This is a genomic window from Bordetella flabilis, from assembly GCF_001676725.1.
In the GTDB taxonomy this organism is placed as follows: Bacteria; Pseudomonadota; Gammaproteobacteria; order Burkholderiales; family Burkholderiaceae_B; genus Bordetella_C; species Bordetella_C flabilis.
The window spans coordinates 3,651,262-3,707,910 of sequence record NZ_CP016172.1 but is presented as its reverse complement, the minus strand read 5'-3'; the positions used below and the strand labels follow the sequence as shown (position 1 = coordinate 3,707,910).

The window sequence follows — 56,649 nt, the reverse complement described above, 5'->3', positions numbered from 1 at the left end:
GGTGGCCAGCAATAGGGTATGGCCATCGGCCGGCGCATTGATCACGAACCGCGTAGCGATCTGCGTGCTGCCGCCCGGCTTGTTTTCCACGATGAAGGCCTGGTGGTATTCGTCGTTCAACTGCTGCGCGACCACGCGCGCCACGATATCTGACGCGCCGCCAGCCGCGAAGGGAACGACGATGGTCACCGGACGCTCGGGATAGGCAGCCTGAGCCCCGCCCATGCTGGTCGCGATGCATCCCACCGCGCAACCCGCGCGGATCAAGCGACCGAGCCAGATTGAGCCTTTCGCGTTTGAAAAACTGAACATTCATTTCCCCTTGAAGTATACGTAAAGCAAATAAAGTATACGAGATGGGGGAATAATATCTGAGCGTGGTAGCATGTCAAGGAAAATCTGGCTCATCGCGAGCCGCGACATCCGGAACCTTCATGGCAACCATCGCTGAAGACCTGCAGTCTTCGCCCGCCGGCGCGGGGACACGCGCCACCCGCTTACCGAACGTCTATGAGGCCTTGTTCGAGCAGATCGTTACCGGCAAGCTGCGCGCCGGGGAGCGCCTGCTGATCGACGAATTGGCGGAACGGTTCGGCGTTAGCAAGATTCCGGTTCGCGAAGCCCTGAAGGCGCTGGAAGCAAAAGGATGGGTGGAATCGGCGCCGCGTCGTGGCACCTACGTGCGACGCCTTTCGATGGCCGAGCTGCACGAGCTCTTCGAGTTGCGGCAAATCATCGAACCGGAAATCACGGCCATGGCGGCGCACAGACGTCGCACCGTGCACCTGCAGCAACTGCTGGCGCTGGTAGAAGAAGGCGAGCGCGCCGTGGAGCTGAATGACTTTGTCAGCAGTTCGCGGGTGAATTCGCAGTTCCATACCGTCATCGCGCAGGCCGCGGACAATGCGCTGGCATTCTCGGTGATCCAGGAACTGGAACTGCGGCTGTGCCGCTACTTTTTCGTGGCGGAATGGGAGGAGCGCAAGGAATCGATGCGCCAGCACCAGCGGCTGTACGAGGCGATTCGAGCCCAGAATGCCGACGAAGCCCGGCGCCTGACGATCGCGCACCTGCGCCACACCGAGGCCATGGCGACGCGTTCTATCTCCGCGCAGCGCACGCCCGAACTCGCCGAGTAGGGTCAGTCGCCGATAGGGTTGCGAAGGATGCCCAATCCTTCGATCCGCGCGGTGACGACATCTCCCTTTTGGAGATAGCGGGGCGGCACCAGCCCCAACCCCACGCCGGACGGCGTTCCCGTGGCGATGATGTCGCCTGCCTCCAGCGTCATGCCGCGGGACAACTGGGCGATGATGTCGGGGATCTTGAACAGCAGATCGCTCGTGTTGGAATCCTGCCGGCGTTCGCCGTTCACATCCAGCTGTATCGACAGCGCGTGCGGGTCGGGAATCCCCCGCTTGTGCACGATGCAAGGTCCCATCGGGCAATGGCGGTCCAGCGCCTTGCCCCTGAACCACTGGCCATGCGCCTTCTGCAGATCGCGCGCGCTGATGTCATTGATGACGGTGTAGCCGAATACGTGTTCCATCGCCCGTTCGGCGGGGATGTCGATGCCGCCTTTGCCTATCACCACGCCCAGCTCGACTTCGTAGTCGAGTTCCCGGGTGATGTGCGCGTGCGCCGCGATGACGGCGTCCGGACCTATGACCGATGTCGGTGGCTTGGTGAAGACTTCGATCGCCTTTGGAAAGTCATGGGGATCGCGACCGCGCGCACGGTTGCCTTCAATGATGTGTTCGCGATAGTTGCGCCCGATGCAGAAAATATTCTTCGCCGGGCGGGGGATCGGCGCCAGCAGGCGCACGTCGGGCAAGGGCGCCACAAAGCGGGCATCGCCGGCATGCGTCAACAGCAGCGCCTCGGCTTGTTGCATGCCCTGGTCGCCCAGTGCCAACAGGTCGCCCACATGAGCCGGCGCGTTTGAGCCACCTTCATGAAGCCATGCCGATGTCAGGTCGAAAACGGTCTCCGCATTCAGGAGCATGCCGAGATGGGAAGACGTGCGCGCAAAGGTAAGGAGTCTCACGGGGTCTGTGAAAAGAAGAAGGACGGTGGCTAAATAGTATACGAAAGCATTTAAAAGTATACGTTATGGGATGGCCGAGGGTATGCCGCTGGATGGCCGGATTCCCGACCCGCACCGACATGGCGTCAGCGTCGCGTAACCCTCCCGCCCGGGCACCCAAGGCTCCTTCGGCGCGCCGCCGCCGTCTGCCCCGCCGGTGCCCGGCCGGCGGGCACCGGTCACCCAGTCGCATGACGTTGTTGCGAATAGTAATCATTACCATATAAGATCTCGCCTCATTCATTTTTATGTCAGGGGAGAACTAAGCGTGGTGTTCAGAGCAGTAGTCCTGCGGGCGCAAGCGCCGTGTTGCACGGGTATCGTGGTCAGGGGCACGGTATTGGCGGCCGCCATCGGTTTGGGCCTGCCGGTGCCGTCGCAGGCGCAGGATGTGGTTCCGACTGCCATCGGTGGCCCCGGCGGCGGCGCCGCGGCCAGCCAGCCGGTGGCGCAGTTGCCCGCCGTGAGCATCGAGGCGACGGCCGTGGACGACGACACGCTGGTGCACTTGCAAACGCCCGTCAACGGCGGCGCGCTGGGCACGCGTACCCAGCTGGAAACACCGTTTTCCACCACCGTCGTCACGGCCCAGGACATCGAAGACCGCCAGGTGAACAAGCTCGGGGATGTGTTCGCGCTGGACGCGTCCGTCTCCGACAACAGCGCCGCCTACGGTGCCTTCGCCAGTTATCTGACGGTGCGCGGCCTGCCGCTGGACTGGCAGAACTCCTACCGTATCGACGGCAAGCCCTTCCTGAGCTACGTCACCGTGCTGCCGTACGAACAGTTCGAGCGCATCGAATTGCTGAAGGGCGCGTCCGGCTTCATGTACGGCTTCGGCACTCCTGGCGGATTGATCAACTACGTCACCAAGAAACCCACCGACGAGCCGGTCCGCGCCATCGATATCGGCTATGTCTCCAAGAGCCTGATTCATGAGCATTTGGACATCGGTGGACGGGCAGGCGCCAGCGGCGCCTTCGGTTACCGGCTGAACGCCACGCATGAAGAAGGCAGCACCTACAACGATGGGTCGCTCTACCGGAACTCTTTTTCGCTGGCGCTCGATGCACGGCTGAGCGACGCGTTGACCTGGGATTTCCAATCCATTTACCAGGACCGCAACGCCATCGACCAGGAGCCGACGATCTATGCCGGCGCCATGTCGGGCAATCGCCTGCCCAGTCCCGTGCGCAACGACGACAACACGCTGGTCGGCAACGGCACCTATGCCGATAACCGGTTCCGCTTCTACGCCACCGGCCTGACCTACGAACTGAATTCCGATTGGACCTTCCGCACCGACTACAGCTATAGCACCACCCGGACACGACGCAATGAATCGGTTCTGTTCCTGCGCGATAGCCTGGGCAACTACGACGACTATCACTCCGATTACGGCGAGGCGTATTCGTACAACCAGTGGCAGGGCATGCTGCAGGGCAGGTTCTACACGGGGACGCTGCAGCATCAGGTCGTGATGGGCGCGTCGTGGCAGAAACAGAAGAACGACTACAGCGCCAACGGCGTCTATCGCTTCATCGGCACCGGCGACCTGTGGTCGCAGAACACCAATACGTACTACAGCGAGGGGGCGCTGGACCTGTATCGCGCCGCCGAGATTACCCAGAAGTCCATCTTCCTCAGCGATACGGTGGACCTGGCGCATGGATGGTCCGTGCTGGGCGGTATCCGCTACACCGACTACAGCCAGACCGGCTTCGATGCCGACGGCGCCCGCTCGTCGGAGTACGACAAGAACGGCGTGCCGACGCCTACCGTGGCCCTGATGTACAAGATCACGCCGCAGACCATGGCCTATGCCAGCTATATGGAATCGCTGGAGCCCGGGTCTTCGGTGGGCGCGACGTATGCGAATTTCGGCGAACTGCTGGATCCGCTCAAGAGCAGGCAATACGAAGTCGGCATCAAGACCGAGCACGAAGACTGGGCGGCCACGGCCGCCGTCTTTCGCATCGAAAAAAAGGCCGAATACACCAACGCCGCCAATGAGCTCGTCCAGAACGGCGAGTCCGTCTACCAGGGCGTGGAGCTGGCCGGGTCCGTGCGCGTGGCGCGCGACTGGAACGTCGGCAGCAGCCTGATGTTCCTGGATTCGGAATACCGCAAGGGGTCCGATTATGTGGGCAACCGCGTCGCGGGCGCGCCCCGGTTCGTGGCGGCCGCGCAGGTGACCTATAGCGTGCCCTACCTGCCGGGCCTGAAGCTGCGGGCCGACGCCAAATACACCGGCGCCACGATGGTGGGCGCGTCCAACAATGTAAAGGTGGACGACTACACCATCGTCAATATCGGGGCGATCTACGATACGCGGCTGTACGGGTACGACACCACCTTCAGGGCCGGCATCAACAACCTGGCGAACAAGAAGTACTGGATGTTCCAGTCCGCGGATTATGTGAAAGCAGGGGACCCACGCAGCTTCATGGTGAGTGCGACCCTGCGCTTTTGACGGAGTAATATTCGCCGGTTGCAGGCTTGCATAACCACAACCAGGAGCCGGCGTTGGACCAGTTCAGCGAAATTGGCGTGTTCGTCAAGGCGGTCGAACTTTGCAGTTTCACCAAGGCGGCGGACGTGCTGGAAACCTCCAACGCCAGCGTCAGCCGCATCATCAGCAAGCTTGAGGCCGACCTTGGGGTCAAGCTTGTGGAACGCACCACCCGCCGGGTCAGTCCCACGCCGGACGGCATGGCGTTCTACGAGCGCTGCAAGTCCATCCTGGACCAGCTGGAAGTGGCGAAGAACGAAGTGACCGCGCTGCGCGACACCCCGCGCGGCACCCTGCGGGTGGTGCTGCCATTGAGCTACGGCAAGATCTGGATCATGCCGCTGCTGAACAGCCTGGCCAAGCGGTTTGCCGAACTCACCTTCAGCGTGACCCTCTCGGACCGGCTGGACGACCTGGCGGAGGACAGCTTCGACGTGGCGGTTTCGATCGGCGCGGCGCCGGACACGCGCCTGGTCGCGCGCAAACTGCGCGAATCCCGCATCGTGACTGCCGCGGCGCCTGGCTATCTGGCCGAATGGGGCACGCCGCAGGCGCCCCAGGACCTGGCCGGGCACAATTGCCTGTTGTATGTCAGGCCCGGCCGGCGGCTGAAATGGCACTGGGAATTCGCCTATGCGGACGATGCACGGCAGAACGTGGCCATACAGGGCAACATGCTGATCGACAATGGCGAAGCGCTGCTGGAGGCGGCGGCGCAGGGCGTGGGCATCATCCAGGCGCCCGACTACGTCGCCTTGCCGCAACTGCGCAAGGGCGCCCTGGTCGAAGTCCTGCAGGACTTCCAGGTTGCCGGCCCTTCGATCTGGGTTCTTTATCCCCCCAGCCGCCAACGCGCCAGCCGCGTGCAGATGCTGCTCGATGAACTTTTCGGCATGGCGGAGTCCCTGCCCGGCATGGCTCCCGTGTAGGCGCAGCCGACCGGAATGGGATCGGATAACATGTCGTCCGTTCCGCCATCTTCCGGCCCAGTCCCCAGCAAAAGGAGCGTCTTCAGTGATCCAGGCGAGCAAGGTTTTCAAGGACAACGTTGCGCAACTGCCGTCCATCGACGGCATCGCGCGCATCGATCTGCGCGACGGCACGGGCGCCGTGGTGGCGAGCATCGAGAACCAGCCGGGCAAGCAGGGTTCGCTGGCGGTGTATCACTATTTGCACCAGGAATTCGGCGCGCTCGACGCCAGGGCGGCCGAACATGGCCTGGCGGTGTTCGCGGAGCATACCGCTGACGCGCGCGCCCGTCCGGGGGCTCATCCCAACGTCGACCGCCTCCTGGCCATTGTGGCGGGCGGCAGCGCCTTGCGCATGGATGTGATCGCCGCCTGACTGCTGAAGCCCGTCACGCGTCGTCCGCTGCGGGACCGTGCCCGAGTTTTTCGCGCAGCACCGCGGCCGCGGGCTCGGCGGCGACCAGGATCAGCTTGAGCGTCGCGCGCGTCGCGCCGACGAAAAGCTTTCTTATCGCGCCTTCATCCAGGGTGTCGAAGTCGATTTCAGCGAAGACCACCGCCGGCACGGACTGCCCCTTGAAGCGGTAGACGGACTCGGCCAGCACGTCGCCCGCCGAATAGGCAGGCTGGCCGAAAAGATCGTACTGGCCGGTGAAGCGGCGCAGCGCATGCGGTCCCAACCGGTCCTTCTGCAGCACCAGGGACGATTTGTGCCCATGGTAGCTCAGCAGGGCGACGTCTTCCGGACGGAAGCCCGCCGAATAGCATTTGCGTATGCCTTGCTTGACGGCGCGGGAAAGGCTTTCCTCGTCGTGATACGAGAGCACCTCCACGTCGGCATCGGTGACCGGCGCCTGTGCGTCGATATGGGCGTCGTCGGGCAGGATGGTGTGCAGAAAGCCCACGACGGGGCGCGGACTGCGGAAATTGCTTTGCGCGCGCAGCCGGACCCAGCCCGGCAGTTCCGGCAGCGGGTTGCCGTACAGGTTCTGCATGGGGTCTTCGAGCCACAGCACGCGTGCCTGCGGCCTGGCCAGGCGCAGCACCATGTCGCGCCAGCGCGCGTCGAAGTCCTGGCCTTCGTCGACGATCACGGTGTCGAACAGGAAATCGGCCGGTACGGCCACCGCTTCGGCTTCGTCCACCAGGCGCGCGAAGGCGTCCGGCCGCGAAAAATCAGGCGCGCGGCCGGCATGGCGCAGCAACCGGTCGCACAACATGTGGAAGGAGCAGGCCAGGCCGCCTTCCGGCGCGATGCGGTTGAAATGGTCAGCCAAAGGCCGGTTGAAGCAGACGTAGAGCGGGCGCTTGCCGCGTTCGATGGCATCGCGGTATTCGGCCAGCGCCAGCTGGGTCTTGCCGGACCCCGCGGTGCCCGTGACGCGCAGGCGGTAGGGTTCGATGTCGAGCTGTCGCGCCCAGTGCGCCAGGCCGCCGGCCAGCCGCGTGACCAGCGTGCGGGCTTGGCCGATAAGGGCGCTGACATCCACTTCCAGCCGGATGATATCGCGCAGGAAACGGTCGACGCGCACTGCCGCGGGCGAATCCGCGCCCGGCGGCAGGATGTCCTGGATGACCGCGCACAGGCGCTCGCGCCGGCTGGCGTCGACGATGCGCTCCGCCGACATCCCGGCGGTCGTGGGCGCGAGGACCCGGTGATCCGGGCAATACAGCAGGTAGTCCAGGCGGATGTCTTCGCGGTCCAGTGTGCGCCCCAGCTTGGCTCGCAGGGTTTCCGCCGTGCGAGCCATCTGCACGGGTATCAGTTGCGCCTTGCCGCCATGGCGCTTGGCCAGGCCTTCCGCCGTTTCCTCCAGCGCACCAGCCTTCTGTTCGATGACCAGCAGGTCGCCCGCGCGATTGACGACGACGAAGTCGATCTCGCCGTAGATGGCGTGACGTCCTTCGATATTGGTCCAGTGAACCGCATGGTAGACGGTGTAGTCGGCCGGCAGGCCGGCCTTGAGCCGGGCCAGGGTCTCCAGTTCGCGTTGCGCCGGGCCGCTGCGTTGTGGGGTGTCCCAGCCATCCGGGATGATGTGTGCCACGTATGCTCCAGCTGCAATGACCGCCACGAGCATAACGCAGCCGCCAGGCGCTTGCCATCGCCGGCTCCGCCGCGTCATGGCCATGGGACGCCATCGCAGAATCGATGACGGTTTCGTTACCGGATTGCCGATGTTTTCGGAAGATTGAATTCCGGTATCCGCGTTTATCTCCGGGTCCCATCCGCGCAAAATGCCGCCCATACGGAAGGGCACTCCACCGCCGGTACCGGTCGGTCAGGCTGGCGGCCGCCCGTCTCTGAACAGGAACAGGAGTACCGCAATGAAAGCCCGAACGCTCGTTTCAGCCTCGATCCTCGCCTTCGCCGCCGTCGGCAGCGCGCACGCGCAGCTCACGCCCTTCCAGGGCGTCTACGGCAAGCAGTACAGCAACGTGACGCGGGCCCAGGTCATCCAGGAAATGCACGCCGCCAAGGCGGCCGGATTGACCGGCAACGAGGACATGGACAACCAGCCCTTCGTTGCCCAGAAGGAGACCGGCACCGATCATGCCGCCACCGCCACCGCCGGCGCCGCCACGCAGGCCGATGCCACGCCTAAGGGAGTGGGCGCAATGAAGTTCGGCGACATCGACAACATGCCTTTCCAGGGGCACTGAAAGGGCCGGGTCGCCTAGCAGGCCACCCCGTGGTCATTGCGCGGCCCCATTACGGCCTTGCCGCCTATTCCGGCTTGATGTTTCCCCGCGCTATCACGTCCGTCCACTTCGCCACGTCGTCGCGAATACGGCGGGCGAATTCCGCTGGCGTGCTGCCCACCGGCTGGAACCCGAGGCCGGCCAGCTTGTCGCGCAGCGGCCCCTTGCGTGTCGATGTCGCGAGCGTGTCCGACAACTGTTCGATGATGGGCGCCGGCACCCCGGCCGGCGCGACCACGCCGAACAGGGGCGAGGTGTCGACGCCGGGCAGTCCTGCCTCCCGGAAAGTCGGTACGTCGGCAAGCTGCGTGACGCGCTGGTTGCTCGTGACCGCCAACGCGCGTAGCCGTCCCGCCCTGATGTGCTCCAGCAGCGTCGGCACCGTGGCGAAGGCGAATTGCACCTGCCCGCCCATCAGGTCCGTAAAGACCGTGCCGCCGCCGCGATAGGGCACATGCAGGACATCGATGCCCGCCTGCTGGCGCAGTTGCTCACCCGCCAGGTGCGGCGCGCTGCCCACGCCCGCGGAGCCGAAGGACAAGGTGCCAGGCTGTGCCTTCGCCAGGGCGACGAAGGACGCGATGTCCGTCGCCGTCACAGAGGGGTGCACCACCATTACGAAGGGCGCGGTGGCCATGAGCGATATGGGCGCGAAGTCCTTCAAGGTGTCATAGGGCAGGCGCTGGCCCAGCAGCCCGGGATTGATGGTGAATGTGGAGTCGACCATGCCGATCGTGTAGCCGTCCGCGGGCGCGGCGGCCACCGCCCGCGTACCGATGGTGGTGCCGCCGCCCGCGCGGTTCTCGACGATGAAGGATTGCCCATAGGCGTCGGTATACGTCTGCGCGGCCATGCGCCCCAGGGTATCCGTGGCCGCGCCGGGCGGGTAGGGCACGTACAGCCGCGCGGGCTTGTCGGGATACCCCACGGCCCGGGCGGGCCGAGCCCAGGGCAGGGTGGTGGTCGCCAGCGCGTATGCCGCGCTGTGCGCCAGGAATCGTCGGCGTGATGTGGGCATGTCGTCTCTCCAGTCGTTTTTTATGCTGCGATCCATTCGTTGTGGTCCAGCCTGGCATTCCTGCTTGTCGTCGCGGGTGCGCGGTCGTCCCTATGCGCTGTAGCGGCCCTGGGCCAATGCCGGCTCGGGATCCGCGCCCAGTCCAGGCCTGTCCGGTACGTCGACCCCGCCCCGTTCGACCGCGGCGAACTCCGCATACGGCACATGCGCCAGTTCGACATAGAGCCGCTCCAGCGCCACCTCGGTTTCCTGCGCGGCGATCAGGTGGAGGCTGGCCAGGTAGCCTGGCCCGAAGAACGCGACCTGGGGCGCGCAGACCACCGGGCCCCCGGCGCAGCGTTGCGAGATGCGCCAGGCCGCGCTCAGCCCCAGCTTGATGACGCTGGGCTGGACGTAGCGCACGGCGGCCTCGTCGACCAGCCGCTCCAGCTCGCCGGCACTGCCGGCGTTCTCTCCAACGGCCAACGGTATCCTGCAATCGCGCTGCAAGGCCGCCAGTGCGCGGTGGTCCTCCGGTGGCCATAGCGGTTCCTCGATCCAGCAGGGATCATGGGGCGCCATGGCCGCGATCGCCGCGTTGGCTTCGCCGGGCAGCCAGGCGCAATTGGTGTCCACCATGATGGGTACGCCGCGTCCGGCGGCGCGGCGCACGCAGGCCAGCGCTTCGGCGGTGCGTTCGTGCAGCTTGATTTCGTTATAGCCATCGCGCAGTGCACGGGCAGTCACCGCCTCCAGGCGCCCGGCATCGCCGTAGTACTGCAGCAGCGAGGCATAGGCGCGGACCCGGCTGCGCCGCTTGCCGCCCAGCAGCGCGTACAGCGGCACGCCGGCGCGCTTGGCGCGCAGGTCCCACAGGGCGATGTCGAGCCCGGCGAGGGCGTGGACCACGGGTCCGGAACGTCCGAGGTTGTGCAGCATGCGCTGCAGGCCCGGCATGAGCGTCTCGTCGTCGGCCTGCCGGCCGCAGGCCAAGGGCGCGATCAGGGTTTCGAATACGGCGGCCAGCGCACGCGGCTCGACGCAGTATGACTCGCCCCACGCCACGGCGCCGTCCCGCGTTTCCAGCCTGACCAGGGCGCTGTCCAGCTTGTCGCGCGGGCGCCCGGCGAACAGGGGCGGCGGGCTCCAGTGATGGAAGGGCAGGCGCATGGGTATGCAGGCGACCGAGGCGATGGTGTTGGCGCTCATGAAGGTGGATCAGGGGTGCGGGAGGTCGGAAGGTATTCTGGTTCGGCTTCCTGCATATGGTCAAATAGATGAATCGTCTATTTCCATATTGAATCCGTATGATCAGCCGGCGCGAGCTGTTGTTGCTGCGTGCGATGTATCGATACGGCACGGTCACGGCCGCGTCGGCGTCGATCAACATGACGCAGCCCGCCGCCAGCGCGCTGCTGCGGGATATGGAAACACGCCTGGGCTTTGCCTTGTTCAGTCGCGAGCACCGCCGCCTGCAGTTGTCCAGCCAGGGACGCGCGCTGATCCCTGAGGTGATCAATGCGCTGGCGGGTATCGAGGCCGTGGACAAACTGGCCGTGGATATCCGGCAGGGCGCGCTGGCGCGCCTGGCCGTCGGCGCGGTCGCGATCGCCGCGACCAGCCTGCTGCCGGCCGCGCTCGCCGGCGTGCGTCAGGTGCATCCGTCGGTCAGTGTGACGGTGCGTGCCGGCACGGCACTGGAGATCATCGAGATGGCGGTGGATCACCGCATCGACCTCGGCATCATCGTGGGTTCGCCCGTGGACATCGACAGGGTTTCCAGCCTGCGGCTAGCCCCCTTGAGCCTGTATGCGGTGTTGCGCGCCGATCATCCTTGGGCGAAGCGGCGCACCCTTACCCTGGAAGCAGTGGTCGAGGCGGGTCCCATCGTGCTCGGTACGGCCTTGCCGGCGGGCCGCGCCACGCGCCAGGCGGTCGAGGCGCGCGGGCTGGCCTACCGCCCGACCCTGGAAGTGGCCCAGTCGTCCACGGCATGCGCGCTGGCCGCACAGGGACTGGGTGTAGCGATCGTCGAAAGCCTGGGCGCGCACTACGCCCGGGCTCAGGGCCTGGTCGCGCGAAGGCTGCTGGCGATGGAAGATCCTGTTCTGGCGGCCGTATGGCCGCGCGACCGCGCGATGAGCACGCCGGCGCAGCGGCTGCTGGCGGGACTCGCGGAGCAGGCACGGACCTGCCTCGGAAGTCGGACCTTGCGGCGCGCAGGGTGACGCACGGGTCGTGAGAAGGCTGACGTCAAGGCATCGAACAAACGCGAGACAAGGCATCGGGCGCCACGCGCGGCCGTCAGTCCCGCGCTTTCAATCCATCTTCGATCGCGGCCAACCCTTGCGGTCCGGCGGCGATTCCCGCCAGCAGCAGCGTCATCGAGAAGTGGATCATCGCGTCGATATCGATACGCCGGTCGTCGTGGTCGACGCGGTCGGCGATGATCAGCGTCGCAAGCCCGTGCTCCACCGACCACGCCGCGTGCGTGACCAGATCCATCTGCTTTTTCTTCCAGCCGTGCTCGCGCGCGTAGTCGCGCACGGCCGAGGCGAACAGCTCGAAGGATGCGCTGATGGCCTGCGCCAGTTCGGGGTATTCGGTCTTGTGCAGGATGCGCGGGCCGATCATCAGGTCGAACAGGCCTTTGTGCTGCTGTGCGAAGCGCACATAGATGCGCATCATGCTGTAGGCCCTTGCCAGCGGCGTTGCGCAATCGGGCAGGGCCTGGCGGCGCAGGCGCGACAGATCGTCGAACCCGCTGGCGGCAATGGTGGCCAGCAGGTCCATCTTGCCGGCGAAGTGGCGCGACGGCGCCGCTTCGGACACGCCCACGGCGCGCGCCAGCTTTCTCAGGCTGATGTCCTGGGCACCTTCGTGCTCCAGCGCCCGCCGGCCTTCGGCGATCAGCGCGGCGCGCAGGTCTCCATGGTGGTAGGCATTGCTGTCCGGGGCGTTGGCGGCGTGGCTCACGGGATCTTGTGCGCGGTGATAAGGATGGAAGCAGTGTAGGGCAGGCCGTCGGGAAAGCCGCCCGGCAGGTGCGGAATGTGCATTTTATCGCTCGAAATTCCGCTTGACGGTGTCTATGTTAACGGTGTTATCATAGTTTCGACACGGTGGCGCTTCGGCTGCGATGTCGCGGCAAGGGTCGATACGGGACGGACACGGCAGGGGCATCGAAGCCCTGCGTGCAGGAGCCGGTGCCGCCGCCCGGGTTCAAGGAGACAAGCAATGGAAGAAGAAATCATCCACAAAGAGGTGCGCGGGAATGTCGCCATCCTGACGATGATGTACCGCCCCTATAACCTGTCCGGACCGACGCTCAGCACCGCCTTGATGGACAGCCTGAACGGCGCCGTGGCGCAAGGCCAGCGCGCGGTGTTGCTGCGCAGTGGCTTGCGCCATTTCTCGGCCGGCGCGGACGTCGACCTGTTCGACGAACGTATTGAGAAGGAAGGCCGCGCGCGGCTCGATCCGCTGCAGGTGCTGGGTACGTTCGAGAACCTTCCCATTCCGATCGTGGCGGCCATTCATGGCGTGTGCCTCGGCGGCGGGCTGGAACTGGCGCTGGTGTGCGACTACATCGTGGCGGCCCAGTCGGCCAAGATCGGATCGGTGGAGGTGGCGCTGGGCCTGCATCCGCTGATGGGTGGCATCCAGCGGCAGGTGCAGCGCATGGGCATGGCCCGCGCCAAGGAAATGTCGATGCTCGGCCGTCGCTACGATGCCGCGACCCTGGAGCGCTGGGGCTTGATCAATCTGGTCGTGCCGGACGAACAGCTGGAGGACGCGTCGCTGTCCATCGCCCAGGAGCTGGCCAATGGCCCGACGGTGGCGCATGCGGCCACCAAGCGCCTGGCGCTGGTGGCGGCCAACGAAGGCGTGGATGCGGCGGACCGCGCCATGTTCGACGTTCAGAAGCCGATATGGGCCTCCAGGGACCTGAAGGAAGGCCTGCGCTCGTTCCGCGCCAATGGCCCCGGGCTGGCCGCCTTCGAGGGGGAATGACATGCCGGGACCGCTGGAAGGGATCAAGGTCGTGGACTTTTCGCGCGTGCTGGCGGGGCCGTTGTGCGGCAGGACGCTGGCGGACCTGGGTGCGGACGTCATCAAGATCGAGCCGCCGCGTCCGGATGTGTCGCGCGGGTCGTTCCCCTACGCCGACGGCATGTCGGGGTATTACGCACAGCAGAACGTCGGCAAGCGCAATGTCAGCATCGACCTGAACGTGCCGGGTGCGCCGGAAGTGGTCGCACGGCTGTGCGACGACGCCGATATCGTGGTGGAGAACTTCCGCGCGGGTACGCTCAAATTCTTCGGACTTGACTATGCGTCGCTGTCGCGCCGCAATCCGCGCCTGATCTACGTGTCCATCACGGGGTACGGGCAGGGCGGTCCCTGGGCGTCCCGGATGGCCTATGCGCCCACGGTGCAGGCCGAGGCCGGATTCACCCACAACACGCTGCGCCACTTCGGCGACAACCTGGCCAGGCCGCAGACCGATGCGCTGTCGCATGCCGACGTCTATGCCGGACTGCAGGCTACGATCGCCGCGCTGGCGGCGCTGCGCAAGCGCGAGGCCACGGGACGCGGCCAGCATATCGACGTGGCGATGGCGGCCGTGCTGCTGGCGGCCAACGAACGCGCGCACCTGGACATCGCCGATGTGGACACGGGAGCGGAACCCGGCATCCTGGGCGCCACCGACGGACCCTTTTTCACCGGACCGGGCGGCATTACCTTCGTCGCGGCGCAGAGCCTGGTCGGCAGCCTGACCTTTCCCAATTACCTGCGCGCCATGCGCCGGGCCGACCTGGCGGGGGATCCCCGCTTCGCCACGGCCGCGCTGCGCCGGCAGAACTACCAGGCGCTGTACGACATCGTCCAGACCTGGATGCTTACCTTCCGCGATATCGACGCCCTGGACGCGCAGCTCGATGAATCCAAGATCGCCATAGGCCAGGTTCGCAGTACGCGCGAGCTGTGTGACAGCGAATGGGGGCGCTATTGGGGCGCGGTGCGCACGGTCCCGGACCGGCGCGGCGGAAGCTATCGGCTGCACGGCCATCCCTGGCGTTTCTCGGAGGACGACCTGGAGCATGAGCCGCGTCCGCCGGCTTTCCGTGGCGAACACAATGCGGAGGTCCTGGCCGGACTCGGCCTGGATCCGGCGCATGCGCGCCAGGTCATGGAGAGCGGCATGCTGCAGTCCAGTCCCGTGCCGGCAACCGTCGATGCATCCCTGGCCGCCTAGCGGTGCACCGGGGGCAGACCCATGGCCAGCCCCGAAGCCCGATCTTCGGCGGCATATGCATAATCAGAGGAGACAAACCATGTACGCGTTCATGCACCGATACGCCATGACGCACTACGCCGCCGCGCTGGCCCTCACCCTGGGCCTGTGCCAGCCCGGTATGGCGCAGGGCACGGAGGCGTCGCCGCAGCCGCCGCGTTGCGCCGCCATCAAGCTCTTCGTGCCGTACGCGCCCGGCGGAGGCACCGATGTATCTGCCCGGCTGTTCGGCGGCAAGCTCGGTGAAGAGCTGAAGATTCCGGTCATCGTGGAGAATCGTCCCGGGGCCAAGTCTGTAATCGCCTACCAGGCCTTGTTGCGCGAGCCGGCGGACGGCTGCGCCTATCTGTTCGACAACTCGTCGCATACGATTCAGTCTCTCTATCGCAACCTGCCGTACAACGCGGAACAGGACTTCCAACCCGTCGCCATGGTGGAGCAGGCGCCCAACGTGCTGGTGGTGAATCCCAGGTTCCCCGCGAAGACCATGGCGCAGTTCGTCGACTATGTGCGCCAGCATCCGGGCAAGGTGACCTACGCCTCCTTCGGTGTCGGGACCAGTTCGCACCTGAGCGGGGAGGTCCTGTCCGCGGCGATAGGCGCGCCGATGGTGCACGTTCCCTACCGGGGCTCCGCGCCCGCGATCGCCGACCTGATGGCGGGCCAGGTCAACGCCTTGTTCGTGGATCCCTTCACCGCCAAGCCCCTGGTCGACGCCGGCAAGGTGGTGGGGCTCGCCGTGGTCAACAGCCGGCGCAGCCCGATGTTCGCGGACCTGCCATCCCTGGGCGAACTGGGCTATGCCGATCTTTCGATTCCTGGGTGGTGGGGCATGTTCGCCAGCGCCGGCACACCGCCGGCCGTGGTCGCGGACGTGGCGCAGCGCCTGCGCCGCATCGCGGCCATGCCCGATGTGGCGGAGAAGGTGCGTGGCCTGGGCGCGGAGCCCTATGCCGACAAGCCGGGCGAGTTTGCCCAGATCATCGCCAAGGACCGCGCACGCTGGAAGAAGATCGTAGCGGAACGAAACATCGAACTGGACTGACGCGAGGCCGCCGTGACGGAGCTCGACCACACCCATGACCCGGCAGCGCGCAGCTGGGTGGCCGCCGCCAACGTGGCGGGGAGCGATTTCCCGCTGCAGAACCTGCCCCTGGGCGTATTCGAAACCGGCGACGGCCACGCCCCGCGCATCGGCATCGCGATCGGCGATGCCGTGCTCGACGTGGCGCAAGCGTGCCGGCGCGGGCTGTTGGCCTTGCCAGAGGACATCACGGCGGCTTGCGGGGCCTCCACGCTCAACGCGCTGATGGCGCTTGGGCCTCCGGCCAGCGGCGCGCTGCGCCACGCGGCCTTCGGGCTCCTGCTGTCCTCGAGCCGCCGCGCGGACGCGGCGCGCGGCTGCCTGGTTCCTGTATCGCGGGCCCGCATGCGGCTACCGGCGCATATCGGCGACTTCACCGACTTCTACACCTCCATACACCATGCGCGACGCGCCATGGCGGCGATGCGGCCGGGCGCGACCTTGGGACACAACTTCCATACGCTTCCGGTGGCCTATCATGGGCGCGCCTCGTCGGTGGTCGCAAGCGGGCATGCGTGCGTCCGGCCACGCGGGCAATTGGGCATGGACCTGGCAGACATCGCATCCGGCGCCCGGACGGGCTATGCGGCCACGCGCAAGCTCGATTTCGAGGCGGAGGTCGGTTGTTTCATCGGCGCCGGCAATGCCTTGGGGCACCCGGTGGACCTGGACGACGCCGAACAGCACGTTTTCGGCGTGTGCCTGGTCAACGACTGGTCTGCCCGGGACATACAGCGCTGGGAAGCGCAACCGCTCGGGCCATTTCTGGCCAAGAGCTTTCTGACGACGATCTCGCCCTGGGTGGTCACCGTGCAGGCGCTGGCGCCGTTTCGCCGACCCCCGGCGCCGCGGGAAGCCGATGCACCCCCGCCGCCGCGCGCCCTGACGTCGGCGCGGCACGAGGCCCTGGGAGGCCTTGCCATGGAATTGCGCATCGCTATCGCCACGGCCGCAATGAAACAGGCGGGACAGGCGCCCGAGGCGATAGGCTCGCCGGCTTTCTCGGCGCAGTACTGGACCTTGTCCCAGATGCTGGCGCATCACACGAGCAATGGCTGCAATCTGCGCCCCGGCGATCTGCTGTCCAGCGGCACGGTGTCCGGGCCGGACGTTCGGGACAGCGGCTGCCTGCTGGAGCGCACCCGGGACGGGCAGACGCCGCTGGCCCTGTCCGGCGGCGAACAGCGGGGCTACCTGGAAGACGGCGATACGGTCGAGCTGCGCGCGGTCTGCGCGGCGCCAGGGGCGGTATCGATCGGCTTCGGCGTCTGCGCGGGAACGGTCGTGGCGGAGGCCGCTACCTGAGCGGCGGCGCAGGGCTGCGGCGGCCCCCGCCGCGCGTGGATCGCGCCAGGCACGCCGGTCGTGGCAACCATGGCTGCCGGGCCGACCGGCCTAGACGGTCAGGTAGGCGCGCCGCACTTCTTCATTGGCGGCCAGCTCCTCCATCGTGCCGGAATAGCGGATCTGCCCTTTTTCCAGCACATATGCCCGGTCGGAAACCAGTTCAGCGAAATGCACGTTCTGTTCGGACAGCAGGATGCTCGCGCCTTGTTCCTTCAGCGCCAGGATCATCTGCGCCATCTGTTCCACGATGAGCGGCGCGACGCCTTCGGAGGGTTCGTCCAGCAGCACCAGGTAGGGGTTGCCCATCAGGGTGCGCGCGACGGTCAGCATCTGCTGCTCGCCGCCGCTCATGCGGCCCGCGGGGCGGTCCCGCATCTCGCCCAGGTTGGGGAAAAGGGTATAGAGCTGCGCCGGCGTCCACCGGGGGGCTGGCGTGCCATCCGGCCATAGGCGCTGCGGTTGCCGCCCGACCTCGAGGTTTTCAACGACGGTCAGGTCGGCGAAGACGCGCCGGTCTTCCGGCACGAAACCCAGGCCAAGGCGCGCGACCTGGAAGGGCTGCTTGTGCGAGATGTCCTGGCCCATGAACTCGACATGCCCGCTGCGGCGCTCCAGCATGCCCATGACGGCCTTGATGGTCGTGGACTTGCCCGCGCCGTTGCGGCCCATCAGGGCGACGACTTCGCCGCGCCGGACTTCCAGGCCGACGTCGAACAGGATGTGGGCCGCGCCGTACCAGCCATTGAGGTCGCGCACGCGCAGCAGCGTCTCGGCGCCCGTCGCCGGACCGGCGCCCGGTCTCTCGGCTTGGATCTTCCCTTCGTTCATCGTGGCGTTCCTTTCCCCCATGCGCTAGGCCGCGGCCGGGCGCTTTTCGAATGTGCTGCCGGAGCCGAAGTACACCTCGCGCACCTTGGGGTGGGCGCGGATGTCCTCGGCGCTGCCTTCGGCGATCAGCCGGCCGCGCGCCAGGACGATCATGCGGTCGGCATAGGCGAAGACCACATCCATGCTGTGCTCGGTGAAGAGCACGGCCAGCTTGCGTTCGACCACCAGTTGCTTGGTCAGCGCCATCAGCGCGTTGCGTTCACGCGGCGCCATGCCGGCGGTGGGTTCGTCCATCAGCAGCAGCTTGGGATCGTTGGCCAGGCCCATGGCCAGTTCGACGCGCTTGACGTCGCCATAGGCCAGCTCGCTGCATGGACGGTCGGCCTGGTCCGCCATGCCAACCTGTTCCAGCAACGCCAGCGCCTGCGAGCGGTACTGGGCCGCCGCGGGCGTCCAGAGCGTGAAGATTCGCCGGTGGTGGGACAGCAAGGCCATCTGGACGTTCTCGATCACCGTCAGCGACGCGAAGGTGGCGGCGATCTGGAAGGTGCGGCCTACGCCCAGCCGCCAGATGTCGCGCGGCCGCAGGCCGGTCAGTTCCCGTCCGTCGAGCGTGACCGAGCCGGTGGTGGGCGCAAGCTGGCCGCCTACCATGTTGAAGGTGGTCGACTTGCCCGCCCCATTGGGACCGATCAGCGCCAGGAGTTCGCCGGCGGCCAGGTCGAAGTCGATGCCGTCGACCGCGGCGACGCCACCGAAGCGCTTGCTGAGATTGCGTACCTGTAGCAGGCTCATATTCCTTTCTCCACGGTACCGGAGGCGGGCAGCGTGGCCGTGCCGGGGCTGCCGCCGTTCGCGCCGCGACGGCGGTCGGCGAGCTGCCTGGCGAAGCCGGCGATGCCTTGCGGAAACGCCAGGACCAGCAGGAGGATGACGCCGCCGAGCAGCGCGCGCCAGTATTCGGTCGCGCGCATGACATTGTCCTGCAGCCAGGTGAATGTCGCCGCGCCCACGATGGGCCCCGCCAGCGTCTGTATGCCGCCCAGCAGCACCATGACCAGTCCGTCCACGGATTTGCCGACGGCCATGACGTCCGGCGCGATGCTCCCTTTGGAGAAGGCGTACAGCGCGCCGGCCAGGCCCGCGAACAGGCCCGCAACCACGAAGGCCATCCATTGCACGCGGCGTACGTCGATGCCGATGGCGTCGCCGCGCAGCGGCGAGTCGCGGCCCGCGCGCATGGCATAGCCGAAAGGCGAGAACAACACCCGCCGCAGCAGCAGCACGCCGAGCGCGGTCAGCACCAGGGTCAGATAGTAGTAGGCGTACCCGGCGGACAGCCAGGGCGAGGGCCACAAGCCCGTGATGCCGTTGGAGCCGCCGGTGAACCCATCCCACTGGAACACCACGGACCACACGATCTGGGAAAAGGCGAGCGTCAGCATGGCCAGGTATACGCCGGACAGGCGCACGCAGAACCAGCCGAAGACCAGTGCGCCCAGGCCGGCCGCCAGCGGCGCGAAGGCGAGCGCCGCTTCCATGGGCAAGGCCAGGGTCTTGAGCAGGATGGCGGCGCCATACGCGCCCAGCCCGAAATACGCGGCATGGCCGAAGGAGTGCATGCCGGCCGGTCCCATGATGAAGTGCAGGCTGACGGCGAAGAGCACGGCGGTCAGGATATCGACCGTCAGGATGGTCGCGTAGGGGAACTGCCCGGCCGCCAGCGGCATCAGGGCCAGCAGCGCCAGCACGATGCCGGCCGCCACGCGATACAGCCGCGTTGCCGGCCGCAGCGGTGCCTCGATCGGGGCGGCGCTGCGCGAGGCCGCGGAGGCGCGGCCCAGCAAGCCCCACGGGCGGAACACCAGCACCACCGCCATGACCAGGAATTCGACCACCAGGGTCAACTGCGACAGCGAGATCTCGAGGCCGGCGATGTTGACGGTGCCGATGGCGATGCACAGCGCCTTGATCTCGGCAATGAGCAACGCCGCGATATAGGCGCCCGGAATCGAGCCCATGCCGCCGACCACCACCACGACGAAGGCATCGCCTATGGTCCGCAGGTCCAGGCCCAGGCTGGCCGGTTCGCGCGGCAATTGTATGGCGCCGCCCAGTCCGGCCAGCATGGCGCCCAGGGCGAATACGGCGGTGAACAGCCACGCCTGGTTCACGCCCAGCGCGCCGAGCATCTCGCGGTCCTGGGTGGCGGCGCGTACCAGGGTGCCCCAGCGCGTGCGGGTCAGCAACAGCCAGAGCAGCCCCAGCACCACGGGGCCGACGGCGATCAGTACCAGGCTATAGGCCGGGAACTGCCGCCCCAGGATGGGAATCGAACCGCCCAGCCCGGGCGCGCGCCGTCCCAGCAGGTCTTCCGCGCCCCAGATGGCCAGCGCGGCGTCGTTGATCACCAGCACCAGGGCGAACGTCGCCAGCAACTGGAAAAGCTCGGGCGCGCGATAGATGCGCCGCAGCAGCAGGATCTCGATCAGTGCGCCCAGCGCGCCGATGACCATGGCCGCGGCCAGCACGCTGCCCCAGAAGCCCGGTGCCGTGCCGCCCCAGCGCTCGGCCAGGCTGTACGCGACATACAGGCCCACCATATAAAGCGAGCCATGCGCGAAGTTGACGATGCGTGTGACGCCGAAGATCAGCGACAGGCCGGACGCCACCAGGAACAAGGTGGAAGCTTCCGCCAGGCCGTTGAGCAACTGGACAAGCAAAGCGTTGATAGTCATACGAGTACATCCCGGCCGGGAGACCAGCGTGCGCCGCGGGGAAAGTGTGCAGGGGCAAGGGCGTCCGAAGGGAGGCCCCTGCAATGGCTGCGGAGGTCAGTTGGCGGGGCGCAGCTTCCGGACTTCCTCGTCCGGGGGCAGGAAACCGGCGCCGTCCATGTACTGGTAGTCGATCATGACGCCCTTGCCGTCTTTCTGCCCGAGCTTGCCGACGTAGGCGCCCATGGTCGACTGGTGATCGATGGCGCGATACTGGATGGGACCGAAGGGCGTATCGACCTTCAGGCCTTCGAACGCGCTGATCAGTTTCTCGGTATCCGGACCGCCGGCTTTCTTGAGTCCCGCTGCCATGGACATGACCGAGCTGTAGCCGATGATGGAGCCCAAGCGCGGGTAGTCCTTGAAGCGGGCCTGGTAGGCCTTCAGGAATGCGGTGTGTTCAGGCGTCTGGATTGTCGACCAGGGATAGCCGGTGACGATCCACCCCGACGGCGTATCTTCCTTGAGCGGATCCAGGTATTCCGGTTCGCCCGTCAGCAGGCTGACGACCGGCGTTTTCTCGAACAGGCCTCGGGTACTGCCTTCGCGCACGAACTTCGCCACGTCGGCCGCAAACAGCACGTTGAAGATGGCATCGGGCTTGGCGTCGGCCAGCGCCTGCACGACGCTGCCCGCATCGACCTTGCCCAGGGGCACGGCCTGCTCGTTGACGAACTCCACGTCTGGCTGCGCCTTCTTGAGCAACTCCTTGAAGGTGGCGACGGCCGATTGGCCGTATTCGTAGTTGGGGTAGACGATGGCCCAGCGCTTCTTCTTCAGCTTGACGGCTTCCGGCACCAGCATGGCGGTCTGCATGTAGGTGGAGACCCGCAGGCGGAAGGTGTAGCGATTGCCGTTCTGCCAGACGATCTTGTCGGTCAGCGGCTCGCTGGCCAGGAAAAACACCTTGCGCTGGCGCGCGAAATCCGTCAGCGCCAGGCCGATGTTGGACAGGAAGGATCCCATCAGCACATCGACGCGTTCGCGCGTCAGCAACTCCTCGGCGGCCCGCACCGCGTCGCCCGGGTTGGCGTTGTCGTCGCGCGTGACCAGTTCCAGCTTCTTGCCGCCGATGCCGCCCGCGGCGTTGACCTGCTCCACCGCCAATTCCATGCCGTGGCGGTACGGTTCCAGGAAAGCCGGCTGTGCCTTGTAGCTGTTGATTTCACCGATCTTGATCGTGCCTTGCGCGGCGGCGCCGCCCGACATGGCCAGGGCCAGCAGGGCGCCGGCAAACGCGACGCCGCGCGCCAGGGCGCCCGGTCCGGCCAGCCGAAAAGTCGATGGTAGTGTGTTCATGATTTCCCCTTGATGCGGTAGCCGACAATATAAGGAACCAACGTAAAGAGCGGGCCGTCCTTGATGCCTGGGCGGCGTTGCGCGGCGCGCGTCGGCGCCGTGTGCCGCAATGAAACCGAAGCATATGATGCTTTGCGCGCGGGGGTCTAATGCCCGCCGTCGGCGCTTGCACCGGTGTTACCTCCAGCATCTTCCCGGACGGCATGCGCGTAGTGGTACGGCGTGGCGCGCAGACGCGCCACGCGGCCTTGCACATCTTGCCATGCGGGCTGGTCGGGGGCATAGGCGGCGCGCAGATAGTGCAGGAGTTCGGCCACCTGGGCGTCGCCAAGGACGTCCTTGTACGCCGGCATATATCCCAGTTCCGGCGAGGCGGGCCGCGGCACGCCATTCAGGATTACCTGGATCAGGTTGTCGGGCGAGGCGCTGTGGACGCTGGTGTTCAAGGGCAGGGCCGGCTTGACGCCGAACCATTGCGGCCCCGCCCCCTGGTCGTGGCAGGCCGCGCAAGCGCCTTGATAGATCTGCGCGCCGGCGCCGGTCAGTATGCCGGTCATGCTGTCGCGGGCCTCTGCGGTCCGCGTCGCGGTTGCGGCGACGCTTGCCGTAGCTGTCGTCGCCGCTGCGGCTGTTGCCGTTGCTGTTGCCGCTACTGTCGTTGCCGCCGCCGGGGCAGTGGCTGCCGTGGCCGCCGCGCCTGTTTTCGGGTTCAGCGAAGCCAGATAGACCGCCATCGCGCGCACGTCCTCCGGTGGCAGCAGCGCGAGCTGCCGCACGACGGGAGCCATCGGCCCGGCGGCGACGCCATGGGCAGCCGAGAAGCCGGTCCGCAGGTAGGTGTACAACGCTTCCTCGGTCCAGGGGACGGGCGCCTTGGACTGCGCATTCAGCGCCGGTGCTTCCCAGCCATCCACCATGCCGCCGGACAGGAAGGCGGCGCCTTTCTTTTCTGCCCCGGCCGCGTTGCGCGGCGTGTGGCAGGCGCCGCAATGGCCCGCTCCCTGCACCAGATACGCGCCGCGGTTCCACACCGTCGATTGCGTGGGGTCGGGACGATAGCTGCCGGCATCCAGGAACCAGGCATTCCATGCCGCCATCAGCGGACGCGCGTAGGGAAAGCGCAAGCGCGTCGGGGGTACGGCGGACGCCACGGGAGGCTGCGCCATCAGGTAGGCGTACAGCGCCTGCATGTCGGCATCGCTCAGCCTGGTGAACGAGGTATAGGGAAAGACAGGATAAAGGTGATGGCCGTCGCGGCTGATGCCTTGCCGCATGGCGCGTTCGAAGGCCGCATACGACCACTGCCCGATGCCGGTACGCGTATCGGGTGTGATGTTGGTGCTGTAGACGGCGCCGAAGGGCGTTTCCATGGCGCGGCCGCCCGCATTGGGGGTACCGTCCTGCGCGGTGTGGCAGACGACGCAGTTGCCTGCGGCGGCGACCAGCCGGCCCCGCGCCAGGGTCGCCTGGGAATACAGCGTCGGATCGGGCGGATCGACCGGCGCGATCGGCGCCCGCCAGGGCAGGATGGTGGCGACCACGCCGGCGGACGCCGCCAGCGCGGCGACGGCGCCCAGCCACCAGGCCCGCGTGCGGCGCATGGCGCGACGCGCGCGTTCCTGCAGCGCGGCATGCACGCGCTCGGCGCTGAACGGCGGCTCGCGCAACCGTATGCCGGTCGCATCGTGTATGGCGTTGGCCAGGGCGGCGGCGGCCGGCAGGGTCAGGGCCGGGCCCGCGACCAGCAACGCAGGCGCGGAGGTAGTGCCCGCCAGGGAGGCCGACGCGGTCGACAGCGGCCATGTCGCGGACAGCGCGGCCGGTCGTGGCACCAGGTCGACGATGGGCGTCGCCCGCGCGGCCAGTTGCCCGCCGCCCTGGGCGGGCGACGAACGCGCACCCGCGCCGTCGATCGCGGGACGCTCGCCCAGCAGGGCGTGTGTCGCGGCGATGATATCGGCGCGGCCGGCGGGCGGTATGGGGGCCTGCTGCATGGCGCCGATGTCCTGGCCGACAACCAGCCGCGTGACGGCGACCTGGCCGTTGGCGGGGTCGACCTCGATGTCGGCGACCCACGCCGACCACGCTGCGCAGGCGTCGCTGTCCAGGGCGGCGCCCGGGGCGGCCTCCGTGGCGGCGTCCGGCACGCGCGCGTAGGCGAAGCCCCGCCCGCGCAACTTGTCGTCACCAGGGACCGTCCGGCCATCCTTGGCGGCTGTCCCGCCCTTGGGAGAGGGTGCAGGGGCATCGCCTGCGCGGCCGTCCAACGGCGCGTGTCGCGGCCGCCATTGCGCCCGCTCCGCGACGGACAGCACCAGCGCCGCGCCGCGCGGGTCGGCCTGCAAATGGCGCAGCCTCAAGACGACGGGATCGATGCCGACAGACCGCGCCACCTCATCCATATAGGACTCGTGGGCGAAGACGTGGCACAGGACCGCTTCCGGCGCGGTGGCGACGCGGGCAGGCGTGTCGCGCGTGGCGTACAGGTTGCCGAAGGAGTAGGGGGGCACCGCCGTGGCGTCCCCCATGTCGGCAACGTCGCGGCACGCGGTATCGCCGGCCCAATGGTCGGGGTCGATGCTTGCCGCCATGCCGGTCAGCATCAGCGCCTGCGCGGGCCGATGCGCCCAGGGCGCGCTGGCCGCCACGGTGCAGGCGCTCAAGCCATCGAGCGCGGCCAGCTTGCCCTCGACGCTGACCACGCAATCCTGCGCGAAGGGCATGTAGAGGTCGGCGGTCATCAAGGTGACCCGCACGGCTTGCCCCGTGGCCTGCGCCAGCAGGGCGGCGTCCGCCGCCGCATCGCGCGCCGCCGTGCTGTCGCGCGGGCCCGCGTCTTCCTCGCCACGTCGGTGAATGGGTACGGCGTCCCCTTCGCCACCACGGTGAATCCGGACGGCGTCCCCGGGCACACCCAGCAGCACGGCGATTTCCGCATGGCAGCGTACGGCGTCGGCGTCGTTCATGCCACCCACCCATACGTCGACCTGGCCGTCCCGCAGTTGCGCGGCCGCATGGGCGGCCGGCCGTTGCTCGGCGCGCCCGTCCGATACGCCTGCCGCGCGCTGGCCGGTCGGCCAGCGATAGCTGCGCGCCAGGCTGGCGCCGGAGGGGCTGGCTACATCGCCACTGCGGGCCAGGACGCGTGGAGCCGATGGCTTGCCGCCATTGCCCTCATCGTCCGCCGCATCGTGCACTGTATGCTGCGCCGCCCATTGCGCACGCAGGCGATCCGCCGCGTGGGCGGCGGCCGATTCCGTGACGGCCACCACGCCGACGAAGCGGCCACGCACGGCGACCGCCACGACGTCATCCGCGCCGTCGCCGCGCGCGGCCGCGCGCGCGAGCCCTTGCGCCCATGCCCCGGCACCGCTGTCCCCGGCGGGCGGCGAGGCGGCCCATCCCCTGGCGCGCAAATCTGCGCAAGCGGAAGCGCCGCAAACCGGTCGCACCACCCGCCCGTGCCGCAGCGTACCCGGCATCGCCACAGGGCCCGACCGCGCTGCACCGTGGCCGGGGGCTTCGATGCCTCGTGAGGGCGCGGACGGGTCGATCGAATCCATGCCGCCTCTATTCCTGCCCGCGCATGCGCGCCGCGGCCAGCGCCACCGCGCGCAGGATCTCGATGTGTGTCCCGCAACGGCACAGGTTGTACTTCAGCTCCTGGCGTATCTCCGCTTCGCTGGGCGCCGGATTGCGATCCAGCAGCGCCTTGGCCATCATGATCATGCCGTTCAGGCAGTAGCCGCATTGCGCGGCCTGCTCGTCGATGAAGGCTTGCTGCACGGGATGCAACTGTCCGCCTGACGCCAATCCCTCGAGCGTCGTCACCTGGCGGCCCGCCGCGCCGGCGACCGGCAGGATGCAGGACCGCAGCGGCCGGTCGTCTAGCAGCACCGTGCAGGCCCCGCATTCGCCCAGGCCGCAGCCGAACTTGGGGCCATTCAGTCCCAGGTCGTTGCGCAGCACGTAGAGCAGGGGCGTGTCGGCGTCCGCGGCGACGTCCCATACCGCGCCGTTGACGGACAACTGCAGCCGGGCGGGCGCGGGCATGATGGCGTGCGCCGGTCAGGCGGCCCTGGCCGCCTGGACCAGGGGCACGTGGAACACGTCATAGCCGAAGACCCAGTCCGGGTCTTCGTTGGTGCGCAGCCAGGTGTTGTTGTGCGAAACCCGCTGGATTTCCGCCGCGCGCGCCGCGCGGTTCGCCTCGTACAGGGCAAAGACGGCGGGAAAGTCCGTGGTGCCCACTTCGAGCAGGCAGCGGGCCAGCATCGCCGCGTCCTCGATGGCCACGGCGGCGCCCTGCGCCATATGGGGCTTCATCGGGTGGCACGCGTCGCCCAGCATGACCAGGCGCCCCCGGCTCCACAGGGGAAGGGGGTCGCGCTCCAGGAGCGGCCACTTGGTGACTTCGCGCCCGCCGTCGATGAGGTTCTGCACGTCGCCGTGGTAGCCGGCGAAGGCCTCGCGCATTTCTTCCTGGCTGCTCGGCACCCAGGCCTTGCTCATGTCCCATTCCTCCTGCGGCACGCCGGTGACGTAATAGATTTCCCTGCGGTCGCTGGTGACGTAGTAGACCATCATGTGGCGGTCTTCGGACCACCACTTCACGCACGGGTCGTGACGAACGCCGTTGAGCCGCTCGGCCGGGAAGACCGCGCGATGCGCGACATAGCCCGTGTACTTTGGGGGCTCCGGACCCAGGAGTTTTTCGCGTATGCGGGAATTGACGCCGTCGGCGCCAATGACGATATCGGCCTGCGCGGTGCTGCCATCGGCAAAGCTCAGGCGAACCTGGTCGCCGTCATCGGCGACGTCGGACAGCCGCTTGCCGAAGTGCAGTGTGCCGGGCGCGACGGCGGCGGTCATCAAGGCATGGAAATCGCCGCGATGCACCGTGAGATACGTGGCGCCGTAGCGCCGCGCCGCGTAATCGCCCAGCGGAATGGCCGACAGCAGCTCGGCGGTGCGCCAGTCCTTGCTGTGCCAGAAGTCCGGATGGCTGCCGATTGCGTTCAAGGCTTCCTCGATCCCCATGCGGCGCATGATCTTCATGACATTGGGGCCCAGGTGTATCCCGGCGCCCAGTCGCGAGAAGGCGGGCGCCTGCTCGTACAGGTCGACGTCGAAGCCTGCCTTTTGCAGCAGTACCGCGGCGGCCGTGCCGCCGAGACCCGCGCCCACGATGGCGATCTTTCCGTTCCCAGGCAATTGCTTTCTCCCTGCGGGCGCATGCGGGCACGCGCATGTTCATGTGATGATATTGAGTGTACACATTGTATTTTTGGGCGTAAATCCCGCGTTGACCGCAGGGGATGGGGATTTACCCGCAAGGCGGCGGGTGGGTAAACCCTAGTGAATGGAGTGCCCCATTGATGCAATGATATGCAGGCAGGATGCCGGCCGGACGCGCGCGCCGAGGGCGGCCGACCATTTGCAGTGTGTACACCATAATTTTGAATGCGCCGGATTCTCGTGGCGAGGGTGCCAGGCGAGGTCCGATTCCTGTGACCCGTATGCGCCCATCGCCCCTTTTTCCCGGCAGAGCGAAGCTGACACCATGACCATCCAGCCAACGGGCCTCGGCGCCGCCGCGGATCACGAGTGCGGCGCGATGACGGCGCGTGAGCTGTTGCACCGCGCAGGTTCGCTTCTGGTGACCCGGCCGCCCCGCGCCGCTCCCCGGCCGGCACCCGGCCAGCCGGGAGCCGCGTCCGACTACGTTGCATCCTGGCCCGACGTATTCATCGCCGTCCTGGACGATGGCCGTGTCCTGGCGCTGAACGGCCATGTCGATCTGGGCACGGGGGTTCGCACCGCCCTGGCGCAAATCGTCGCGGAAGAACTGGACGTCGCCGTGGACCGGGTATGCATGATCCTCGGGCACACCGACGCCGCGCCCAACCAGGGACCCACCATCGCCAGCACCACGATCCAGATCACGGCAACGCCGCTGCGCCAGGCGGCTGCCCAGGCACGCGCTTTCCTGGTGTCGCACGCAGCGCACCGGCTGGGACTCGATGCAGCGGAATTATCCGTACGGGACGGCGCCGTCCTGCACAATGGCGTGCCGCGCATCCACTATGCCGATCTGGTCAGGGACGCCCATGTGGAACTGCTGCTGGATGAACAGGTGGCCTGCAAACCCCCGCACGCCTACCGGATCGTCGGCCGCGATGTGCCGCGCGTGGACATTCCCGCGAAGGCGACCGGCACGGCGGTCTATGTCCACGATGTGCGCGTGCAAGGCATGCTGCATGGCCGGGTCGTGCGCCCGCCTTATGCCGGGCGCGATTGCGGCGCATTCGTCGGCACGTCGCTGCGCGCCGTGGACGATCGCGCCGCCGCCGCCCTGCCCGGTTATGTCGCTACCGTAGCCATCGGCGACTTCGTCGGCGTGGTCGCCGAGCGCGAGGAGATTGCCGAACGCGCCGCGCGCCTGCTGCGGCTGGCCTGGGACGAGCCACCCTTGCTGCCGGACTTGCGCAATGGCGCGGGACTGGCCGCGGCCCTGCGCGCCATACCGGGCACACGGCGGCCCCTGAGCCAGGCCGGCGATGTGGACGCGGCGCTGGCGATGTGCGCGCGGCCCTTGCGCCGGACCTACGTGTGGCCCTACCAGATGCATGCGTCCATCGGACCATCCTGTGCCGTGGCGGATTTTCGCGATGACGGGCTGACCGTATGGTCTGGCACGCAGAATCCGCATATGCACCGCCTGGACCTGGCGCGCCTGGTCGACCTGGACGAAGGCCGCGTGCGCGTGCTGCGCCACGAGGCCGCGGGATGCTACGGCCGCAATGGCGCCGACGACGTGGGCGCCGATGCGGCCCTGCTGTCGCGCGCCGTGGGACGGCCGGTGCGCGTGCAGCTGGCGCGCGATCAGGAACATGCATGGGAGCCGAAGGGCGCCGCGCAGTTGGTGGAGGTAAGGGGCGGCCTGGACGCGGACGGCGCCCTGGCGGCCTGCGAGTTCCTGACGCGCTATCCATCCAACGATGCCCCGACGCTGGCCCTGCTGCTGACAGGCAAGCTGGGCAATGGCCCGCGGCAGCTGGAGATGGGCGATCGCACCGCCGTGCCGCCCTACGCGTATCCCAATGTGCGCGTGGCCTGCGACGATGTCCCGGCCATCGTGCGCGCCGCCTGGTTGCGCGGCGTTTCTGCCTTGCCCAACGCCTTCGCGCACGAATGCTATATCGATGAATTGGCGGAGTTGGCCGGCGAAGACCCCTTGGCTTTCCGGCTCCGGCACTTGCCGGACAGCCGCGCGCGAGACCTGCTGCAAGCACTGGCGCAGCGCGCCGGCTGGGTATCGCGTCGCGGCGCGCGCTGCCGCACCAGCGCGGACGGACGTCTATGCTACGGACAAGGCATCGCGTACGCGCGTTACGTCCATAGCCGGTTTCCCGGGTTCGGGGCGGCGTGGGCGGCATGGGTTGCCGAAGTGGAGGTGGACACCGTGACGGGCGCTGTGCGCGTGACACGCGTGGTCGTTGGCCAGGACGCGGGCATGGTGGTGAATCCCGCGGGGGTGCGGCACCAGTTGCACGGGAACGTGATCCAGACGGTGAGCCGCACGCTGAAGGAAGAGGTGGCGTTCGACGAACGCGGCGTGGCGAGCCGCGAGTGGGGTGCTTATCCCATCCTCCGCTTCGATGAAGTACCGGCCATCGACGTGCTGTTGATGCCACGCCAGGACGAACCGCCGTTGGGCGCCGGAGAATCCGCCTCCGTGCCGGGGGCGGCGGCGATCGCGAATGCCCTGTTCGATGCCACGGGGGTGCGCTACACGTCGCCGCCCTTCACGCCGGCGACGATACGGGGGGGGAGGGTGGCTGCTTGTTCGTAGGGGTTGTCTGGGTGCTTGGTGGGTGGTGTTCTTGGGCCGTCCGGCGGGGTAGTCGCCTGCCGGAGCCGGCACGGTCGACCGGTCCGGCGCGCGGGCGCCGGACACCACTTCGCACGCTCGTCCCGCGGCCGCTGTGCGCTGTCGTTTTTGTACAGACCTGTGCGGCACGCGTCCCTTCGCGCCAGCTCGTTCGGTCTCTACGTGCCGACCCCGGCAGGCGACTACCCCGCCGGACTGCGGCGTCTTGAATTGACGGCAGCTGCGACCGGCGGGGTTCTTGCCGCTGCGTTGCGCAGCCTTTGTGGGTGGAAGAGTTGAGCGCGCCCGCCGAAGCGCGGCCCGCGGGGCCCGCGCTTCGGCATACATGCTGGGGCGTGCGGCGGGTGCTGGTCGTGGGGCGATTCGTGGGCGGGCCGCCGCATCCAGATTCGTGCTTCGCGCGGCCTCCATGGTCACCGTGCCGCGCCGCGTAAGCGAAGTCGCGGACCCCGTGGGCCGCGACTTGCGGGCACTGCGAGATCTTCCATCAGCCAGTTCGCATCGAAGCCGCACACTGTCGTCAATCGCGAAGCCCACACCAGCGAACCCTACCTTCCGTTGGCCAGCTTGTCCTGCGTCCGGGTATCGAAGTCGCTGGCGTCATGCCGTTCGTGCAACTGGCTGGCGGGGTCGCCGTTGAGGCGATTGACCATGCGCCCGCGCTGTACCGGCGGGCGTGCTGCGATCGCGGCGGCCCAGCGTTGTACGTGCTTGTAGTCCTGCACCGACAGGAACTCGCCGGCGTCGTAGATGCGACCCTGCGCGAGCACGCCATACCAAGGCCAGATCGCGATGTCGGCGATGGTGTACTCGCTGCCAGCCACGTATTCGTTGGCGGCAAGCTGCTTGTCCAGCACGTCCAGCTGACGCTTTACCTCCATCGCGAAACGGTCGATCGCGTACTGGATCTTCGTCGGCGCGTAGACGTAGAAATGGCCGAACCCGCCGCCCAGGTAAGGGGCGCTTCCCATCTGCCAGAACAGCCACGACAGGCACTCCGCGCGCGCCGCGGGCTCGGTCGGCAGAAAGGCGCCGAACTTCTCGGCCAGGTAGAGAAGTATCGAGCCGGATTCGAACACCCGGATCGGCTTGGGGCCGCTGCGATCGAGCAACGCCGGGATCTTGGAATTCGGATTCAACGCCACGAAACCGCTGCCGAACTGATCGCCTTCGCCGATCCGGATCGGCCAGGCATCGTACTCCGCGCCCTTGTGTCCCATGGCCAGCAGCTCTTCCAGCATCACCGTCACCTTCACGCCATTCGGCGTGGCCAGCGAATACAGCTGCAAGGGATGGCGGCCCACGGGCAGCGGCTTGTCGTGCGTGGGCCCCGATACCGGCCGGTTCGTGCTGGCGAAGTGGCCCCCGTTGGGTTGACCCCAGGTCCACACCTTGGGTGGTACGTATTCGGAAGGGTTGCTCATGCCTACGCTCCTTGCGCAACTTGGTAGAAGGGCATCATGCGGTACACATCGCGCGGCACGCATTGCGCGATACACGTCATGCGTGTGCACGGCATGGTTACATCGTGCGTTTCATTATGCACGGCGCCTCCCGCGGTCGGCGGCATATCCACGCAGTCAGCGCGGCTTCCTGGGCGCCAGGACCGCGGGCCCGCCCACCGACTCGCGGCGGAAGCGGCTGGGGTCCACGCCATGGAGTCTGGTGAACGCCTGCGAAAAGTGGCTCCTGCTGGCAAAACCGGCTTGCTGCGCAACCTGGGATACCGGCAGGGCCGTCGTCGCCAGTTGTTCGCCGGCGCGCCGCAGCCGCACGACATTGACCAGGCTCATTGGCGATATCCCGAAGGCGCGCACGAACGCCGCTGCAAACGCCGAGCGGCTCATGCACGCGACCCCGGCCAGGCTTTCCACCGTCAGGGGGGCATTGGGCCGCTCGAAAATGACCCGCAGCGCGCCGGAAAGCCGCGCGTCGGCAAGTCCTGCGAGCCAGGAGAACTTGCTCTCGCCTTGTTCCATGCATCGCCGCAATGCCAGGACCAGGCACTGCTTCAACAGCGCCTCGCTCAATGCGCGGGTCCCGACCCGTGGGGATAGCGACTCCGCCAGCAGCTTGACCAGCGGGTCCTCCAGGCCGTCGCCGGCAACAAACCTTGCCACCAGGGGCTCGCCCAGAAAGGGGAAGGACCGCGAGCCCGCTGCCACGCCCGCGCTGACCTCCCCGCATATCGTGGAAATGCCTTGTCTTCCGTGGCCCACCGCGACCGTCGGTACCGACTCCAGCGACGGGCTGCAGCGCAGCCTGGGACGACGCTGGCGCTGTCCGGGGGAGGGCCTGGCGCTGCCGATCCGATACGGCGTGCCGGGTGCCAGAAGTACAAACGTGTGCGGCGCCAGCCGAATGGGGGGAATACCCGGCACGGCCAGGACGCCGCCGCCGGTCAGGCAATAGTGCAGGCTTGCCGCTTCGCAGGCGTCGAACTCCACCGCCCAACCTGCCCTGACGTCACACGTCGTGAAGTGTGCGACCCCGACGTCCAGCGCCGCGAGCAGGTGATCCAGCATGGCAAGCCCGGAATGGTTGCTTCCAGGCATTTGGACGATTCAGCACCGAATAAGGACCATGTCGAACAGGCGCGAGCCTACCATACCTGTACCGCACGCCAAAAATGGAGCAAAAAGATGTACGACATGAAGAACCTGGGCAACCTCAAGCAACTGGACGAATTCGCACCCGAAGCGATGAAAGGCTTCTGGGCCTTTGACAGGGCGACCTTCGCCGAAGGCGCGTTGACCGCACGCCAGAAGCAGTTGATCGCGGTGGCCGTCGCCCTGACGACCCAATGTCCCTACTGCCTGGAGCTACACGCCAAGGCGGCGCGCGACGCCGGTGCGACCGATGAAGAGCTTGCGGAATCCGCCCTGGTCGCCGCCGCGATACGCGCCGGGGGCGCGATCACCCACGCGACGCACGTATTCAAATAGGACGTGCGCGCGGCCGCATCAGCGGTCCGGCAGCGGCTTGGGCGCGTTTTCTCCCGGGCCCGGACCGTCGCTCATCTTGCGCAGCAGGTAAACGATCGCCACGCGTTCGGCGGCATTCAGCTCGGCAAGCGTCATCTCGGTGATTCTGTGCGCGTAGGGGATGGTGCGGTCCAGCAGGATGCCGCCCGATTCGGACAGGCGCACCACGACCTTGCGCCTGTCCGTGTCGTCGTGCGTAACGGCAAGCAGCCCGCGCGCCTTCAGGCGGTCCACGATGCCGCGTATGGTGGCCTGGTCGATGGCCGTTGCCTTGACGATCTCGCTCATGGAACAGCCGCCGCGTTCGTCGACGGCGCACAGCGTCACGAACTGCGCGGCGGTCAACTGGGAGTCCGGAATGGTCTGCTGGAACAACGCGGCATGCCGCTGGTAGGCCTTGCGCAGCAGATGGCCCACCTGGTCGACGAAGGCATAGGCGTGCTCGTTCACCTTGCTGACCTTCGTTGCCGCGGCGGAGGCCGTTTTGCGTCGGGACGATGGGCGGGATGTCGGCATGATGGGGCGCTGGCCTGGGATGGCGCAAGTATAGCGGCGGCCCGTCAGGCTTCTTCGGTTTCCACGCTGCGCTGAACGGCGCCGATAAGTGCGTGGCGCACCCGTTCGCGTTCCTCGTTATCGAGCTGCGGGTCGTAATGCGGTTTCCTGGCGATCCAAGTGGCCACAGGCAGGCCGTCGCGGAACAGGATGCGGTTGCCGGCCAGCGCGGGTACCTTGTCGCCGGGAAGCAATGTGCCGCACAGATTCAAGGGATCGACCGCGGATACACGGACCAGCGTTCCGTCCAGGGGCCGGCGGCGAATGTCGCGCAGCAGCGGAATGGCTTCCGGCAAGGCGAACTGTTCGCCGGCAAGGCCCGCGACGAACCGTCCGCCCCGCAGTTCGCCCCGCGCTTCCATGCGGTGCAGGACCGGCAGCCATTCCCGCCATGGAGGCAACCAGTCAGCCTCGCGCTCGAGCACACGCCAGAACAGCACGCCATAGCGGCGCAGCAACACGCGCGCGATATGTTCCAGCGTGGCGGGTTCGACGGCGGATCGACGCGCCGCGCCGGTGCGCGGGCCGATGCTGCGGTCCACCCCTTCCTGCGCGGGGCCGGGCCGTCGCACGGTCGCCCAGCGCCCCGCCATCTCCAGGGGGGCAGGCATGGCTCCGCGCCGCCGCCGCCCCGCATGGGCCCCCCGTTTGGATGCCGGCGTCAGCAGCGCCCGCAGCCCTGCATAGCTGTCGGCGGCGATCTGGCCCGCGGCCACCAGTTCGGCCAAGGCTTCTTCAAGCTGGCTGGGCAGCAGCCGCGTGTCGGCCAGCAACTCGTCGAAGAACATGGCCCCGCCCGCGCGCAGCGCGTCATGCACTGCCTGCCCGCGTGCCGAAAGCGGGGCGGCGCCCGCCAGATGCGGCAGCGCCTGCCACAGGGGAAGATGCCTGCGCGGCAGGATCACCATGGGTGTCGCCCGGACCGGTCCCGCGCCCGGCCGGTTTCCCGCCGGGCGGACCAGCCCCGACAATCGCATCCAGGTGATCTTGCCCGATCGGGACAGGTCATCCAGCCAGGCGGGTTCGTAGTCGCCAATGCGGGCGGCCAGCAGCTCGCTTTCCCAAGCCCCGGCAGGCGCTTCGTAGCCTTCCAGTTGATCGAGGACCTGGGGCAGTGCCTGCGGGCCGCGCAGCCGGGTATCGGCCGACAGATGCTGCCACTCGAACAGGAAACGCATGAAGTCCTGCCGCGACACCGGTTCGATCTCTTGCCGCAGCCGCTTGATGGTGTAGCGATGGATGCGCGCGAGCAGATGCCGTTCGCACCATTCTTCGTCGCTCGCCCCGGGGGTAAACCGACCGCGCATGACAGCGCCTTCGTGTTCCAGTCGCGCCAGCGCCGCAGCGATGGCGGATGCGGGCCAGCGCAGCGCCTGCCGCAGCACATCGGCCGTCACCGGTCCGCTGCCGCTAAGGCGCGCGCGCAGGATCTCCACGCGTGCACTGTCTTCGTCCCACCCGGTGTCCTCGGGCAGTACCTGGAGCGGCGGCTCGCGGCGCGCGTCGGGGTAGGCGGCGAGCAGACAGCCGAGGCGTTCGAGCGCCACCCACAGCGTCGCGTCGGCCGCGATGTGCAGACGGCACGCCCGCCCGGTTTCGGCGAGCTGGCGCAGCCATGCTGGCCAGCCGCTGTTCGCAGCGGCCTCCGCGGCCGTAATGCAGGCCAGGTCGGCCAGGGCCTCGTGCATTTCGTCCGCATCGCGGGCTTCCGGCCAGGCTTCCTGGCGCACCCGCGCGATGGCCTCGGCGTCCAGCGCGCCCAGATCGCCGGCGCTGGCAGGGTCGGTCCAGCGGCGGGTCATGACGGCTTGCGTGCGGCGTTCCTCCAGCGGCGCGTCGTCCAGATAGGCATAGGGGCGCGCGCTCAGGATCTCCATGGCCAGCGGGGAGGGCGCCGGCAGATCGCGCGCAAGCAGCCGGCATTGCCCTTGTTCGATGCGCCGCAGGACCGCGAGCCATCCGGCGCTGTCCATGGCTTCGTGCAGGCAGTCGTCCAGGGTCTGCTGGACCAGGGGATGGTCGGGCAATTCCCGTTCGCCCTGGACGTTTTCCAGGCAGGCCGCCTGGTCCGGGAAGATGGCTGCCAGCAGATCCTCGCTTTTCATGCGTTGCAAGGGTGCGGCGACCTTGCGTCCACCGACGTAGCGGGGCAGGGCGAGCGCCACGCCAGCGGTCCAGCGCCAGCGCACATTGAAGAGCGGTGCGTCCAGGAGCGCCTGCACCAGGACCCGCTCCGCATTGGCGGAGCGCAGGTAAGACCACACTTCATCCAGCGGAAAGCTGTGCGCCGACGATAGCGAAAGCACGATGGCGTCCTCGGTGGCGGCCGCCTGCAGTTCGAAATTGAAGGTCCGGCAGAAGCGCTTGCGCAGGGCCAGGCCCCAGGCGCGGTTGACCCGGCTGCCGAACGGCGCATGCAGCACCAGTTGCATGCCGCCCGACTCGTCGAAGAAGCGTTCCAGCACCAAGGTGTCCTGCGTGGGCAGCACGCCCAGCGCCGCACGGGCGCGCGCCAGGTATTCGACGATCTGGCGCGCCGCCGCGATGCCGCAGCCGATTTCCTCCGCCAGCGTATGGGTGGCGTCCTCCAGCATGGAATCGCCCGCGGCGCTGCCGCCCGGCGCGGGCTCGGCAAGGGCGTGGGCCGGATCGAGCAGGGCGTCCACGCGCGCGCGCAGCCGCGCCACGGCCGCCGACAATTCGTCGCTGCGTCCGGGCGCCTCGCCCAGCCAGAACGGGATATTGGGCGCCATGCCGTGGGCGTCCTCGACCCGCACGCGGCCGGCTTCGACGCGCAGGATGCGATACGACGTGTTGCCCAGCTGGAAGACATCGCCCGCCAGGCTTTCCACGGCGAAGTCCTCGTTGACCGTGCCGATGTTCAAGCCCTGGGGTTCCAGCAGCACCGTGTAGTCGGCATTGTCCGGAATGGTGCCGCCGGATGTCATGGCGCTGAGCTGGCTGCCGCGCCGCGCCCGCACGGTACCGGCGACCGTGTCGCGATGCAGATAGGACGCGCGTTGGCCGTGGCGTCCCATATGGCCGGCGGCCAGCATGCGCAGGACCGCGTCATAGCGCGCCCGTGGCAGTTCCGCATAAGGGTCGGCCTGCCGCATCATCGCGTACAAATCGTCCTCGCGCCACTCGCGGCAGGAGACCTCGGCGACGATCTGCTGCGCCAGCACGTCCAGAGGAGCGCGCGGGATATGGAGCAGGTCCAGTTCGCCGCGGCGCACGCAGTCCAGCAGCGCGGCGCATTCCACAAGGTCGTCGCGCGACGTCGGAAAGAGGCGGCCCTTGGAGGTGCCGCCGACCTGGTGCCCCGCGCGGCCGACGCGCTGCAACAGTGCCGAAATGCCACGTGGCGAGCCGACCTGGCAGACCAGGTCGACGTCGCCGATATCGATGCCCAGTTCCAGCGACGCCGTGGCGACCAGCACCTTCAGATCGCCGCGCTTCAGGCGTTGCTCGGCATGCAGGCGATGTTCCTTGGCCAGGCTGCCGTGGTGCGCCGCGACGGCTTCGGCCCCCAGGCGGTCCGCCAGGTGGCGCGCGGCGCGCTCGGCCATGCGGCGCGTGTTGACGAACACCAGGGTGGTGCGGTGCTCCGCGGCCAGCATGGCCATGCGGTCGTACAGCAGGTCCCATACATCGTTGGCCATGACGGCTTCCAACGGTACGGGCGGCATCTCGATGGCCAGGTCGCGGCTGCGATGGTGGCCGATGTCGACAATCGCGCAATCGCCGCCGGCTTGCGTACCCGCCAGGAAACGTCCCACCGCGTCCAGCGGCTTTTGCGTCGCGGACAGGCCTATGCGGGCGGGCGGTTGTTCGCACAGGGCATCCAGCCGCGCCAGGCTCAGCGCCAGGTGACTGCCGCGCTTGGTTCCCGCGACGGCGTGGATTTCATCGACGATCACGGTACGCGTGGTGGCCAGCATGGCGCGTCCGCCGGCTGAGGTCAGCAGCACGTACAGCGATTCCGGCGTGGTCACCAGGATATGCGGGGGGCGCTTGCGCATGGCCAGGCGGTCCTGCGCGGTGGTGTCGCCAGTGCGCACGGCGGTGCGGATGCCGGGATCGGGCAGGCCCTGCCGGTGCAGCTCTTCCCTGATGCCCGCCAGGGGCGCTTCCAGATTGACGCGGATATCGTTGGACAGCGCCTTCAGTGGGGAGATGTAGACGACGGTCGTGGCGTCCGGCAGTTGCCCCCCGGCGGCAAGGCCGTCACGCACCAGTTGATCGATGGCCGACAGGAATGCGGTCAGCGTCTTGCCCGAACCGGTCGGCGCGGCGATCAGGGTGGGGCGGGCGCCACGGATGAGCGGCCAGGCGGCCTGCTGCGCGGCCGTCGGGCCGGGGAAGGCGCGACGGAACCAGTTGGCGACGGCGGGATGGAAGGCGTCCAGCGCGTCGGCGCCGGCGCGAAGGGCGGTCATGGCTACTTATATCGGGGCGTGCGCGCCAAAGTCAACCGGCGTGGCTCCGGCATCCGGCTGTGGCCCGCGCCCTGCGGGCGTCGCCGGTGCGTTTCCCGCGTATCGGGCCGGCCGCGAGCGCGCCGCACCCCGCAAGCACGCGGCTATTGCCGCGTAACGGCCAGCTTGGCGGCCAGCACGACAAAGCCTGCCGCGAATCCGCGCCGCATCCAGGCCAGCACGGCGGGCCGCGAAATGATGTGGTCCCTGGCGCGCGCCGCGCACGCGCCGTACAGCGCGAACACCGCGAAGGTCATGGCCATGAAGACGGCGCTCATCTCCAGCATGCGCGCCAGCGGCGACGCTTCGTGCGGGGCGATGAACTGCGGCAGGAAGGCAAGGAAGAACAGCGATAGCTTGGGATTGAGCAGATTCACCAGGACGGCGGAGGTGATGACGCGCCAGGCGGAACGCGGCGCCATATCGCTTTCCACGTTGAGGGCGCCGTCGCTCTTCAGGCTTTGCCACGCAAGGTATAGCAGGTAGGCCACGCCCAGGTATTTCAGCAGCTGGAAGGCCAGTGCACTGGTGTGCAGCAGGGCGGCGATGCCGGTCAGGGCGGCAACCATGTGGGGAATGATGCCGATGGTGCAGCCTATGGCGGCGATGACGCTGCCGCGCGTCCCGCGCGCCAACCCGGCCGCGACGGTATAGACAACGCCGGTGCCGGGCGACGCGACGACGATCAGCGAGGTGATCAGGAACTCGATGCTCATGGCTGTCTCCATCCGGTTGGCGCGGCCAGGCGCCATGGCTGACACGGCATTGTGCCCGCAAGCGCCGCCCAGTGGAATGCCCGGGCCGGCACGTCGCCCGGCATCTGCGGCTAACATGCCGGCATGAAGACGACCCTGGACGAAATGCAGACCTTCATCACGGTGGTGGACACTGGCTCCATCACCGCGGCCGCGACGCAGTTGGGCCAGACGGTTTCGGCGATCAGCCGGTCCCTGGGCCGGCTGGAACGCAAGCTGGAAACGACTCTCCTGCAGCGCACGACACGGCGGCTGGCGCTGACCGAAGAGGGCAGGCTGTTCCTGGCCGAGGCGCGGCGCATCACGGAATCCGTGGACGCCATGGAAGAGCAGATGGCGGTGCGCCGCGAACGTCCGGCGGGCCTGCTTCGGGTGAACGCCGCCTCGCCGTTCATGCTCCATGTCATCGTGCCGCTGGTGGGCGGCTTTCGCGAGCGCTTCCCGGACATCGCGCTGGAGCTGCATACCAGCGACCAGATCATCGACCTGCTGGAACAGCGTACCGACATCGCGATCCGCATCGGCCCGTTGCGGGATTCCACCCTGCATGCACGCCCCCTGGGCACCAATGCCTTGCGCGTCCTGGCAAGTCCGGCCTATCTGCGGGCCCATGGCGAACCGGCCGACCCGGCGGAGCTGGCACATCACAGCCTGCTGGGCTTTACGCAGCCCGAGTCACTGAACCTTTGGCCGCTGCGGCATCCGCTGGGCGACAGCCTGCAGATAAGGCCATCCCTGGCCGCGTCCAGCGGTGAAACCCTGCGTCAACTGGCCTTGGACGGCCAGGGCGTGGCGTGCCTGGCGGACTTCATGACGCGCCAGGACAGGCGGCGGGGCGACCTGGTGCAGGTCTTGGCGCGCGATACCGTCGAGGTGCGGCAGCCCGTGCATGCCGTGTACTACCGCAATACCCAATTGGCCTCGCGCATCGCCTGTTTCCTGGATTATGTCGGCGACCATCTGCGCCGGCAGGACGATCCTGGCGAGCCGCCCGCGATGTCCTAGTCCTGGCGCAGCGCGTCGGCGCGCCACCGCGTCAACGCTACCTGGCACGCGAGTTCGACGTCGCCCGAGCCGGATCCCCCCAGCATGGCGGCGCCCTGCCGCTTGCATTCCTTGTCCATGAAGACATTGAAGCTTTCCCGGGACGCCTTCAATGCCTGCAGTGCGTGCGGCGTGGCGGACGAGTCGATCGCTTTCAATTCATCGCGGGCGCGTGCATAGGCGCGCTGCAGGTTCTCTTGCGCGTTCTTCAAGCGGGAGGACAGGCAGGCTTGCATGGCGGTGCGCGGCTGGTTGCCGATGGCGGCCTCGCACGCGTTCAATTCCGCCGTGGCGGCCGGTTCGGCCCGCACGCCGACGCAGGCCAGCGCGATAGACATGCCGAATGCGACCCGCACGATATGGCGGCTATTCCAGGCGCTGAATTCCATGGCGTACTCCTTCTTCTGGCTGTTCATAAAGCATGCTGCGGCCACGCGCTGTGGCCGATTGTAGGGGCCGCGCCCCGCGCCGACACGCGGGCTTCACGCGGCGTCGTGAAAGATCACACCCAGGACGTGCCTGTGGCCCTCGCGCACCCGGCTGACGCCGTGGCGCATTTTGACGCGGTAGACGCCGCGCGTGCCCTGGACCGGACGTTCGTTCACCGCGAAAACCACCGCATCACCCTTTCGCAACGGCACGACCTCCGCGCGCGATTGCATGCGCGGACGCTGTTCGGTCAGCACGAATTCGCCGCCGGCATAGTCCACGCCCGGGGCGGACAGCAGGACGGCGATCTGCAAGGGGAACACGTGCTCGCCGTACAAGTCCTGGTGCAGGCAGTTGTAGTCGCCCGTCCCATACCGCAGCAGCAGGGGCGTGGGGCGGCCTTGCCCCGCCTGATGGCAGCGCCGCAGGAAGCCGGTATGGGAGGCCGGATAGCGCACCGGGCTGCCCATCGCCGCGTTCCAGCGATTCGCGATGGGGGCCAGGCAGGCATAGGCTTCGGTGCGCAGGGCCTGGACGATGCCGGGCAAGGGATAGGCGAAATACTTGTATTCCCCTTGCCCGAAGCCATGGCGGCTCATGACGATCCTGCTGCGATAGCGGGCTTCGTCGTCATAGCAGGCGGCGAGGGCCTCGCATTGTCCGGCCGACAGCAGCGCTGGCAGGACGGCATTGCCCCGGCTGTCCAGGTCGGCGGCAATGGCCTGCCAATCCTGGGCGTCCAGGCCGGCGGGCGGTCCGGCCAGGCGGTCGGCGATCGGGGGCGGGTCGGCGTGTGAGACGGCATGCATGGGGGAACCTCGGTGCGGCGATGGCAATGGCGCTGGCAAGGGCATGGACTGCGTAAAGCCCGGCTGCGATGGCGATCAGCGAACCGCCAGTCTAGGAGCGGCGCGCCCTGGGCGCACTCCGAATATTGCCCCATGGAGCGCGGCAGGTCATCGTATGACTAGGCTGCTGCGTAGCTCCGGTCGCGGCGATTTAGTCTGCGTTCAGCTAGGCGACAGCAATGTGAAGTCAGTGTGTTGGGGTATACCCACCATGTACGTTGTCGTACATCGATGCTATATTTTTTGCGGCGCGTTTACCGTCTCGTCCCACCGGCGCCAGGCGGCGCGCGATCCAAGAAGCGGCCACGCCACGAGCGTGGATCCATAAAGAAAGAGACAGAGCGCGCGATGAGCTTTTCCCTGGATTTCAGCAGCCTCTGGCCGTACTGGCCGGTGTTCCTCGAAGGCGCCTGGCTGACCCTGAAGATGACGGCCGTGGCGATCTTCTTCGGCGTCATGCTGGGCACCGCGGTGGCTTTCGCCAAACGCAGCCGCTACCGGTTCCTGGCCCGCGTCTGCGGCATCTATATCGAGGCGATCCGCAATACGCCTTTCCTGGTACAGATTTTCATCCTGTTCTTCGGGCTTGCCAGCGCCGGTATCCGCCTGCCCACCTTCACGGCGGCCGTATTGGCCATGGTCTTCAATATCGGCGCTTATGCGGCGGAGATCATCCGTGCGGGCCTGGAGGCCGTGCCGCGTGGCCAGATCGAAGCCGCGGAGTGCCTGGGCCTGTCGCGGTGGCGCATCGGCTGGCACGTGATGCTGCAGCCTTCGATCGAGAAGGTGTACCCGGCACTGACGGGCCAATTCCTGCTGATGATGCAGGCCTCCGCGGTGGCCTCGCAGATCTCGGCCGAGGAACTGACCGCGATCGCCAATACCGTGCAGTCCGACACCTTCCGTTCGCTCGAAACCTATATCGTCGTGGCGGCGCTGTACCTGGCGCTGTCGCTGCTGATCAAGCTGGCGGCGTGGGCCATCGGGGAATACGCCTTCAAGCGCCGTCGCGTCGTACGACGCGCGGCGGCGCAGGCGGGCAGGGCGGCGTCCCGGCGCGCCAGCGTGTCATCGGCCATCCGGCGCGGAGCAGCATGATGCACGGTTTTACGATGGCCCACTTCTGGTACCTGGTGCAGTCGATCGGCTGGACGCTGACATTGTCGGTGCTTGCTTTCGTGCTGGGCAGCATCGGCGGCTTCGCCATCATGCTCGCGCGCATTTCGGCGCGACCCTGGCTGCGCACCGCGGCGCTGCTGTATATCGAGATCATCCAGGGTATCCCGCTGCTGATCCTGCTGTTCATCGTCTACTTCGGCCTGTCGTTCTACGGCTACGAGGTGCCCGCGCTTGTGGCCGCGGGGCTGGCGCTGATGATCTACAGCAGCGCCTATCTGGGCGACATCTGGCGCGGCTGCGTGGACGCCATGCCCAAGCCGCAGTGGGAGGCCTCGGAATGCCTGGCCATGACGCGCTGGCAGACGCTGCGCCTGGTCATCATCCCGCAGGCCGTGCGGCTCGCCTTGCCGTCGACAGTCGGGTTCCTGGTGCAACTGATCAAGATGACCTCGCTGGCGTCGGTGATCGGCTTCATCGAACTGACGCGCGCCGGCCAGATCATCAACAACTCGATCTTCGAGCCCTTCCTGGTCTTCGGGCTGGTCGCGGCCTTCTACTTCCTGCTGTGCTATCCGCTGTCGCGCTGGAGCCAATCGATGGAGAACAAGCTGAATGTCGGCAATCGTTAAGCTGGACGACGTCTACAAGCGCTTCGGCTCGAACCAGGTCCTGCAAGGCGTCTCGTTCGAGGTCGCCAAGGGCGAGATGATCGCGGTGATCGGCGCCAGCGGATCCGGAAAAAGCACGGCGCTGCGCTGTATCGACCGTCTGGAAACCATCGACCAGGGCAGTATCGAGGTCTGCGGCATCCGCGTCGACGACCCGGGTGTCGACCTGCGCCAGCTACGCCTGGAGGTCGGCATCGTGTTCCAGAGCTACAACCTGTTCGCCCACCTGACGGTGCAGGAGAACATCATGCTGGCGCTGCGCCACGTCAAGAAGAAGCCCCGCGACGAAGCGCGCGGCATCGCGCTGTCGGTGCTGGAGCAGGTCGGCCTGGCCCAGAAGGCGGACGCTTATCCGGAGCAGCTTTCCGGCGGCCAGCAGCAGCGCGTGGCCATCGCGCGCTCGCTGGCGATGTCGCCCAAGGTCATGCTGTTCGATGAAGTCACCTCCGCGCTCGATCCCCAGCTGACCGGCGAGGTGCTGCGCGTCATGGAAGACCTGGCCGCCGGCGGCATGACCATGCTGCTGGTGACCCACGAGATGGCCTTCGCCAAGCGCGTGGCCGACCGCATCATCTACATGCACCAGGGCAAGGTGTGGGAAGTCGGCGATGGCAGCATGCTGGACGACCCGCGCACGCCCGAATTGCGCGCCTTCCTGGGCAACGGCCTGTAGTGCCCGCGGCCCGCAACCCTTTCATCAACGCCGATCACGGCTATCCGAGGAGACACACTTGAAACTCAAACGCCTGTTCCTGCGCGGCTGCACCGCCGCGCTGTTGCTGGCAGGCAGCGCGCACGCCGTCATGGCGGACGAACTGGCCGACATCAAGAAGGCGGGCAAGATACGCGTCGCCATCGCGATGGGCACGCCCCTGTTCAGCTATGTCGATGACAACCTCAAGCCGACCGGTTCGGATGTCGACACCGCGCAATTGCTGGCCAAGGACCTGGGCGTGAAGCTGGAGATCGTGCAGGTCACCAACGCCGCGCGCGTGCCGACCCTGCAGGCGCGGCGTGCCGACCTGGTGGTCGCCGACCTGTCCATCACACCCGAGCGGGCCCAGGTGGTGGACTTCTCCGTGCCCTACGCCGTGATCTCGCTGATCGTGGGCGCGCCCAAGGACATCAAGATCGCGGGGTATTCCGACCTGTCAGGCAAAACCATCGGCCTGACCCGCGCCACCGTGAACGACAGCATCACCACCCAGTTGGCCAAGGGCGCCGATATCAAGCGCTACGAGGACGACGCCACCTTGATTACGTCCATGGTCACCGGGCAGATCGATATCTTCTCCAGTACTCCGTCGAACCTGGCCGAAATGCAGAAGCGCGCTCCCCGGCGCAACCTGGAAATGAAGTTCGAGCAGAAGGATTTCGACCTGGGCATCGCCATCCAGAAGAACCAGCCGGCGCTCAAGGACTGGGTCGATCAATGGGTGCGCGAGAACCTGAAGAATGGCAAGCTGAACGCCATCTACAAGAAGTATCACGGCCGCGACCTGCCGGCCCGCATCACGCAGGCGCAGGGCTAGGAACGGGGTCCCCGCGCCGGTTGGCTGGTATTGGCGTTGCCCGCCGAACCGACCGGCACGGGGCCGGGATGGCCTGTCCACAGTCGAAGGAGCCTCGCGCCGGACATATCCGGGGCGGGGCCCTTCCCGTGTCGAAGCGCCGGCCCGGGCCGCGCTTGGAGCGGCGTGCCGTTTTCGTTATGCTCGTCGCTCGACCCGCAACCTTAACCGCTTTCCCCTGCATGACGGCACACCAGCTCAGCCTGCGGCGCTACGACGACGAGGTCAGACTGCATCAGCACGATTTCCACCAGATCGTGCTGCCGCGCGCCGGTGCGCTGCATCTGGATATAGACGGCCGCGGCGGCGTCGTGGCGCAGGGCCGCGGCGCCTTTATCCCGGCGGGCAGCGACCATGCCTTCTGGGCGCGCGGCCCGAACAGCTTCGTGGTGCTGGACGTGCCCGCGCAAGCCGTGCAGGGCATCGATTCCCCGTTTTTCGTCATTTCGCCGCCCTTGCAGCATTTGCTCGATTTCCTCGGCGGCGTCGGTGCCCAGGACGATATCCCCGCCGCCATGCGCGAGCCCTGGGGAGCGTTGCTGCTGGCGACCCTCACGGGTCCGCGTCCTATGCCGCGCGGCGCGGACGAGGCCATCGTCGAACGCGCGCTGCGGCATATGCGCCGCTACCTGGACCGCGACCTGACGGTGGCCGATATCGCCCGCGCCGCGGGCGCCGGCCCGACCCGCCTCTACCGGCTATTCCGCGACCGCCTCGGGCGGACGCCGCATGACACGCTGGCGGAACTGCGCCTGGATGGTGCCCAGCACCTGCTGGCGGCCACCTCCCTGCCCATTGCCGAGATCGCGCGGCGCACCGGCCACGCCGACCAGAGCACCCTGACGCGACGGTTGCGTCGATCGCGCGGCGTGACGCCCGCGGCCTACCGTCGAGGCATGAAGGGATCCGGCCCCGGGCTCTAGAACCGTTCCTGGCACAAAACCGCGCAATCCTGGACAACTGCACCCACGCGTCGGCGCGTATGCTTGCGGACCTCGACACGTGTAAAGGAGCGGGCGGTGCAAGCAGCGACCACGGGGCATGCCGGATCGGCGGCGCGGGCGACGGGTATCGGGGTGATCGCCATCCTGCTCTGGGCGGCGTTGGCCTTGCTGACCGTTCGCACCGGCGCGCTGCCTCCGTTCCAGCTGCTCGCGCTGAGCTTCGGCGTCGCCTTTGCCGGCGGGGTCGCCGTGCTGTTGCCGCGCGGCCGCGCCGCGCTGGCCGACATGCGGCAACCGCTGCGGCCGTGGCTGCTCAGTTTCAGCGGCATTTTCTGCTACCACGCGCTGTATTTCTATGCGCTGTCGCATGCGCCGGCCGCGCAGGCCAGCTTGATCGCGTACTTGTGGCCACTGTTCATCGTGCTTTTCTCGGCACTGGCGGGGGGGCGCCTGTACGCACGTCACCTGGCCGGCGCCGTGCTGGGCCTGGCCGGGACGGCCCTCATCGCGCTGGAACGCGGCGAGGGCAGCGGCGCCGCGTGGCCGGTGGCGGGCATCGCGGCCGCCTTCGGCTGCGCCGTGATATGGGCTGGCTATTCGGTCTTGAACCGCCGCTATGCCAGTGCGCCCAGCAGCATGATGGTCGGCGTGTGCGGCCTGGTCGCGGTGGCGGGCGCGATCTGCCATGTCCTGCTGGAGACCACCGTGCCGGTCGGCGCGGCGCAATGGGCGGCGATCGTATTGCTGGGGCTCGGTCCCACCGGGCTGGCCTTCCTGGCGTGGGACTATGCCACCAAGCACGGCCATCTGGCGCTGCTGGGGCCGCTGTCCTATCTGGCGCCGTTGCTGTCCACGGTACTGCTGGTGGCGGCTGGGGAAACGCCGGCACGGTTGACGCTGTTGCTGTCCGCCTTGCTCATCATCGGGGGATCGGTGGTCGCCACGGCGACGCGACGGCGTCGTTGATGCCGGCGTCGCGTGCAGCGCGATGGCCCGCTACAGCATCTCCAGCGCACGCTTGCGCCGCGGTGGGGCAAAGGCCCGGTCCAGTTCGGCAAGGTCCTCGGCCGCGAGTGACAGCTCTAGGCATGCCAGGTTCTGCTTCAGGTGTTCCAGGGAGGACGTTTTCGGGATGGCGATGATGCCCGGCTCGCGCAGTACCCAGGCCAGCGCGGCCGCCGCCGGGGTCACGCCGTGGCGCGCCGCCACCCGTCCCAGCGCGGGGTCGCGCAGCAGGCGGCCCTGCTCGATCGGCGAATACGCCATGACGGGAACCGTGCGCGCCCGGCACCACGGCAGCAGATCGTATTCGATGCCGCGGCGTCCCAGGTTGTAGAGCACCTGGTTGGCCTGGACCGCGTCACCGCCAGGCAGTCCGGCCAGCTCCTGCATGTCGTCCGTGTCGAAGTTGCTGACGCCCCATCGCGCGATCTTGCCGTCGCCAACCAGGCGCTCCAGGGCCTCGACGGTTTCCGCCAGGGGATGCGGGCCACGCCAGTGCAACAGATAAAGGTCGATGCGGTCCGTGCCCAGGCGGCGCAGGCTGCCTTCGCAGGCCTGCGCGACGCCGCGCCGGGAAGCGTTGCCCGGCAGCACTTTGCTGACCAGCGCGACGCCGTCGCGCCGCCCCCGGATGGCGCGGCCCACGATTTCCTCCGCGCGCCCGTCGGCGTACATCTCGGCCGTATCGATCAGCGTCAAGCCGGCGTCGATGCCGGCCTGCAGCGCACGGATCTCGGCGTCGGCATGCTGCGCGGACTCTCCCATGAACCAGGTCCCCTGGCCCAGGACGGGCACCGACCATCCATCGCGAAAGACCAGCGTGCGGGTGGAGGGCATGAGCTGTCTCCGGTTGTGGCGGTCCGGTCGCGCCGTCAAGCCAACCGGCTGCCGTGTGTGTACGTTATCGGAATCGCGTCGAGGTCGACGCCGTCCAGGCAGCGCACATTCACGCTCCATTGCTCCGGCGCGGTGCGCGGGCGGCGGAAGGGCTGGATCCCGCATACCTTGCAGAAATAGTCCCGCGCGGCCTTCGTGTGCCAGCGGTATTCCGACAACGCGTCCATCGCCGTCAGCAGGCGCAGGTCCTGATCGGCGATCCTGTGCAGCAGCGCGCCGCGCCGCCGGCACATCGAGCAATCGCATACCCGGACGTGGTCCAGGTCGGCATCGATCTCGAAGCGCACCGCGCCGCAGTGGCAGGAACCGTGGTACGTCTGTTTCATACGCTGTCCGGGAGAGCCGGTGCGCCCCAAGGCGGCAAGCCTGGGCGTCAGCCGCAGCGCAGCGCCGACAGGGCGCCTTGCTGGTCCAGGATCAGGTTGATCCGGCGCGGGTCGTATTCCATGGTCATGACCTCGCCCGGCTTCAGGACGCGGGTCTTTGACGATGACGAGGCTTGGCGGATCTTGCTTTCCACATCGGGCGTGAGCCGGGTGCCGATCAGGTTCTGCACCGGCTGTGCATCGCACATTTGGTTACTGGAAAAGGTCGTGTAGCCGTCTGAACCGCCGCCATAACCGCCTGCGCCGGTGGTGGAAGAAGACGTGGAGGATGCCGTCGTATCGCTGGTATCGGCCGACGACGTGGAACGGCCGGTGTTCGCGCAAGCGGTCAGGCCGGCGAGCAGGACGACAGGGATGAGCTTCCAGATCATGCGAACCCCTAAGCTTCGTTGATGTTGCATAGCGAAGAACGTCTACATCATAGTTCAGCGCGGATGCCTTGCGCCCGCCCCGATGGTTCTTCCGCGCCCAGGGGGCTCGCAATGGCCTCGAGCGACTTGCGTTCGGCGTCCACGCCGTGGCGCAGGGCCAACACTCCGGCTGCGATGACGAGCACGGCGGCCACCCCATAGCCCACCGCGACCGCATCGCGGCTGCCGCTTTCGATCAGCATGCCGAACAGCACCGGTCCGACGAAACCGCCGGCGCCGGTGCCCACGGCATAGAAAGCCGAGATGGCCAGCGCCCGTGTCTCCAGTGGAAAGACCTCGCTGATCGTCAAGTAGGCCGAACTGGCGGCGGCCGAGGCGAGGAAGAACACCACCGACCAGCACCAGGCCAGGCTGCGGGCGTCCAGGATGCCGAGCATGAATGCCCATCCCGTCAGGGCCAGCGCGACGCCGGCCGATACATAGGTCGCCGCGATCATGCGCCGCCGGCCGACGCTGTCGAACAGCGGGCCGAGCAGCAGCGGGCCCAGCACGTTGCCCAGGGCGAAAGGGAAGATGTACAAGGCCACGCGGCCTTCCGGTACGCCCATGAAGCGCGTCAGCACCAGCGAGTACGTGAAGAAGATGGCGTTGTAGAAGAAGGCCTGGGAAACCATCATGGCCAGGGCGACGACGCTGCGCCGTCGGTAGCGCCGCAGCAGCACATGCGCGACCTCGCGCAAGGACGGCGACGAGTGCCGCGTGAAGGTGACCCGTCCGGTGACGGGCGCCAGCGGGCCGTGCCGGCGGGTGGCTTCCGCCTCGATCGCTTCGATGATGGCTCGCGCCTCGGCCTCGCGTCCGTGCGAAATGAGCCAGCGCGGACTTTCCGGAACATGCCGCCGTATCAGCAGGATCGCCAGCGCCAGGACCGCGCCGAGCGCGAACCCGGCCCGCCAGCCGTTTTCCGGGCCCAGCACCCGCGCGTCCAGCAAAACCAGGCTCAGCGCGGCGCCAAGGGCCGCGCCCACCCAGAAACTGCCATTGATGGCCAGGCTGACCCGGCCGCGTACGCGGGCCGGAATCAATTCATCGATGGCCGAATTGATTGCGGCGTACTCGCCGCCGATGCCCAGGCCCGTCGCGAAGCGGCAGATCGAGAAAAAAACGAAGCCGTCGGACAGCGAGGTGAGCAGGGTCGCCACCATGTAGACCGCCAGCGTGATCAGGAAGAGCCGCTTGCGGCCCAGGCGGTCCGCCATCCGGCCGAATACCAGGGCGCCCACGACGGCCCCGGCAATGTAGAGCGAGCCGGACCAACCGACCTGGGCCGCGCTCAGGCCCAGCGTGTCGGGCCGCTCCAGCACGCTGCCCAACGATCCGACCAAGGTGACTTCGAGCCCATCGAGCACCCAGGCGACGCCCAGCGAGACGACTACCCGGGTATGCCATGCGGACCAGGGCAGGCGGTCCAGTCGTGCCGGGATATCGGTATGGATGACGGTCATGCGGCAGCGGGAAGCAGGGTGTAAAGCGCAGGCGTGAAGGCCCGCGCGGCGGTTCCTCGCAGTGTGCCGGCACCGGTCCGGCGGCGGGCGTGTCAAAATCCTTGTGACGGATACCAATGGAGACACGCCGCGCCGCGGTGCGGAGACAGCCCATGCTCGATCTGAACGAGTTTCTGACCTTTTCGGTGATCGCGGAAGAGAAGAGCTTTTCCCGGGCCGCTGAAAAGCTGGGCATGTCCAAGGCCCTCGCCAGCAAGCATGTCGCCGACCTGGAGCATTCCCTGGGCGTCAAGCTGCTGCATCGCACCACCCGCAAGATCGGCCTGACGACCGCCGGCGCGTTGTTCTACGAGCGCTGCCGCCAGCTGGTGGCGCACGCCGAGGACGCCCGCCACGAGATCGAGAAGTACCGAAGTACACCGGGGGGGCTGATACGGGTCAGTTCCGCCATGGCCTTCGGGCGCCGCCATCTGGTGCCTGCCATCACGCGCTTCCTGGAACGATATCCCGAGGTGTCGATCGACCTGGACCTTAGCCAGCAGTTTCCCGACCTAGTGACCGCCGGGGCCGATGTGGTGATCCGCCAGGCCGACGAACCGCTGCTCGTTTCGCTGGTGGCGCGGCGGCTTGCCCCGGTGCGCTGGACGGCCTGCGCCAGTCCGGCGTACCTGGCCCGCCATCCGGCGCCCCGCGTGCCGGCCGAGCTGGCGGGGCACAACTGCCTGGTGTATTTCGTCAACAGCAAGGGGGAGTGGTCCTTCACCAGCGAGGATGGCGTCCATACGGTGCGTCCCAAGGGCAACTTCAAGGCCAACAGCGCCGATGCCGTGCTGCATGCGGCGCTGGGCAATCTGGGTATCGGCGTGGTGCCCACCTTCGCCGCCGGGGACGCCCTGCGCAGCGGCCAGCTGGTACGCGTGTTGCCGCAGTACCGGCTGCCTGAACGCGCCTTGTATGCCGCCTATCTGCCCAATCCCACGATGGCGCATTCCACCCGCCTTTTCGTTACGTTCCTGGGCGATTACTTCGGCGCGGATCCGTATTGGGACCGCGACCTCGCGGCGTAAACCTCTTGTCATGACATGGACGGCGCCGGAAACGGCGCCACCGCCCCAGGCGACGTGAACAATCTGTTCACCGGTTCCTGTTGATTCGGCCGCCGCGCGCGTTCACCATGCCTGCTCCAAGCGCTCGAACGATAGGAAGACAGCATGGCAGACACGCAACCCACCCAGGATCCGGCCCTGTCCGGCACCGGAGCCGTCACCTGGCACGGCGGCCAGGAGCACTGGATACAGCGCGACGGCGATATCCGGCTTTTCATGTGGCACAAGCCGGCCGCGGCGGGCGTTGCGCACGCCGGGACCGTGCTGTTCGTCCACGGCTCGTCCATGGCGTCGCAGCCCACTTTCGATTTGACGGTCCCGGGACGTCCCGACTCTTCGGTCATGGATTGGTTCGCGGCGCGCGGCTTCGATACCTGGTGCATGGACAACGAGGGCTACGGCCGTTCCAGCAAGCACCGTCCCATCAATTTCGATATCCCGAATGGCGCGCTGGACCTGGCGGCGGGCAGCGAGTACATCCTGCAGCGCGCCCAGGACGACAAGCTGATGGTCTACGGGATTTCCTCGGGGGCCCTGAAGGCCGCGCTGTTCGCCCAGCAGCATCCCGAACGCGTCGCCCGGGTCGCCCTGGACGCCTTTGTCTGGACCGGCGAGGGCAGCCCGACGCTGGCGCAGCGCAAACTGAAACTGCCGGAATTCCTGGCCAGGAACCGCCGGCCCATCGACCGGGCCTTCGTCGAAAGTATTTTTTCGCGCGATCATCCCGGCTGCGCCGACAGCGCCACGGTATCGGCGTTCGCCGACGCCATCCTGACGCTGGACAGCTCCATGCCCACCGGGACCTACGTGGATATGTGCAGCAAGCTGCCGCTGATCGATCCTGAGAAGCTGGCCGTGCCCACCATCGTGATGCGCGGCGAATACGACGGCATCGCGTCGTTCGATGACCTGGCCGAGTTCTTCAAACGCCTGCCGAATACCTTCAAGCAGTTCACCGTCATGCAGGGAATCTCGCACGCCAGTTTCCAGCAGAAGAACTACAAGATGGTCTACCACATCCTGCACGCCTTCTTCACGCAGCCGGAACCGGTTTATCGCTGAGCCTGTTGCCGACCGCGATACGCGGCGGCCACGCGCGCGGACGCGATCCCGCGTCCGCGCCACAAGAAACGCGAGCCCGGACCACCGGGCCGCGGCACCCGACAAAAGGGAGGAGACCATGATGCGATTTCGATCTGCAGGTTCACTCGCGGCGCTTGCGTTGTGCGCGACCATCGCGGCGTCCGCCGCGGCGCAGGACAAGCCGGACAGCTATCCCAGCGCCCCGATAAAACTGATCGTCCCGTTCGCACCGGGCGGCTTCACCGACGTCGTGGCGCGGCTGGTGGCGGAAAAGCTGACGCCGGCGCTGGGCCAGCCCGTGATCGTGGAAAACCGCATGGGCGCGGGCTCCACCATCGGCACCGACTATGTCGCGAAATCGGCGCCCGACGGCTATACGCTGGCCTTGATCTCCACCACGCATGTGATCGCGCCCTGGCTGTACAAGAAGCTGCCCTACGATGCGATCAACAGCTTCGCGCCCATCACCAAGCTGGTCGACAGCCCCTATGTGCTGGTCACCAACCCCGGCGTGCCCGCGCAGAACGTGAGCGAGCTTATCGCGCTGGCCAAGGCCAGGCCGGGCCGGCTGGACTATGCCTCGTCGGGCAACGGCAGCAGCCAGCACCTGGCGGCCGCGCTGTTCGCCACCATGGCCGACATCAAGATCAATCACGTCCCGTATCGTGGGAGCGGGCAGGCGCTGAACGACATTATCGGCGGGCAGGTCTCCATGGGTTTCCTGGGCGTGACCGCCGCGCTGCCGCAGATCGCGGGCGGACGCCTGCGTGCCCTGGGCGTGACCACCACCAAGCGGTCGCCGGACCTGCCGCAGGTTCCCACCCTGGACGAGGCGGGCCTGAAAGGCTACGAAGCGACCATCTGGCTGGGCCTGATCGCGCCGGCGGGCACGCCCAAGCCTATCCTGGACAAGTTGCATGACGCCACGGCCAAGGTCCTGCAGGAACCGGAATCGCGCAAGGCGCTGGCGGGCGCCGGGCTGGAACTGAGCCTGACCAGCGAGGAGGCCTTCGGCGAGCTGCTGAAAACGGAATCCGCGAAGTGGGGCAAGGTGGTCCGGGATACCGGCGCCAGCGTCAACTGAACGGGCAGAACGCCGCTACGGCAGGACGGCCGGATATCCGTCCAGCGCCAGCGCGATCTGCCGGCGGATGTCCCAGTCCTCCAGCCGGGCCTGCACGGCGCCGTAGAAGGTGCCGTCGCGGACCACGAACATGGCGGGCAGGTGGAAGACTTCGTAGCGCTCGACCAGCCCGCCGTTGTCCCCGGCGTCGACCCAGCACACGCGCTGTACGGGCAGGTTCATCGCGGGCAGGCGTTCGCGCGCCAGGCGGCAGTTCGCGCAGGTGCGGCTATGGAAAACCACCAGCGACAGCCCGGCCGCGTCCAGCAGGTAGCGGTCGGCGGTGCCGTCGTTCAATTCGATCTGTTCCATCCCAGCTTGGTTCCAATGCCGCAATAGCGGCCATCTTAGCCTGCCGCGCGGGGGGGGAGCGGGGTTGCAAGGGGGGTTGTAAGATAACGCCCGGCCACGGGGGCGCCACCGCGCCCCCGTGCCGCTTCCGCCGCGCATCCCGTTGAGGTTCCATGCAATCGAACAGCTTCTTCGAATCCCTGGGCAATGTCCTGGGCGAGATCATCCGGACCATCGTCGGCGTCCTGCGCTACCTGCTCGGGGGCGTGGGCAGGGCGATCGGCGACTTCTCCGCCGGATTGGCCCAGGCCATGGGGATGAGCCCCAGCCTGTTCAACTTCGCCATCCTTATCCTGGGCGTGCTGCTGCTGATCGCGGCCATCCGCGCCTTGCTGCGGCGGTCCGTGCTGGGTTTCCTGTTCTGGGCCATACTCGCTGTTCTGGTGCTGGGTGCGCTGATCGGATGACGCGCCGGCATCCCGCGCGATGATGGCGGACCAGCGGCGGGCTGGCTCCGGCTCGCGCGGTCTACCGTAATCATCCTGGGGAGGTTCACCATGGCGGAAGGCCGCATACGCGTCGGCATCGGCGGTTGGACATACGAGCCCTGGCGCAAGACGTTCTTTCCGGACGACCTGCCGCATAGCCGCGAGCTGGAATACGCCAGCCGCCAGGTGACGGCCATCGAGGTCAACGGCACCTACTACAGCACCCAGAAGCCGGCATCCTTCGCGCGCTGGCGCGACGAAACCCCCGACGATTTCATTTTTTCGCTCAAGGCCTCGCGCTACGCGACCAACCGCCGCGTGCTCGCCGAGGCCGGCGACTCCGTGCAGCGTTTCCTGAACAGCGGCATTACCGAGCTGCGCGACAAGCTCGGTCCCATCGTGTGGCAATTCGCCCCGACCAAGGCCTTCGATCCGGATGACTTCGAGGCCTTCCTGGCCTTGCTGCCTGACCGGGTCGATGACCGGCGCCTGCGCCATGTGATGGACGTGCGGCACGAAAGTTTCATGGACCCGGGCTATCTGAAGCTGGCGCGCAAGTACAAGGTCGCCACGGTCCACACGGATTCGGACAAGTACCCTTCGTTCGCCGACCTGACGGGTGGCTTCGTCTATGCCCGCCTGATGCGTTCCAGCGCCGCCAATCGCGCCGGCTACGCGCCCAAGGCCCTGGATGCCTGGGCCGAGCGTGCCCGCTGCTGGGCGGCGGGCGGCGAGCCGGACGATCTGCCCCGCGTCGCCGAGGCAACGAAGCAGCCTGCCGCCGCCAAGGGACGGGACGTTTTCGTGTTCTTCATCAATGGCGACAAGGAAAAGGCGCCCGCCGCCGCGCAGGCCTTGCTGCAGCGCCTGGCGAAATGAAGGGGCCGCCCCCGCCCCGCCGCAGGCGCGAGGCATCAGCAGGTATGCTTACACCGCTTCCGGCCATCCATCCACCTTGCCTGATCGACGCACCATGACCCGCACCAACGAACACGGACAGCCCATCGGCGACGCCCTTTCGGACTGGACGCCCCGCGCCCGGCCGCCGGCCACGGCCATGCAGGGCCGCTTCTGCCGCGTCGAGCCCCTGGATGCCGCGCGCCATGCCGCGGACCTGTACCAGGCGCACCACCAGGCGCGGGATGACAGCCTCTGGACCTATCTGAACTACGGTCCTTTCCAGGATGCCGGAACGTTCAACGACTACGTGGCCCAGGCGGCTGCCAGCACCGACCCGATGCACCATGCCATCATCGATCTCGCGTCCGGCAAGGCCATCGGCACCGCCGCGCTCATGCGCATCGACCCCGCGAATGGCGTTATCGAGATCGGCCATGTCTGCTATTCACCGCTGCTCCAGCGCACGCCGATCGCCACCGAGGCGCAATACCTGTTCATGCGGCGCGTCTTCGACGAACTGGGCTATCGCCGCCTCGAATGGAAATGCGACAGCCTGAACGAGCCGTCGCGCAAGGCCGCGGCGCGCTACGGGTATACCTTCGAAGGCGTCTTCCGCCAGGCCATCGTCTACAAGGGCCGTACCCGCGACAGCGCCTGGTTCTCCATCATCGACGGCGAGTGGCCGGCCTTGCGGCAGGCGTACGAGGCATGGCTGGCGCCGCAGAACTTCGACGCCGACGGCAGGCAGCGCCAGTCGCTGCGCGCCTGCATCGGCCGCGATTGAGGGCTGCCATGGACATCGATCGCACCATCGCCGCCCGCCTGGTGGAACGCCTGGGCCTGCAGCCGCATCCGGAAGGCGGTTATTACCGCGAGACCTATCGGGCCTCCGAGACGCTCCTGCGGCCCGCATGGGGCGTGACCCGTACCGCCAGCACGGCGATCTACTACATGCTGAGCGAACAGGCCTACTCGGCCTGGCACCGTATCCGCTCCGACGAGGTCTGGCATTTCTATGCGGGTGGATCGCTGCTGATACATATACTGGACCCGCGGGGCGGCTTGACGACGCATCGCCTGGGCAACGCCATCGAGGACCCGGAGGCCGTATTCCAGGCGGTGGTGCCGGCGCAGTGCTGGTTCGCGGCTGAACGTGTATCGGCCGACCGCTACACGCTGGCGGGCTGCACGGTGGCGCCCGGGTTCGAGTTCAGCGACTTCGAACTGGCCGATGCGGACCGGCTCGCGGCCGAGTTCCCCGCACATGCCGAAGTGATAGCCAGGTTGGCGCCGCGTCCCGCCTGAGCCGCTGCCCGGCGCCTCTCCCGGCGCGCTTCGCCCCCGGGCCGCTCGACCTCTTCGCGTATCGGGTCCACTGGCGTGGTGCCGCTCGCGGGGGCGCGTGCGCGGCGCACCGCGGGCGGCGCACGTTACCATAGCCTGTCCAACCGTTTCAGGCTTATCCGCACATGCGCTTTCATTCTCTTCGGGATATCGATCATCGTTCGCGCGCCCTGGCGCGCTGGCTGCCGGCCCTCGTACTGGCCGGCATCGGCAGCGCGGGATGCGCCCAGCCGGCCGCCACCACGGCGGCGCCCGCCACGCCCTCCGCACTGGCGCAGCCCGCCGAGCAGGATGCCGACCCGGCGCAGTGCCTGGCGACGCTGCGCACCTCGGCGCCGGCCAACGGTGTCAGCGTGGCCGATTTCGACCGTTATACGCAGGGCTCGAAGCTGCTTGCCACCACCGTGGCGGCGGCCAAGGCCCAGCCCGAGGGCAAGGAAACGTGGTGGGATTACATCGCCAAGACCGTCGACGACCAGCGCGTGACCGAGGGCAGGGCGGTGCTGGAGAAATCGCGGACGGCGCTCGACGCTATCGACGATAAATACCGGGTGGACAGCGAGCCGCTGGTCGCCATATTCGGCATCGAAACGAATTTCGGCGCTCAACTGGGCAAGGTGGACGTCCTGAATGCGTGGCTGACGCGGGCATGCACCGAGCAAAAGCCGCTATGGGTCAAGAACGTCTACGCCTCCGTGCGCCTCCTGCGCGACGGCACGGTCACGCGCGAGACCTTCATCGGCTCGTGGAGCGGCGCTTTTGGCATGACGCAATTCATCCCGACCTCGTTCTACGAGCTTGCCGCGGACGGCGATGGCGACGGCCGGATCGATCTGTATGGGTCGCTGCCGGACGCGCTGGCGTCGACGGCGAACCACCTGCTCAAGCGCCGGGCGACGTGGACGCGCGGCCTGCCGGCGGTGATCGAAGTGCGCGTGCCCCCCGCCTTGGCGGCAACCATGCC

The 56,649-nt window shown here is 67.5% G+C and carries 51 protein-coding genes and 1 pseudogene (2 of these 52 cut by a window edge); 27 read left to right on the top strand and 25 right to left on the bottom strand.

Annotated elements, in window-relative coordinates; translation table 11 throughout:
* A protein-coding gene (locus tag BAU07_RS16260; RefSeq protein ID WP_084025826.1) for a Bug family tripartite tricarboxylate transporter substrate binding protein crosses the window boundary here: on the bottom strand, positions 1-312 show its 5' end (the start). It extends 699 nt beyond the left edge of the window; 312 of the gene's 1,011 nt are visible here — the first part of the coding sequence; its start codon is at positions 310-312; its stop codon lies beyond the left edge, outside the window.
* Positions 313-434: 122 nt separating this feature from the next.
* Between BAU07_RS16260 and BAU07_RS16255 the strand changes: the two genes are divergently transcribed.
* Positions 435-1,139 (top strand): GntR family transcriptional regulator, encoded by a 705-nt coding sequence (locus BAU07_RS16255; RefSeq protein WP_066659574.1) that lies wholly within the window; start codon positions 435-437, stop codon positions 1,137-1,139.
* A gap of 2 nt (positions 1,140-1,141) precedes the next feature.
* Here the strand turns inward: BAU07_RS16255 and BAU07_RS16250 are convergent, their stop codons facing one another.
* The gene (locus BAU07_RS16250) at positions 1,142-2,047 is read right to left on the bottom strand and encodes a fumarylacetoacetate hydrolase family protein (protein ID WP_066659571.1); all 906 of its coding nucleotides are present in this window, start codon (positions 2,045-2,047) and stop codon (positions 1,142-1,144) included.
* Between the two features lie 430 nt (positions 2,048-2,477).
* Here BAU07_RS16250 and BAU07_RS16245 point away from each other — a divergent pair, with 430 nt between their 5' ends.
* The 3 genes from BAU07_RS16245 (at position 2,478) to BAU07_RS16235 (ending at position 5,942) form a co-directional block, all read left to right on the top strand.
* Positions 2,478-4,559, top strand: coding sequence for a TonB-dependent siderophore receptor (locus BAU07_RS16245; protein ID WP_066665490.1), 2,082 nt, complete (start codon positions 2,478-2,480; stop codon positions 4,557-4,559).
* A gap of 53 nt (positions 4,560-4,612) precedes the next feature.
* Entirely contained in the window at positions 4,613-5,527 is a 915-nt protein-coding gene (locus BAU07_RS16240; protein WP_066659570.1) for a LysR family transcriptional regulator, read from the top strand.
* Positions 5,528-5,612: 85 nt separating this feature from the next.
* The gene (locus BAU07_RS16235) at positions 5,613-5,942 is read left to right on the top strand and encodes a DUF2322 family protein (protein ID WP_066659568.1); all 330 of its coding nucleotides are present in this window, start codon (positions 5,613-5,615) and stop codon (positions 5,940-5,942) included.
* Between the two features lie 13 nt (positions 5,943-5,955).
* Here BAU07_RS16235 and BAU07_RS16230 read toward each other — a convergent pair whose 3' ends face one another.
* A complete protein-coding gene (locus BAU07_RS16230) occupies positions 5,956-7,614 on the bottom strand; it encodes an ATP-binding domain-containing protein (RefSeq protein ID WP_066665489.1) in 1,659 nt (552 codons plus the stop codon).
* Between the two features lie 280 nt (positions 7,615-7,894).
* On the opposite strand from BAU07_RS16230, the gene BAU07_RS16225 reads away from it, so the two are divergent.
* Positions 7,895-8,230 (top strand): DUF4148 domain-containing protein, encoded by a 336-nt coding sequence (locus BAU07_RS16225; protein ID WP_066659566.1) that lies wholly within the window; start codon positions 7,895-7,897, stop codon positions 8,228-8,230.
* A 64-nt stretch (positions 8,231-8,294) separates the two neighbouring features.
* Here the strand turns inward: BAU07_RS16225 and BAU07_RS16220 are convergent, their stop codons facing one another.
* Positions 8,295-9,287 carry a Bug family tripartite tricarboxylate transporter substrate binding protein gene (locus tag BAU07_RS16220; RefSeq protein WP_066659564.1) on the bottom strand — a complete coding sequence of 331 codons (993 nt, stop codon included), beginning with the start codon at positions 9,285-9,287 and terminating at the stop codon, positions 8,295-8,297.
* Between the two features lie 90 nt (positions 9,288-9,377).
* Entirely contained in the window at positions 9,378-10,475 is a 1,098-nt protein-coding gene (locus tag BAU07_RS16215; protein WP_066659562.1) for a mandelate racemase/muconate lactonizing enzyme family protein, read from the bottom strand.
* A gap of 98 nt (positions 10,476-10,573) precedes the next feature.
* Here BAU07_RS16215 and BAU07_RS16210 point away from each other — a divergent pair, with 98 nt between their 5' ends.
* Positions 10,574-11,494, top strand: a complete 921-nt coding sequence (locus BAU07_RS16210) for a LysR family transcriptional regulator (protein ID WP_066659560.1) — start codon at positions 10,574-10,576, stop codon at positions 11,492-11,494.
* 76 nt (positions 11,495-11,570) lie between these two features.
* Here the strand turns inward: BAU07_RS16210 and BAU07_RS16205 are convergent, their stop codons facing one another.
* Positions 11,571-12,242 (bottom strand): TetR/AcrR family transcriptional regulator, encoded by a 672-nt coding sequence (locus BAU07_RS16205; RefSeq protein WP_066659558.1) that lies wholly within the window; start codon positions 12,240-12,242, stop codon positions 11,571-11,573.
* Between the two features lie 261 nt (positions 12,243-12,503).
* Between BAU07_RS16205 and BAU07_RS16200 the strand changes: the two genes are divergently transcribed.
* The 4 genes from BAU07_RS16200 to fahA all read left to right on the top strand — a co-directional run bounded on the left by BAU07_RS16200 (position 12,504) and on the right by fahA (position 16,954).
* Entirely contained in the window at positions 12,504-13,280 is a 777-nt protein-coding gene (locus BAU07_RS16200) for an enoyl-CoA hydratase/isomerase family protein (protein ID WP_066659556.1), read from the top strand.
* A 1-nt stretch (position 13,281) separates the two neighbouring features.
* Positions 13,282-14,526, top strand: coding sequence for a CaiB/BaiF CoA transferase family protein (locus BAU07_RS16195; protein ID WP_066659554.1), 1,245 nt, complete (start codon positions 13,282-13,284; stop codon positions 14,524-14,526).
* Positions 14,527-14,605: 79 nt separating this feature from the next.
* Positions 14,606-15,610 carry a Bug family tripartite tricarboxylate transporter substrate binding protein gene (locus BAU07_RS16190; protein WP_198168808.1) on the top strand — a complete coding sequence of 335 codons (1,005 nt, stop codon included), beginning with the start codon at positions 14,606-14,608 and terminating at the stop codon, positions 15,608-15,610.
* Between the two features lie 12 nt (positions 15,611-15,622).
* On the top strand, positions 15,623-16,954 hold the full coding sequence (gene fahA, locus BAU07_RS16185) for a fumarylacetoacetase (protein ID WP_066659553.1): 1,332 nt from the start codon (positions 15,623-15,625) through the stop codon (positions 16,952-16,954).
* A gap of 90 nt (positions 16,955-17,044) precedes the next feature.
* Here fahA and BAU07_RS16180 read toward each other — a convergent pair whose 3' ends face one another.
* From BAU07_RS16180 to BAU07_RS16150, 7 genes and pseudogenes are all read right to left on the bottom strand, one after another.
* Positions 17,045-17,824: an ABC transporter ATP-binding protein gene (locus tag BAU07_RS16180; protein WP_066659552.1), complete on the bottom strand. Its 780-nt coding sequence runs from the start codon at positions 17,822-17,824 to the stop codon at positions 17,045-17,047.
* A gap of 24 nt (positions 17,825-17,848) precedes the next feature.
* Complete coding sequence (locus BAU07_RS16175; protein ID WP_066659551.1) at positions 17,849-18,619, bottom strand: ABC transporter ATP-binding protein; 771 nt, start codon at positions 18,617-18,619, stop codon at positions 17,849-17,851.
* Complete coding sequence (locus tag BAU07_RS16170; protein ID WP_066659550.1) at positions 18,616-20,562, bottom strand: ABC transporter permease; 1,947 nt, start codon at positions 20,560-20,562, stop codon at positions 18,616-18,618. Before BAU07_RS16170 ends, BAU07_RS16175 begins: the two co-directional genes overlap by 4 nt.
* A 96-nt stretch (positions 20,563-20,658) precedes the next feature.
* Entirely contained in the window at positions 20,659-21,810 is a 1,152-nt protein-coding gene (locus tag BAU07_RS16165) for an ABC transporter substrate-binding protein (RefSeq protein ID WP_066665487.1), read from the bottom strand.
* Between the two features lie 320 nt (positions 21,811-22,130).
* Positions 22,131-25,463: pseudogene (locus tag BAU07_RS16160) on the bottom strand (c-type cytochrome); the annotation flags it as partial.
* 7 nt (positions 25,464-25,470) lie between these two features.
* Positions 25,471-25,953, bottom strand: coding sequence for a (2Fe-2S)-binding protein (locus BAU07_RS16155; RefSeq protein WP_066659548.1), 483 nt, complete (start codon positions 25,951-25,953; stop codon positions 25,471-25,473).
* 15 nt (positions 25,954-25,968) lie between these two features.
* Positions 25,969-27,114, bottom strand: coding sequence for an FAD-dependent monooxygenase (locus BAU07_RS16150; protein ID WP_066659543.1), 1,146 nt, complete (start codon positions 27,112-27,114; stop codon positions 25,969-25,971).
* Positions 27,115-27,463: 349 nt separating this feature from the next.
* Here BAU07_RS16150 and BAU07_RS16145 point away from each other — a divergent pair, with 349 nt between their 5' ends.
* Positions 27,464-29,755 carry a xanthine dehydrogenase family protein molybdopterin-binding subunit gene (locus BAU07_RS16145; RefSeq protein WP_084025821.1) on the top strand — a complete coding sequence of 764 codons (2,292 nt, stop codon included), beginning with the start codon at positions 27,464-27,466 and terminating at the stop codon, positions 29,753-29,755.
* A gap of 587 nt (positions 29,756-30,342) precedes the next feature.
* On the opposite strand, the gene yghU is transcribed toward BAU07_RS16145, so the two are convergent.
* Positions 30,343-31,218 carry a glutathione-dependent disulfide-bond oxidoreductase gene (gene yghU, locus BAU07_RS16140; protein WP_066659542.1) on the bottom strand — a complete coding sequence of 292 codons (876 nt, stop codon included), beginning with the start codon at positions 31,216-31,218 and terminating at the stop codon, positions 30,343-30,345.
* A gap of 156 nt (positions 31,219-31,374) precedes the next feature.
* The gene (locus BAU07_RS16135) at positions 31,375-32,349 is read right to left on the bottom strand and encodes a helix-turn-helix transcriptional regulator (RefSeq protein ID WP_066659541.1); all 975 of its coding nucleotides are present in this window, start codon (positions 32,347-32,349) and stop codon (positions 31,375-31,377) included.
* 87 nt (positions 32,350-32,436) lie between these two features.
* Between BAU07_RS16135 and BAU07_RS16130 the strand changes: the two genes are divergently transcribed.
* Positions 32,437-32,739 (top strand): carboxymuconolactone decarboxylase family protein, encoded by a 303-nt coding sequence (locus BAU07_RS16130; protein WP_066659539.1) that lies wholly within the window; start codon positions 32,437-32,439, stop codon positions 32,737-32,739.
* An 18-nt stretch (positions 32,740-32,757) separates the two neighbouring features.
* Here BAU07_RS16130 and BAU07_RS16125 read toward each other — a convergent pair whose 3' ends face one another.
* The 3 genes from BAU07_RS16125 to BAU07_RS16115 all read right to left on the bottom strand — a co-directional run bounded on the left by BAU07_RS16125 (position 32,758) and on the right by BAU07_RS16115 (position 38,527).
* Positions 32,758-33,294 carry a MarR family winged helix-turn-helix transcriptional regulator gene (locus tag BAU07_RS16125; protein WP_084025820.1) on the bottom strand — a complete coding sequence of 179 codons (537 nt, stop codon included), beginning with the start codon at positions 33,292-33,294 and terminating at the stop codon, positions 32,758-32,760.
* A gap of 44 nt (positions 33,295-33,338) precedes the next feature.
* A complete protein-coding gene (locus tag BAU07_RS16120; RefSeq protein ID WP_066659536.1) occupies positions 33,339-37,772 on the bottom strand; it encodes a DEAD/DEAH box helicase in 4,434 nt (1,477 codons plus the stop codon).
* A 143-nt stretch (positions 37,773-37,915) separates the two neighbouring features.
* Positions 37,916-38,527 (bottom strand): LysE family translocator, encoded by a 612-nt coding sequence (locus tag BAU07_RS16115; RefSeq protein ID WP_066659535.1) that lies wholly within the window; start codon positions 38,525-38,527, stop codon positions 37,916-37,918.
* Between the two features lie 123 nt (positions 38,528-38,650).
* On the opposite strand from BAU07_RS16115, the gene BAU07_RS16110 reads away from it, so the two are divergent.
* Positions 38,651-39,571 (top strand): LysR family transcriptional regulator, encoded by a 921-nt coding sequence (locus BAU07_RS16110; protein WP_066659534.1) that lies wholly within the window; start codon positions 38,651-38,653, stop codon positions 39,569-39,571.
* Here BAU07_RS16110 and umoC read toward each other — a convergent pair.
* Positions 39,568-40,026, bottom strand: a complete 459-nt coding sequence (umoC, locus tag BAU07_RS16105; protein WP_084025819.1) for a lysozyme inhibitor LprI family protein — start codon at positions 40,024-40,026, stop codon at positions 39,568-39,570. The genes BAU07_RS16110 and umoC overlap by 4 nt on opposite strands.
* Positions 40,027-40,092: 66 nt before the next feature.
* The gene (locus BAU07_RS16100; RefSeq protein WP_066659533.1) at positions 40,093-40,848 is read right to left on the bottom strand and encodes a 2OG-Fe(II) oxygenase; all 756 of its coding nucleotides are present in this window, start codon (positions 40,846-40,848) and stop codon (positions 40,093-40,095) included.
* Positions 40,849-41,235: 387 nt separating this feature from the next.
* Between BAU07_RS16100 and BAU07_RS16095 the strand changes: the two genes are divergently transcribed.
* The 6 genes from BAU07_RS16095 (at position 41,236) to BAU07_RS16070 (ending at position 46,155) form a co-directional block, all read left to right on the top strand.
* The gene (locus BAU07_RS16095; protein WP_066659532.1) at positions 41,236-41,985 is read left to right on the top strand and encodes an amino acid ABC transporter permease; all 750 of its coding nucleotides are present in this window, start codon (positions 41,236-41,238) and stop codon (positions 41,983-41,985) included.
* Positions 41,982-42,635 (top strand): amino acid ABC transporter permease, encoded by a 654-nt coding sequence (locus tag BAU07_RS16090; protein WP_066659531.1) that lies wholly within the window; start codon positions 41,982-41,984, stop codon positions 42,633-42,635. Before BAU07_RS16095 ends, BAU07_RS16090 begins: the two co-directional genes overlap by 4 nt.
* Positions 42,619-43,347: an amino acid ABC transporter ATP-binding protein gene (locus tag BAU07_RS16085; protein WP_066659530.1), complete on the top strand. Its 729-nt coding sequence runs from the start codon at positions 42,619-42,621 to the stop codon at positions 43,345-43,347. Before BAU07_RS16090 ends, BAU07_RS16085 begins: the two co-directional genes overlap by 17 nt.
* A 130-nt stretch (positions 43,348-43,477) precedes the next feature.
* Positions 43,478-44,206, top strand: coding sequence for a transporter substrate-binding domain-containing protein (locus BAU07_RS16080; RefSeq protein ID WP_198168935.1), 729 nt, complete (start codon positions 43,478-43,480; stop codon positions 44,204-44,206).
* Between the two features lie 221 nt (positions 44,207-44,427).
* Positions 44,428-45,168, top strand: a complete 741-nt coding sequence (locus tag BAU07_RS16075) for an AraC family transcriptional regulator (RefSeq protein ID WP_066659526.1) — start codon at positions 44,428-44,430, stop codon at positions 45,166-45,168.
* A 96-nt stretch (positions 45,169-45,264) separates the two neighbouring features.
* On the top strand, positions 45,265-46,155 hold the full coding sequence (locus BAU07_RS16070; RefSeq protein WP_066659525.1) for a DMT family transporter: 891 nt from the start codon (positions 45,265-45,267) through the stop codon (positions 46,153-46,155).
* Positions 46,156-46,185: 30 nt separating this feature from the next.
* Here the strand turns inward: BAU07_RS16070 and BAU07_RS16065 are convergent, their stop codons facing one another.
* The 4 genes from BAU07_RS16065 to BAU07_RS16050 are packed head-to-tail and all read right to left on the bottom strand — an operon-like array spanning position 46,186 to position 49,350.
* The gene (locus tag BAU07_RS16065) at positions 46,186-47,028 is read right to left on the bottom strand and encodes an aldo/keto reductase (protein WP_066659523.1); all 843 of its coding nucleotides are present in this window, start codon (positions 47,026-47,028) and stop codon (positions 46,186-46,188) included.
* 35 nt (positions 47,029-47,063) lie between these two features.
* Entirely contained in the window at positions 47,064-47,414 is a 351-nt protein-coding gene (locus BAU07_RS16060) for a GFA family protein (protein ID WP_066659521.1), read from the bottom strand.
* 47 nt (positions 47,415-47,461) lie between these two features.
* Positions 47,462-47,845 carry an I78 family peptidase inhibitor gene (locus tag BAU07_RS16055; protein WP_066659519.1) on the bottom strand — a complete coding sequence of 128 codons (384 nt, stop codon included), beginning with the start codon at positions 47,843-47,845 and terminating at the stop codon, positions 47,462-47,464.
* Positions 47,846-47,892: 47 nt separating this feature from the next.
* Positions 47,893-49,350, bottom strand: coding sequence for an MFS transporter (locus BAU07_RS16050; RefSeq protein WP_066659518.1), 1,458 nt, complete (start codon positions 49,348-49,350; stop codon positions 47,893-47,895).
* A 152-nt stretch (positions 49,351-49,502) separates the two neighbouring features.
* Between BAU07_RS16050 and BAU07_RS16045 the strand changes: the two genes are divergently transcribed.
* The 3 genes from BAU07_RS16045 (at position 49,503) to BAU07_RS16035 (ending at position 52,623) form a co-directional block, all read left to right on the top strand.
* Positions 49,503-50,417, top strand: coding sequence for a LysR family transcriptional regulator (locus BAU07_RS16045; protein WP_066659517.1), 915 nt, complete (start codon positions 49,503-49,505; stop codon positions 50,415-50,417).
* Positions 50,418-50,561: 144 nt separating this feature from the next.
* Positions 50,562-51,518, top strand: coding sequence for an alpha/beta hydrolase (locus BAU07_RS16040; RefSeq protein ID WP_084025815.1), 957 nt, complete (start codon positions 50,562-50,564; stop codon positions 51,516-51,518).
* Between the two features lie 118 nt (positions 51,519-51,636).
* On the top strand, positions 51,637-52,623 hold the full coding sequence (locus tag BAU07_RS16035; RefSeq protein WP_066659516.1) for a tripartite tricarboxylate transporter substrate binding protein: 987 nt from the start codon (positions 51,637-51,639) through the stop codon (positions 52,621-52,623).
* A gap of 15 nt (positions 52,624-52,638) precedes the next feature.
* Here the strand turns inward: BAU07_RS16035 and BAU07_RS16030 are convergent, their stop codons facing one another.
* A complete protein-coding gene (locus BAU07_RS16030; protein ID WP_066659515.1) occupies positions 52,639-52,974 on the bottom strand; it encodes a thioredoxin family protein in 336 nt (111 codons plus the stop codon).
* A gap of 152 nt (positions 52,975-53,126) precedes the next feature.
* Between BAU07_RS16030 and BAU07_RS16025 the strand changes: the two genes are divergently transcribed.
* The 5 genes from BAU07_RS16025 to BAU07_RS16005 all read left to right on the top strand — a co-directional run.
* Positions 53,127-53,420 carry a hypothetical protein gene (locus BAU07_RS16025; protein ID WP_066659513.1) on the top strand — a complete coding sequence of 98 codons (294 nt, stop codon included), beginning with the start codon at positions 53,127-53,129 and terminating at the stop codon, positions 53,418-53,420.
* A gap of 90 nt (positions 53,421-53,510) precedes the next feature.
* Positions 53,511-54,320, top strand: coding sequence for a DUF72 domain-containing protein (locus BAU07_RS16020; RefSeq protein ID WP_066659511.1), 810 nt, complete (start codon positions 53,511-53,513; stop codon positions 54,318-54,320).
* Positions 54,259-55,125 (top strand): GNAT family N-acetyltransferase, encoded by an 867-nt coding sequence (locus tag BAU07_RS16015; RefSeq protein ID WP_415830491.1) that lies wholly within the window; start codon positions 54,259-54,261, stop codon positions 55,123-55,125. The genes BAU07_RS16020 and BAU07_RS16015 overlap by 62 nt, the downstream gene beginning before the upstream one ends.
* Positions 55,126-55,133: 8 nt before the next feature.
* The gene (locus BAU07_RS16010; RefSeq protein ID WP_066659509.1) at positions 55,134-55,646 is read left to right on the top strand and encodes a cupin domain-containing protein; all 513 of its coding nucleotides are present in this window, start codon (positions 55,134-55,136) and stop codon (positions 55,644-55,646) included.
* 164 nt (positions 55,647-55,810) lie between these two features.
* A protein-coding gene (locus tag BAU07_RS16005; protein WP_084025813.1) for a lytic murein transglycosylase crosses the window boundary here: on the top strand, positions 55,811-56,649 show its 5' portion. The gene runs 499 nt beyond the window's last position; only the first 839 of its 1,338 coding nucleotides appear in the window; its start codon is at positions 55,811-55,813; the stop codon falls past the right edge of the window.

Coding starts and splice junctions, on each gene's coding strand:
- BAU07_RS16035 (WP_066659516.1), top strand. CDS start 51,637: ATGATGCGATTTCGATCTGCAGGTTCACTCGCGGCGCTTGCGTTGTGC.
- BAU07_RS16255 (WP_066659574.1), top strand. CDS start 435: ATGGCAACCATCGCTGAAGACCTGCAGTCTTCGCCCGCCGGCGCGGGG.
- BAU07_RS16110 (WP_066659534.1), top strand. CDS start 38,651: ATGAAGACGACCCTGGACGAAATGCAGACCTTCATCACGGTGGTGGAC.
- BAU07_RS16200 (WP_066659556.1), top strand. CDS start 12,504: ATGGAAGAAGAAATCATCCACAAAGAGGTGCGCGGGAATGTCGCCATC.
- BAU07_RS16060 (WP_066659521.1), bottom strand. CDS start 47,414: ATGAAACAGACGTACCACGGTTCCTGCCACTGCGGCGCGGTGCGCTTC.
- BAU07_RS16095 (WP_066659532.1), top strand. CDS start 41,236: ATGAGCTTTTCCCTGGATTTCAGCAGCCTCTGGCCGTACTGGCCGGTG.
- BAU07_RS16155 (WP_066659548.1), bottom strand. CDS start 25,953: ATGCCCGCGCCCGCCCGGCTGCAGTTGTCCGTCAACGGCGCGGTATGG.
- BAU07_RS16065 (WP_066659523.1), bottom strand. CDS start 47,028: ATGCCCTCCACCCGCACGCTGGTCTTTCGCGATGGATGGTCGGTGCCC.
- BAU07_RS16085 (WP_066659530.1), top strand. CDS start 42,619: ATGTCGGCAATCGTTAAGCTGGACGACGTCTACAAGCGCTTCGGCTCG.
- BAU07_RS16055 (WP_066659519.1), bottom strand. CDS start 47,845: ATGATCTGGAAGCTCATCCCTGTCGTCCTGCTCGCCGGCCTGACCGCT.
- yghU (WP_066659542.1), bottom strand. CDS start 31,218: ATGAGCAACCCTTCCGAATACGTACCACCCAAGGTGTGGACCTGGGGT.
- BAU07_RS16025 (WP_066659513.1), top strand. CDS start 53,127: ATGCAATCGAACAGCTTCTTCGAATCCCTGGGCAATGTCCTGGGCGAG.
- BAU07_RS16040 (WP_084025815.1), top strand. CDS start 50,562: ATGGCAGACACGCAACCCACCCAGGATCCGGCCCTGTCCGGCACCGGA.
- umoC (WP_084025819.1), bottom strand. CDS start 40,026: ATGAACAGCCAGAAGAAGGAGTACGCCATGGAATTCAGCGCCTGGAAT.
- BAU07_RS16050 (WP_066659518.1), bottom strand. CDS start 49,350: ATGACCGTCATCCATACCGATATCCCGGCACGACTGGACCGCCTGCCC.
- BAU07_RS16075 (WP_066659526.1), top strand. CDS start 44,428: ATGACGGCACACCAGCTCAGCCTGCGGCGCTACGACGACGAGGTCAGA.
- BAU07_RS16030 (WP_066659515.1), bottom strand. CDS start 52,974: ATGGAACAGATCGAATTGAACGACGGCACCGCCGACCGCTACCTGCTG.
- BAU07_RS16020 (WP_066659511.1), top strand. CDS start 53,511: ATGGCGGAAGGCCGCATACGCGTCGGCATCGGCGGTTGGACATACGAG.
- BAU07_RS16130 (WP_066659539.1), top strand. CDS start 32,437: ATGTACGACATGAAGAACCTGGGCAACCTCAAGCAACTGGACGAATTC.
- BAU07_RS16215 (WP_066659562.1), bottom strand. CDS start 10,475: ATGAGCGCCAACACCATCGCCTCGGTCGCCTGCATACCCATGCGCCTG.
- BAU07_RS16165 (WP_066665487.1), bottom strand. CDS start 21,810: ATGTCGGGCGGCGCCGCCGCGCAAGGCACGATCAAGATCGGTGAAATC.
- BAU07_RS16220 (WP_066659564.1), bottom strand. CDS start 9,287: ATGCCCACATCACGCCGACGATTCCTGGCGCACAGCGCGGCATACGCG.
- BAU07_RS16080 (WP_198168935.1), top strand. CDS start 43,478: ATGGCGGACGAACTGGCCGACATCAAGAAGGCGGGCAAGATACGCGTC.
- BAU07_RS16195 (WP_066659554.1), top strand. CDS start 13,282: ATGCCGGGACCGCTGGAAGGGATCAAGGTCGTGGACTTTTCGCGCGTG.
- BAU07_RS16115 (WP_066659535.1), bottom strand. CDS start 38,527: ATGAGCATCGAGTTCCTGATCACCTCGCTGATCGTCGTCGCGTCGCCC.
- BAU07_RS16045 (WP_066659517.1), top strand. CDS start 49,503: ATGCTCGATCTGAACGAGTTTCTGACCTTTTCGGTGATCGCGGAAGAG.
- BAU07_RS16180 (WP_066659552.1), bottom strand. CDS start 17,824: ATGAACGAAGGGAAGATCCAAGCCGAGAGACCGGGCGCCGGTCCGGCG.
- BAU07_RS16120 (WP_066659536.1), bottom strand. CDS start 37,772: ATGACCGCCCTTCGCGCCGGCGCCGACGCGCTGGACGCCTTCCATCCC.
- BAU07_RS16100 (WP_066659533.1), bottom strand. CDS start 40,848: ATGCATGCCGTCTCACACGCCGACCCGCCCCCGATCGCCGACCGCCTG.
- BAU07_RS16125 (WP_084025820.1), bottom strand. CDS start 33,294: ATGCCGACATCCCGCCCATCGTCCCGACGCAAAACGGCCTCCGCCGCG.
- BAU07_RS16170 (WP_066659550.1), bottom strand. CDS start 20,562: ATGACTATCAACGCTTTGCTTGTCCAGTTGCTCAACGGCCTGGCGGAA.
- BAU07_RS16090 (WP_066659531.1), top strand. CDS start 41,982: ATGATGCACGGTTTTACGATGGCCCACTTCTGGTACCTGGTGCAGTCG.
- BAU07_RS16210 (WP_066659560.1), top strand. CDS start 10,574: ATGATCAGCCGGCGCGAGCTGTTGTTGCTGCGTGCGATGTATCGATAC.
- BAU07_RS16225 (WP_066659566.1), top strand. CDS start 7,895: ATGAAAGCCCGAACGCTCGTTTCAGCCTCGATCCTCGCCTTCGCCGCC.
- BAU07_RS16145 (WP_084025821.1), top strand. CDS start 27,464: ATGACCATCCAGCCAACGGGCCTCGGCGCCGCCGCGGATCACGAGTGC.
- BAU07_RS16010 (WP_066659509.1), top strand. CDS start 55,134: ATGGACATCGATCGCACCATCGCCGCCCGCCTGGTGGAACGCCTGGGC.
- BAU07_RS16190 (WP_198168808.1), top strand. CDS start 14,606: ATGTACGCGTTCATGCACCGATACGCCATGACGCACTACGCCGCCGCG.
- BAU07_RS16135 (WP_066659541.1), bottom strand. CDS start 32,349: ATGCCTGGAAGCAACCATTCCGGGCTTGCCATGCTGGATCACCTGCTC.
- BAU07_RS16015 (WP_415830491.1), top strand. CDS start 54,259: ATGGCGACAAGGAAAAGGCGCCCGCCGCCGCGCAGGCCTTGCTGCAGC.
- BAU07_RS16175 (WP_066659551.1), bottom strand. CDS start 18,619: ATGAGCCTGCTACAGGTACGCAATCTCAGCAAGCGCTTCGGTGGCGTC.